The sequence below is a fragment of the Azotobacter armeniacus genome, assembly GCF_054779355.1.
This window is the reverse complement of record NZ_BAAGYK010000001.1, coordinates 57,672-98,940: the sequence shown is the minus strand read 5'-3', so window position 1 is coordinate 98,940 and position 41,269 is coordinate 57,672. Positions and strand designations below refer to the sequence as shown.

The 41,269-nt window shown below is 65.5% G+C and carries 36 protein-coding genes and 1 pseudogene (1 of these 37 running past the window's edge); 17 read left to right on the top strand and 20 right to left on the bottom strand.

Annotated elements, in window-relative coordinates; translation table 11 throughout:
• Positions 1 to 126: 126 nt before the first annotated feature.
• Positions 127 to 385, top strand: a pseudogene (locus tag ACYVD0_RS00430) (GntR family transcriptional regulator); the annotation flags it as partial.
• A gap of 58 nt (positions 386 to 443) precedes the next feature.
• Here the strand turns inward: ACYVD0_RS00430 and ACYVD0_RS00425 are convergent.
• From ACYVD0_RS00425 to ACYVD0_RS00355, 15 genes are all read right to left on the bottom strand, one after another.
• Positions 444 to 1,151 (bottom strand): 16S rRNA (uracil(1498)-N(3))-methyltransferase, encoded by a 708-nt coding sequence (locus ACYVD0_RS00425; RefSeq protein WP_460424939.1) that lies wholly within the window; start codon positions 1,149 to 1,151, stop codon positions 444 to 446.
• Positions 1,148 to 1,915 carry a TatC family protein gene (gene tatC, locus ACYVD0_RS00420; protein ID WP_460424938.1) on the bottom strand — a complete coding sequence of 256 codons (768 nt, stop codon included), beginning with the start codon at positions 1,913 to 1,915 and terminating at the stop codon, positions 1,148 to 1,150. The genes ACYVD0_RS00425 and tatC overlap by 4 nt, the downstream gene beginning before the upstream one ends.
• Entirely contained in the window at positions 1,912 to 2,280 is a 369-nt protein-coding gene (gene tatB / locus ACYVD0_RS00415; protein WP_460424937.1) for a Sec-independent protein translocase family protein, read from the bottom strand. The genes tatC and tatB overlap by 4 nt, the downstream gene beginning before the upstream one ends.
• Before the next feature lie 2 nt (positions 2,281 to 2,282).
• On the bottom strand, positions 2,283 to 2,516 hold the full coding sequence (tatA, locus tag ACYVD0_RS00410) for a Sec-independent protein translocase family protein (protein WP_460424936.1): 234 nt from the start codon (positions 2,514 to 2,516) through the stop codon (positions 2,283 to 2,285).
• Between the two features lie 39 nt (positions 2,517 to 2,555).
• Positions 2,556 to 2,888, bottom strand: coding sequence for a phosphoribosyl-ATP diphosphatase (locus ACYVD0_RS00405; RefSeq protein WP_460424935.1), 333 nt, complete (start codon positions 2,886 to 2,888; stop codon positions 2,556 to 2,558).
• Positions 2,881 to 3,282, bottom strand: coding sequence for a phosphoribosyl-AMP cyclohydrolase (gene hisI / locus ACYVD0_RS00400; protein ID WP_460424934.1), 402 nt, complete (start codon positions 3,280 to 3,282; stop codon positions 2,881 to 2,883). The genes ACYVD0_RS00405 and hisI overlap by 8 nt, the downstream gene beginning before the upstream one ends.
• Before the next feature lie 41 nt (positions 3,283 to 3,323).
• Positions 3,324 to 4,949, bottom strand: coding sequence for a protein kinase family protein (gene ubiB / locus ACYVD0_RS00395; RefSeq protein ID WP_460424933.1), 1,626 nt, complete (start codon positions 4,947 to 4,949; stop codon positions 3,324 to 3,326).
• Complete coding sequence (locus ACYVD0_RS00390) at positions 4,946 to 5,569, bottom strand: ubiquinone biosynthesis accessory factor UbiJ (protein ID WP_460424932.1); 624 nt, start codon at positions 5,567 to 5,569, stop codon at positions 4,946 to 4,948. The genes ubiB and ACYVD0_RS00390 overlap by 4 nt, the downstream gene beginning before the upstream one ends.
• Positions 5,569 to 6,339, bottom strand: coding sequence for a class I SAM-dependent methyltransferase (ubiE, locus tag ACYVD0_RS00385; RefSeq protein WP_460424931.1), 771 nt, complete (start codon positions 6,337 to 6,339; stop codon positions 5,569 to 5,571). The genes ACYVD0_RS00390 and ubiE overlap by 1 nt, the downstream gene beginning before the upstream one ends.
• Before the next feature lie 79 nt (positions 6,340 to 6,418).
• Positions 6,419 to 6,793 carry a gamma-butyrobetaine hydroxylase family protein gene (locus ACYVD0_RS00380; protein WP_460424930.1) on the bottom strand — a complete coding sequence of 125 codons (375 nt, stop codon included), beginning with the start codon at positions 6,791 to 6,793 and terminating at the stop codon, positions 6,419 to 6,421.
• 79 nt (positions 6,794 to 6,872) lie between these two features.
• Positions 6,873 to 8,213 (bottom strand): HslU--HslV peptidase ATPase subunit, encoded by a 1,341-nt coding sequence (gene hslU / locus ACYVD0_RS00375; protein WP_460424929.1) that lies wholly within the window; start codon positions 8,211 to 8,213, stop codon positions 6,873 to 6,875.
• A 101-nt stretch (positions 8,214 to 8,314) separates the two neighbouring features.
• The gene (gene hslV / locus ACYVD0_RS00370; RefSeq protein ID WP_460424928.1) at positions 8,315 to 8,842 is read right to left on the bottom strand and encodes an ATP-dependent protease subunit HslV; all 528 of its coding nucleotides are present in this window, start codon (positions 8,840 to 8,842) and stop codon (positions 8,315 to 8,317) included.
• A gap of 124 nt (positions 8,843 to 8,966) precedes the next feature.
• Positions 8,967 to 9,752: an SPOR domain-containing protein gene (locus ACYVD0_RS00365; protein WP_460424927.1), complete on the bottom strand. Its 786-nt coding sequence runs from the start codon at positions 9,750 to 9,752 to the stop codon at positions 8,967 to 8,969.
• An 18-nt stretch (positions 9,753 to 9,770) separates the two neighbouring features.
• Entirely contained in the window at positions 9,771 to 11,510 is a 1,740-nt protein-coding gene (gene argS / locus ACYVD0_RS00360; RefSeq protein ID WP_460424926.1) for an arginine--tRNA ligase, read from the bottom strand.
• Between the two features lie 122 nt (positions 11,511 to 11,632).
• On the bottom strand, positions 11,633 to 13,852 hold the full coding sequence (locus tag ACYVD0_RS00355; RefSeq protein WP_460424925.1) for a primosomal protein N': 2,220 nt from the start codon (positions 13,850 to 13,852) through the stop codon (positions 11,633 to 11,635).
• A gap of 175 nt (positions 13,853 to 14,027) precedes the next feature.
• On the opposite strand from ACYVD0_RS00355, the gene rpmE reads away from it, so the two are divergent.
• From rpmE to ACYVD0_RS00340, 3 genes are all read left to right on the top strand, one after another.
• A complete protein-coding gene (gene rpmE / locus ACYVD0_RS00350; RefSeq protein WP_460424924.1) occupies positions 14,028 to 14,240 on the top strand; it encodes a 50S ribosomal protein L31 in 213 nt (70 codons plus the stop codon).
• 23 nt (positions 14,241 to 14,263) lie between these two features.
• Positions 14,264 to 15,064: a thermonuclease family protein gene (locus tag ACYVD0_RS00345; protein WP_460424923.1), complete on the top strand. Its 801-nt coding sequence runs from the start codon at positions 14,264 to 14,266 to the stop codon at positions 15,062 to 15,064.
• A 595-nt stretch (positions 15,065 to 15,659) separates the two neighbouring features.
• Positions 15,660 to 16,928, top strand: coding sequence for a malic enzyme family protein (locus ACYVD0_RS00340; RefSeq protein ID WP_460424922.1), 1,269 nt, complete (start codon positions 15,660 to 15,662; stop codon positions 16,926 to 16,928).
• Between the two features lie 55 nt (positions 16,929 to 16,983).
• Here ACYVD0_RS00340 and ACYVD0_RS00335 read toward each other — a convergent pair whose 3' ends face one another.
• Entirely contained in the window at positions 16,984 to 19,449 is a 2,466-nt protein-coding gene (locus tag ACYVD0_RS00335; RefSeq protein ID WP_460424921.1) for a penicillin-binding protein 1A, read from the bottom strand.
• Between the two features lie 179 nt (positions 19,450 to 19,628).
• Here ACYVD0_RS00335 and ACYVD0_RS00330 point away from each other — a divergent pair, with 179 nt between their 5' ends.
• The 11 genes from ACYVD0_RS00330 (at position 19,629) to hemE (ending at position 35,330) form a co-directional block, all read left to right on the top strand.
• Positions 19,629 to 20,693: a pilus assembly protein PilM gene (locus ACYVD0_RS00330; RefSeq protein ID WP_460424920.1), complete on the top strand. Its 1,065-nt coding sequence runs from the start codon at positions 19,629 to 19,631 to the stop codon at positions 20,691 to 20,693.
• Positions 20,694 to 21,350 carry a PilN domain-containing protein gene (locus ACYVD0_RS00325; protein ID WP_460424919.1) on the top strand — a complete coding sequence of 219 codons (657 nt, stop codon included), beginning with the start codon at positions 20,694 to 20,696 and terminating at the stop codon, positions 21,348 to 21,350.
• Positions 21,347 to 21,970 (top strand): type IV pilus inner membrane component PilO, encoded by a 624-nt coding sequence (gene pilO / locus ACYVD0_RS00320; RefSeq protein ID WP_460424918.1) that lies wholly within the window; start codon positions 21,347 to 21,349, stop codon positions 21,968 to 21,970. Before ACYVD0_RS00325 ends, pilO begins: the two co-directional genes overlap by 4 nt.
• Positions 21,967 to 22,491, top strand: a complete 525-nt coding sequence (pilP, locus tag ACYVD0_RS00315) for a pilus assembly protein PilP (protein WP_460424917.1) — start codon at positions 21,967 to 21,969, stop codon at positions 22,489 to 22,491. Before pilO ends, pilP begins: the two co-directional genes overlap by 4 nt.
• Before the next feature lie 53 nt (positions 22,492 to 22,544).
• Positions 22,545 to 24,665: a type IV pilus secretin PilQ gene (pilQ, locus tag ACYVD0_RS00310; protein WP_460424916.1), complete on the top strand. Its 2,121-nt coding sequence runs from the start codon at positions 22,545 to 22,547 to the stop codon at positions 24,663 to 24,665.
• A gap of 4 nt (positions 24,666 to 24,669) precedes the next feature.
• Positions 24,670 to 25,188: a shikimate kinase gene (gene aroK / locus ACYVD0_RS00305; protein ID WP_460424915.1), complete on the top strand. Its 519-nt coding sequence runs from the start codon at positions 24,670 to 24,672 to the stop codon at positions 25,186 to 25,188.
• 51 nt (positions 25,189 to 25,239) lie between these two features.
• Positions 25,240 to 26,343 carry a 3-dehydroquinate synthase gene (aroB, locus tag ACYVD0_RS00300; protein ID WP_460424914.1) on the top strand — a complete coding sequence of 368 codons (1,104 nt, stop codon included), beginning with the start codon at positions 25,240 to 25,242 and terminating at the stop codon, positions 26,341 to 26,343.
• 7 nt (positions 26,344 to 26,350) lie between these two features.
• A complete protein-coding gene (locus tag ACYVD0_RS00295) occupies positions 26,351 to 27,979 on the top strand; it encodes an SPOR domain-containing protein (protein WP_460424913.1) in 1,629 nt (542 codons plus the stop codon).
• A gap of 197 nt (positions 27,980 to 28,176) precedes the next feature.
• On the top strand, positions 28,177 to 32,622 hold the full coding sequence (gene gltB / locus ACYVD0_RS00290; protein ID WP_460424912.1) for a glutamate synthase large subunit: 4,446 nt from the start codon (positions 28,177 to 28,179) through the stop codon (positions 32,620 to 32,622).
• Positions 32,623 to 32,730: 108 nt separating this feature from the next.
• Positions 32,731 to 34,152, top strand: a complete 1,422-nt coding sequence (locus ACYVD0_RS00285) for a glutamate synthase subunit beta (RefSeq protein ID WP_460424911.1) — start codon at positions 32,731 to 32,733, stop codon at positions 34,150 to 34,152.
• 110 nt (positions 34,153 to 34,262) lie between these two features.
• Positions 34,263 to 35,330: a uroporphyrinogen decarboxylase gene (gene hemE, locus ACYVD0_RS00280; protein WP_460424910.1), complete on the top strand. Its 1,068-nt coding sequence runs from the start codon at positions 34,263 to 34,265 to the stop codon at positions 35,328 to 35,330.
• A gap of 61 nt (positions 35,331 to 35,391) precedes the next feature.
• On the opposite strand, the gene ACYVD0_RS00275 is transcribed toward hemE, so the two are convergent.
• The gene (locus ACYVD0_RS00275; RefSeq protein WP_460424909.1) at positions 35,392 to 36,633 is read right to left on the bottom strand and encodes an MFS transporter; all 1,242 of its coding nucleotides are present in this window, start codon (positions 36,631 to 36,633) and stop codon (positions 35,392 to 35,394) included.
• 130 nt (positions 36,634 to 36,763) lie between these two features.
• Here ACYVD0_RS00275 and ACYVD0_RS00270 point away from each other — a divergent pair, with 130 nt between their 5' ends.
• Both ACYVD0_RS00270 and ACYVD0_RS00265 read left to right on the top strand, forming a co-directional pair.
• On the top strand, positions 36,764 to 37,690 hold the full coding sequence (locus ACYVD0_RS00270; protein ID WP_460424908.1) for a LysR family transcriptional regulator: 927 nt from the start codon (positions 36,764 to 36,766) through the stop codon (positions 37,688 to 37,690).
• 69 nt (positions 37,691 to 37,759) lie between these two features.
• Positions 37,760 to 38,530: a ParA family protein gene (locus ACYVD0_RS00265; RefSeq protein WP_460424907.1), complete on the top strand. Its 771-nt coding sequence runs from the start codon at positions 37,760 to 37,762 to the stop codon at positions 38,528 to 38,530.
• Here the strand turns inward: ACYVD0_RS00265 and ACYVD0_RS00260 are convergent, their stop codons facing one another.
• The 3 genes from ACYVD0_RS00260 to ACYVD0_RS00250 all read right to left on the bottom strand — a co-directional run.
• Positions 38,531 to 39,346 (bottom strand): universal stress protein, encoded by an 816-nt coding sequence (locus ACYVD0_RS00260; RefSeq protein WP_460424906.1) that lies wholly within the window; start codon positions 39,344 to 39,346, stop codon positions 38,531 to 38,533.
• A 101-nt stretch (positions 39,347 to 39,447) separates the two neighbouring features.
• The gene (gene trxC, locus ACYVD0_RS00255) at positions 39,448 to 39,882 is read right to left on the bottom strand and encodes a thioredoxin TrxC (RefSeq protein WP_460424905.1); all 435 of its coding nucleotides are present in this window, start codon (positions 39,880 to 39,882) and stop codon (positions 39,448 to 39,450) included.
• 91 nt (positions 39,883 to 39,973) lie between these two features.
• Positions 39,974 to 41,269, bottom strand: partial view of an SLC13 family permease gene (locus ACYVD0_RS00250; RefSeq protein ID WP_460424904.1) — the 3' portion only. 495 nt of this gene lie beyond the right edge of the window; 1,296 of the gene's 1,791 nt are visible here — the last part of the coding sequence; its start codon lies beyond the right edge, outside the window; its stop codon occupies positions 39,974 to 39,976.

Below are 41,269 nucleotides of genomic sequence, written 5' to 3'. Positions count from 1 at the left end.
AACAAGCCTTCGATTTGTTTGAATTGCTCGGCGGTCAGTTGCATGGCACTCGGTCTCAACACTATTTGCTGCATTATAGCAAATAGTGTTAACAGGCCCTAGGTCAGGCAATTGCTTTAGCGGACCCTTGCAGGGCAAGACGGCCCCGGCGACAAGCTGTCGCCGGAAAGCGAGACCGTGCGCAAGCAGGGAGTCTGCCGCACGGTGGTGCGCGAGGCACTCTCCAGATTGCAGGCGTCCGGCCTGGCGGGGAACTTCGTGCTGGAGCATCGGGAGCAGGCGCCGCTGCGCCTGGACGTCGGAACCGCTCTGGGGGCGCGACATTCTTGAGCTGCGTCTCGGCCTGGATGCCCAGGCCGTGGCGCTGGCCGCACGGCGCCGAGCCCTGGGCAGCTCGAGGTCATGCGCCGGACGAGTGACAGGGTAGGGGAGAAGGTGTGCGCTCAGAACAGGCGCGCAAGCAGCGCGGTCACCGCGGTTTCCACGCGCAGGATGCGCTCGCCCAGTTGTACTGGGGCAAGGCCGGCGGCCTGCAGCTTGTCCACCTCGTAGGGAATCCAGCCGCCTTCCGGTCCGATGGCCAGGGTCACCGGTTGTTCGACGGTGCGGGGGCAGGGGGGGAAGTCGCCGGGATGGCCGAGCAGGCCGAGGCTACCGGCGGCCAGTGCCGGCAGGCGGTCCTCGACGAAGGGCTTGAAGCGCTTTTCGACGAGCACTTCCGGCAGTAGCGTGTCGCGCGCCTGTTCCAGGCCGAGGATCAGCTGTTCGCGGATTGCCGCCGGTTCGAGGAAGGGGGTCTGCCAGAAGCTCTTCTCCACCCGGTAGCTGTTGAGCAGCACCAGGCGCGGCACGCCCATGGCGGCGACGGTCTGCAGCACGCGCCTGAGCATCTTCGGTCGCGGCAGGGCGAGCAGCAGGGTCAAGGGCAGCTTGGCCGGCGGGGCTTGGTCGAAGGCCACCTGCAGTTCGGCCGCCTCGGCGTCCAGGCGCAGCAGGCGGCCTTCGCCCATCGTCCCGCCCAGGCGGCCGACCCGCAGGTGGTCACCGGCTTCGGCGCGGTGTACCTCCTGCAGGTGGCGCAGGCGGCGGTCGCGCAGAATCACCCGGTCGGCGTCGACGAAGTCAGCGTCGTCGAGCAGCAGCAGATTCACGGTTGCGGCTGACCGTCGGATTCGGCCGGTTCCTGGCGGCGGCGGATGCGGGCGCCGAAAAACACCCCGACCTCGAACAGCAGCCACATGGGCACGGCGAGCAGGGTCTGGGAGAAGATGTCTGGCGGGGTCAGCAGCATGCCGATCACGAAGCAGACGACGAGCACGTAGGGGCGGCTCCGGCGCAGGCTCTCCACGTCGACGATGCCCACCCAAATCAGCAGGAAGGTCGCCACCGGCACCTCGAAGGCCACGCCGAAGGCGAAGAACAGGGTGAGCACGAAGTCCAGATACTGGCCGATGTCGGTCATCATCGCCACGCCTTCCGGGGTCACGCTGGCGAAGAAGCCGAACATGATCGGAAAGACCACGAAGTAGGCGAAGGCCATGCCGGCATAGAAGAGCAGTACGCTGGAGGCCATCAGCGGCACGGCAATGCGCTTCTCGTGCTGATACAGCCCCGGCGCGATGAAGCCCCAGATCTGGTAGAGGACCACCGGCATGGCGAGGAACAGCGACACCATCAGGGTCAGCTTGAACGGCGCGAGGAACGGCGAGGCCACACCGGTGGCGATCATGGTCGCGCCTTCCGGCAGGTAGGCGCGCAGGGGGGCGGAGACCAGGGCGTAGATGTCCTGGGCGAAGTAGAAGAGTGCGGCGAAGATCAGCAGCACTACCGCCACGCTGCGCAGCAGGCGCGAGCGCAGCTCGGTCAGGTGCGCGACCAGGGGCATGTCCTGGTCGCTGTCCGGTCTGGCTGTCATGGGCTGGGCGTCTTGTCGGGAGGGGCGGTGGGGGATTCGGCGCTGGCCAGGGGCGCGGGCTGAGGGGCCGTCGCGGGGCTGGCCGGGGCGCTGTCCGGCACGCTCGGCGCGGAGGGCGCGGGCGGCTGGAGGCTCTGCTTCATCTCCCGCTCCAGTTCGAGGATCCGCTCGTTATGCAGCTGGCGGCGGATCTCGTCGGCGCCGATCTCGCGCTCCACTTCCGTCTTGAGCGAGTTGAAGCTGCGTTTCAGGCGACCGATCCACAGCCCGGCCATGCGCGCAGCAACCGGTAGGCGCTCGGGGCCGAGCACCAGCAGGGCGACCAGGCCGACCAGCAGGAGTTCGCTGAAGCCGATGTCGAACATGGTCAGTCTTTCCTGGCCGGTTCCTCGACCTTGCGTGCCTGGGCCTCGATGGTCTGCCCCTTGTGCTCTTCCACGGGAGGCGCCTTGTTCTCCTCGTTATCCATCGACTTGCGGAAGCCCTTGATCGCGTCGCCCAGGTCCGAGCCGAGGCTCTTCAGGCGCTTGGTGCCGAACAGCATGACGACGATGAGCAGAATGATCAGAAGTTGCCAGATGCTGATGCCGCCAAAACCCATGATGGTTCGCTCCGTAAAAACGTAAAGGGATTGCTGTATTCAGGATTTCGGGCGGGCGGCCTTTTCCGCATGCCCGGACAGACCGAAGCGCCGCTCCAGTTCGTCGAGCACCGCCTGGGGATGCTGGCCGAGGGCGGCGAGCATGACCAGGCTGTGGAACCAGAGATCGGCCGTCTCGTGGATCAGCTCGCTGCAGTCACCACTAGCCGCGGCATCCTTGGCGGCGAGGATGGTTTCCACCGATTCTTCGCCGACCTTTTCCAGAATCTTGTTCAGCCCCTTGTGGTACAGGTTGGCCACATAGGAGCTTTCCGGGGCGGCGTTCTTGCGTGCCTCGAGCACTTCGGCCAGCTGGTTGAGGGTGTCACTCATGACGGTGTCCTGCGTGGTAGATGGCGTCGGGGTCCTTGAGGATCGGGTCGACGACCTTCCAGGCGCCGTCTTCGAAAATGCGGTAGAAACAGCTTTCGCGGCCGGTGTGGCAGGCGATGCCGCCGAGTTGCTCGACTTGCAGGACGATCACGTCGGCGTCGCAGTCGAGGCGCAGTTCATGGACCTTCTGCACGTGGCCCGACTCCTCGCCCTTGCTCCAAAGCTTACCACGCGAGCGTGACCAGTAGATGGCACGATTCTCCCGGGCGGTCAGGGCCAGGGACTCGCGGTTCATCCAGGCCATCATCAGGATGCGCCCGGTCTTGTGATCCTGGGCGATGGCCGGCACCAGGCCGTCGGCGTTCCAGTGAATCTCGTCCAACCAGTCTTTCATAGTCCACTCCGTTGCAACGCGCGGGCATTGCGTCAACCGGGTCAGTCAGGGAAGCGCCGGCGGTGTACCAGCAGATAGAGGCCGCTGGCGAGCATCAGCCAGCTCGGCCAGGCGTCTGCGGTGGCCAGCGGCGCCTGGCTGGCGAGCAGCAGGCCGCCGGCCAGCAGCGCAGCGCCGAGCAGGCGCAGGATGTGATGGTCATGGCGCTCCCGTGCCCGCTCCCGCGGTACCTTGTCCCATGACGGCCGGGCCATGCCTTCCAGCGCCTCGCGGGTGATGTGCGCCAGATGCGGCAGCTGTTCGAGCTGGCCCTGCAGATTGTCGAGCATGGCCCGCGGGCTCATGCGCTTGCGCATCCAGCGCTCCAGATAGGGCTTGGCGGTGGCCCACAGGTCCAGCTCGGGGTAGAGCTGACGGCCGAGCCCCTCGATGTTGAGCAGGGTCTTCTGCAGCAGCACCAGCTGCGGCTGGACCTCCATGTTGAAGCGCCGGGCGGTCTGGAACAGGCGCAGCAGCAGCTGGCCGAAGGAAATGTCCTTCAGCGGCTTCTCGAAGATCGGCTCGCAGACAGTGCGGATCGCCGCCTCGAACTCGTTGACCTTGGTCTGCGCCGGCACCCAGCCGGAGTCGATGTGCAACTGCGCGACCTTGCGGTAGTCGCGCTTGAAGAAGGCCATCAGGTTGCGCGCCAGGTAGTCCTGATCCTCCGGAGTCAGGCTGCCGACGATGCCACAATCGATAGCGATGTACTGCGGATCCCAGGGCTGACGGGTGCCGACGAAGATGTTGCCGGGGTGCATGTCGGCGTGGAAGAAGCTGTCGCGGAACACCTGGGTGAAGAAGATCTCCACGCCACGCTCGGCGAGCAGCTTGAGGTCGGTGCCTTGGTCGGCAAGGGCGGCCAGGTCGGTCACCGGTACGCCGTAGATGCGCTCCATCACCAACACCTTGGGGCGGCACCAGTCCCAGTGGACCTGCGGTACGTAGAGCAGCGGTGAGTTCTCGAAGTTGCGCCGCAACTGGCTGGCGTTGGCCGCCTCGCGGAGCAGGTCGAGCTCGTCGTAGATGGTCTTCTCGTAGTCGCTGACCACGTCCACCAGATGCAGGCGCCGGGCCTCGGTGGAGGCCCTCTCGGCCAGCCGGGTGAACAGGTAGAGCCAGGCCAGGTCCTGGCGGATCACCGCCTTGAGGCCGGGGCGGACCACCTTGACCACCACCTCCTCGCCGCTTTTCAGCTGCGCCGCATGTACCTGGGCGACCGAGGCCGAGGCCAGCGGCTGGCTGTCGAAGCGGGCAAACACCTCGTCGATCCTGGCGCCCAGCTGCTCCTCGATCAGCGCCACGGACTGCTGCGGATCGAAGGGCGGCACGCGGTCCTGCAGCCAGACCAGCTCGTCGGCGATATCCGTCGGCAGCAGATCACGGCGGGTCGACAGGATCTGCCCGAACTTGATGAAGATCGGCCCGAGGTCCTGCAAGGCCAGGCGCAGCCGGGCGGCACGCGGCAGTTCGCTGCGCTTGCGCGGGAACCAGCGCCAAGGCAGGCAGTAGCCCAGTGCACGCAGCCACCAGGGCAGCAGTGGCAGGTCGAACAGCAGGTCGTCGAGGCGATAGCGGACGACGACGCTTTGGATGCGCAGCAGGCGGCGGACGGCGAGGAGCTTCATGCGTTATCGCTGGGTTCCTGTGGGTGAGCGAGGCGGGCGATGCGCGCCTCAAGGCGGTCCATGGCCAGCCTGAGAGCGTCGACTTCGGCAAAGCGTGCCTCGGCTTCGTGGCGGCCGACCAGGGTGCGCGCCTCCTCGCCAAGGTAGTCGGCCAGATTCTGGCGCAGGCTGGTCAGGCTCTGGCCGCTCCAGCGCGCGCTGTGCTGCAGGCTGCTGGCGAGCAGCTGGGTGGCCACTGGGCCCAACCAGCGCGACAGCTCGTATTCCCAGTCCAGTTCGAGATCCTGGAGGATCTCGACGAGCGCCAGCAGGCTGTCGCTGTCGCCTTCCAGGCTGACTTCAGGACCGTGCAGGACGGCGGTCTTCTGCCGGCTGGTGGCCAGGTGCAGCAGGCTCGCGGCGGGGGCGTGCAGGGTGCAGTCGGCCTCGCCCTGCCAGTGGCTGGCCAGGCGCAGGCCGTCGGCGTTCGGCAGGATATAGAGCGTCAGCTCGGGCGCCGCGCAGTGCACCGCGAGCACGCTGCCGGCCAGCCGGGCCAGGCGCGGCAGGGCGGTGCCGTCCAGGCGCAGCAGGCGGTTGAGTCCGTGCTCCGTGCCAGCGAGCAGGGCCATGCCGAGCATCAGGGCTTGAGGCCGCGGTGCAGGGCGACGATGCCGCCGGTCATGTTGTGGTAGGTGACGCGCTCGAAGCCGGCATCGACCATCATGCCCTTGAGGGTTTCCTGGTCCGGGTGCATGCGGATCGATTCGGCCAGGTAGCGGTAGCTGTCGGCGTCGTTGGTGATCAGCTTGCCAGCCAGCGGCATGAAGGCGAAGGAGTAGGCGTCGTAAGCCTTGCCGAGCAGGGCGTTGGACGGCTTGGAGAATTCCAGCACCAGGAGGCGGCCGCCCGGCTTCAGCACCCGCAGCATGGAGCGCAGGGCGTCCTCCTTGTGGGTGACGTTACGCAGGCCGAAGGCGATGGTGACCACATCGAAGTGGTTGTCGGGGAACGGCAGCTTCTCGGCGTCGGCTTGGACGAAGCGCACATTGCCGGCCACACCCTTGTCGAGCAGGCGGTCGCGGCCGACCTTGAGCATGGAGTCGTTGATGTCGGCCAGCACCACCTCGCCGCTTTCGCCGACCAAGCGGGAGAACTGCCGGGTCAGATCACCGGTGCCGCCGGCGATGTCCAGCACCCGGTTGCCCCGGCGCACGCCGGACAGCTCGATGGTGAAGCGCTTCCACAGGCGGTGCAGGCCGCCGGAGAGCACGTCGTTCATCAGGTCGTACTTGGCCGCCACCGAGTGGAACACCTCGGCGACCTTCCGTGCCTTCTGGCTTTCCGGGATGTCCTGGTAACCGAAATGGGTGGTGGGTTCGGCCTCGCGGCCCTTGCGCGGATTGTTCATGTCGCTGGCACCGGAAAAATGTGCCGGCCATTCTAATGCTGGAGGTCGGGTTTGTCTTGCCGGGGCGTCTGCGGTCGGCTCAGAGCATCAGCCGGACCACCGACTCGTGGGGATCGCGGGACTTGCCGGCACGCTCCAGCTCGGCCAGGTACTCGGCCCACAGGCGCGGCTGGTCGCAGGCCAGCTGGTAGAGGTAGTCCCAGCTGTAGAGGCCGCTGTCGTGACCATCGTCGAAGATCAGCTTGAGGGCGTACTGGCCGACCGGCTCGACGCCGGTCAGGGCGACGCCGAGCTTGCCGTACTGCAGCACGGGATTGCCATGGCCCCGCACCTCCGCCGAAGGCGAGTGCACGCGGAGGAATTCGGCGCCGAGGCTGTACCGCTCGTCGGGACCATAGTGCAGCTCGAGAGTCTTCGACGCCTTGTGCAGTTTGATGGCGGTGGGCATGCGCATCTTCGAGGCTCCGGTGGGCGAGGCAGGTTGTAGGCGCCGACTTGCTGGCGGTCAGGGGGCGCTGGCAAGCGGGCTCCTTTTACAGGATATAGCGCGACAGATCCTCGTCCTGCGCCAGTTCGCCGAGGTGGCCGTTGACGTAGGCGGCGTCGATCACGATCGACCGGCCGCTGTGGTCGGCGGCCAGGTCGGCGGCGCTGAAGGAGACTTCCTCCAGCAAGCGCTCGAGCAGGGTGTGCAGGCGGCGCGCGCCGATGTTTTCGGTCTTCTCGTTGACCTGCCAGGCGATCTCGGCGATGCGCTTGATGCCGTCGGCGGCGAATTCGATGTCCAGTCCCTCGGTCTTCAGCAGCTCGCAGTACTGCTCGGTCAGCGAGGCGTGGGGCTCGGTGAGGATGCGCTCGAAGTCCTCCGGGGTCAGTGCCTTGAGCTCGACGCGGATCGGCAGGCGGCCCTGCAGCTCCGGCACCAGGTCGCTGGGCTTGGCGAGATGAAAGGCGCCGGAGGCGATGAACAGAATGTGGTCGGTCTTGACCATGCCCAGCTTGGTGTTCACCGTGCAGCCCTCGATCAGTGGCAACAGATCGCGCTGCACCCCCTCGCGGGAGACGTCGGCGCCGCCGACATTGGCGCGCTTGGCCACCTTGTCGATCTCGTCGATGAAGACGATGCCGTTCTGCTCCACCGCTTCCAGGGCGCGGGCCTTCAGCTCTTCCTCGTTGACCAGGCGGGCCGCCTCCTCGTCGCGGACCAGTTTGAGCGCATCCTTGACCTTCAACTTGTGGCTCTTCTTCTTGCCCTTGCCCATGTTGGAGAACAGGTTCTGCAGCTGGCTGGTCATCTCCTCCATGCCGGGCGGGGCCATGATTTCCACGCCGCTGGGGGCTTCGGCGATCTCGATGTCGATTTCCTTGTCGTTCAGTTGGCCCTCGCGCAGGCGCTTGCGGAACAGCTGGCGAGTATTGGAGTCCTCGCGCGGTCCCGGTTCGTCGCCGAAGCCCTGGCGTGCCGGCGGCAGTAGCGCGTCGAGGATGCGATCCTCGGCCGCGTCCTCGGCGCGGTAGCGCACCCGCTGGATCTCCTGCTCGCGCATCATCTTCACCGCCGCGTCGGCCAGATCGCGGACAATGGATTCCACGTCGCGGCCGACATAGCCCACCTCGGTGAACTTGGTCGCCTCCACCTTGATGAACGGGGCGTTCGCCAGGCGCGCCAGGCGGCGGGCGATCTCGGTCTTGCCGACGCCGGTCGGGCCGATCATCAGGATGTTCTTCGGCGTCACCTCGGCGCGCAGCTCGGTCGGCAGTTGCATGCGCCGCCAGCGGTTGCGCAGGGCGATGGCGACGGCGCGCTTGGCGTCGTCCTGGCCGATGATGTGGCGGTTGAGTTCGTGGACGATTTCGCGGGGCGTCATGGACATGGGTAAGGCTCGCTTCATGCGGGGGGCGTCGGGTTTGGGACCCTCCGCCATGGCGTTCTGTTCGGCGACCGCGGGTCTGCGGCCGGATGAGCTGCGGACGCTCAGTCGAGGTCCAGCTCCTCGAGGGTCAGGTTCTGGTTGGTGAAGACGCAGATGCTGCCGGCAATGTTCAGCGCGGTCTCGGCGACCTCGCGGGCGGACAGGCCGGTGTGCAGCAGCAGCGCCTTCGCGGCAGCCTGCGCGTAGGGGCCGCCGGAGCCCATGGCGATCAGGCTTTCTTCCGGTTCGACCACGTCGCCGTTGCCGGTGATGATCAGCGAGGCGTCCTTGTTGGCCACCGCCAGCATGGCTTCCAGGCGGCTCAGTGAGCGGTCGGTGCGCCAGTCCTTGGCCAGCTCGACGGCGGCACGGACCAGGTGGCCCTGGTGTTTTTCCAGCTGGCCCTCGAAGCGCTCGAAGAGAGTGAAGGCGTCCGCGGTGGCGCCGGCGAACCCGGCCAGCACCTGGCCGTGATAGAGGCGCCGGACCTTCTTCGCGTTGCCCTTCATCACGGTGTTGCCGAGGGAAACCTGGCCGTCGCCACCCATGACGACTTTACCTTGGCGGCGGACTGAAACGATGGTGGTCAAGGAAGTGTCTCCACGCTGCGGGGCGGAAATGCCCGGGTGGAGCCTATATGGGGGGGGAGCGGAAGGATTTCAACGGGGGCGCGGGAGAGGGTTGCGGGCCGGCGCGAGCGGCCCGCCGGGGGGGTCAGTGAGTCTGGCGCTGCTGGGGCATCAGGTTGCGGAAGCCGTCGCCGGCCAGCTGCTTCTGCGCCTGCTCCAGCTGCTGGCGACTGGTGAAGGGGCCGGCCACCACGCGGTGCCAGGTTTCGCCGCGGACGTTGCCGACTTCGACGCGCACGCTCTGGCCGAGGAGGGCGATGCGCGCCCGAGTGTCCTCCGCGTCGGACTTGCTGCGAAACGAGCCGGCCTGCAGGTAGTACTGGGTGGTCGGCGCGGCCTTGGCCAGGGCCGGCGGCTTGGCGGTGACGGCGGGCGGCGTGCGGCCGTTGAGCAGGGCCTCGGCGCGGGCAGCGTCCTGGGCTGGCGTCAGCTTGGGTTGTTGGGGGGGCTGGGCCGGACGCTGGGCTGGCGGTTGTGCCTGCGCCGTTTGTTGCATCTGCTGCGCCGGCGGCATCGGTTGCGGCTGCTGTACCGGCTGCGGTGGCTGAGCTGGCGGCTGTTGCGGCGGCTTCTGCAGCTGTGCTTGCGGCGGTTGTTGCTGCGCCGTCGGCGGCACCACGACTTCCGACTCCGGCAATAGGGTATAGAAGTCGTACCTGGGCTTGCTCGGCGGCTGTTGCATCGCCTTGGCCGGCTGCTGCTCGGTGGTGTCGCGCTTGATGGCGGTGCTGCCCGGCTCGAGCTTGGTCAGAAACATCGCGAAGCCGCCGACGGCCAGGCCGCAGGCCAGCCAGAGCCAGCCCGGTATCTCCTGCTTGCGGGGCGGCGGGGTGCGGCTGGCGCCGCGTTTGGGGGCATTGTTCTTTGCCATGCTGGTGGATAAGTCCTTTTACATGCGTTCCAGTGTTTCCAGGCCGAGCAGTTCCAGGCCCTGCCTGAGGGTGCGGCCGGTCAGCGCGGCCAACAGCAGACGGCTTTGCTGGCGGGCCGGGGTGTCAGCGGCGAGGATAGGGCAGTTCTCGTAGAAGCTGGAGAATAGCCCGGCCAGGTCATAGAGGTAGGTGCAGAGCAGGTGCGGCAGGCCCTTCTCGGCGACGTTGCCGAGCACTTCGCCGAACTGCGCCAGCCGTGCGGCCAGCGCCTCTTCCTGTGCGGCCTCAAGGACGAGGCTGCCGTCGATCTCGTCGAATCCCTTGCCCAGCTTGCGAAACACGCTGGCCACCCGGGTGTAGGCGTAGAGCAGGTAGGGCGCGGTGTTGCCCTCGAAGCTCAGCATCAGCTCGAAGTTGAAGCTGTAGTCGCTGGTGCGGTGCTTGGACAGGTCGGCGTATTTCACCGCGCCGATGCCAACGGCGCGGGCGATGGTGCGCAGTTCGTCCTCGGGAAGCTCCGGATTCTTGCCCTTGACCAAGGCGTAGGCGCGCTGCTCGGCTTCGTCGAGCAGGTCGATCAGCTTCACCGTGCCGCCGTCGCGGGTCTTGAAGGGGCGGCCGTCGGCGCCGTTCATGGTGCCGAAGCCCATGTGCTCGAGGTCCGCGTCCTCGCGCACGAAGCCGGCGCGGCGCGCCACCGCGAAGGCCATCTGGAAGTGCAGGGCCTGGCGTTGGTCGACGAAATAGAGCACACGGTCGGCTTCGAGCACCCGGCTGCGGTAGCGCATCGCGGCGAGGTCGGTAGTGGCGTAGAGATAGCCGCCGCCGGCCTTCTGCACGATCACTGGCAGCGGATTGCCCTCGGCGTTCTGGAACTCGTCGAGGAACACGCACTGGGCGCCGTCGCTTTCGGTCAAGAGGCCCTTGTCGCGCAGGGTCTGGACGATGCCCGGCAGCTCGTCGTTGTAGGCGCTCTCGCCGCGGATGTCGTCCGGGGTCAGGCGTACGCCGAGGCGCTCGTAGACTTCCTGGCAGTGCGACAGCGACACCTCGTTGAAGCGCTGCCACAGGCGCAGGCATTCCGCCTCGCCGGCCTGCAGCTTGACTACCAGTTCGCGGGCGCGGTCGGCGAAGGCTTCGGACTCGTCGAAGCGCTTCTTCGAGGCGCGGTAGAACTGCTCGAGGTCGGCCAGCTCGCTCTCCGCAGCGGCCGGATTCTCCTCCAGGTGGGCCAGCAGCATGCCGAACTGGGTGCCCCAGTCGCCGACGTGGTTCTGCCGGGTCACCGCGTCGCCGAGGAATTCCAGCACCCGCGCCACGGCGTCGCCGATGATGGTCGAACGCAGGTGGCCAACGTGCATTTCCTTGGCCAGGTTGGGCGAGGATAGGTCGACTACCACGCGCTGGAGGGCGCCATGCTTGCGCACGCCGAGGCGCTCGTCGGCCAGCGCCCTCTGCAGGCGCCGGGCCAGCGCGTCGCTATTCTGGAAGAAGTTGAGAAAGCCCGGGCCGGCGATTTCCACCTTGCTGATCGAATCATTGGCGGGCAGTGCGGCGATCAGCTTCTCGGCCAGCTCGCGCGGCTTCAACCCGGCCGGCTTGGCCAGCATCATGGCGATGTTGCTGGCGAAGTCGCCGTGGCTCTTGTCCTTGGTGTTTTCCACCTGGATCGCCGGCGTCAGACCCGCGGGGAGCACGCCATCATCGGTCAGGCGGGTCAGGGCTTGCTGGATCAGCTGGCGAATCGTGTCTTTCATGGTCTGCTCTTGGCCGCGGAGGGTCATTGCACCGGGAGGGCGGGTTGTGAAAACCGGACATTATCCGCGGCGGGGGCGGGCTTGCCAACCGCTGCGAGTCCGGCGCCGCCAGCCGTTGCTCCTCAGTACAGGTCGATCGGGTCGACATCCAGTGACCAGCGCACCGTGCGGGTGCCGGGCAGTCGTTCGAGTGCCGCCAACCAGGGGCCGAGCAGGCGGCGCAGCGGTGCACGGGAGGCGGCCTGCAGCAGCAGCTGGGCCCGGTAGCGGCCGGCGCGGCGCTCCATCGGCGCCGGCACCGGGCCGAGCAATTCGATGCCGGCGAGCTGCAGCGCGTCGAGCAGCTGCTGCGCCTCGTCGCCGGCCTGTTCGAGAAAACCCTCGGCCTGGCCCGGCCGGTGTGCCTCGGCTCGCAGCAGGGCGAGGTGGGAGAACGGTGGCAGGCCGGTGGCGCGGCGCTCCTCGAGGGCCTGCTCGGCGAAGGCCAGGTAGCCCTGTTCGGCGAGCTGGACCAGCAGTGGGTGGTCGGCCAGGTGAGTTTGGATGATCACCATGCCTGGCTCCTCGGCGCGCCCGGCGCGCCCGGCGACCTGCACGATCAACTGGGCCATGCGTTCGCTGGCGCGGAAGTCGGCGGAGAACAGGCCGCCGTCGGCATCGAGGATCGTCACCAGGGTGACCCGGGGGAAGTGATGGCCCTTGGCGAGCATCTGCGTGCCGACCAGCAGGCAGGGCTCGCCGCGGTGGATGGTGGCGAGCAGCTTGGGCAGCGCATCCTTGCGCGCGGTACTGTCGCGGTCGATGCGCAGCACCGGATGCTCGGGAAATAGGGTGGCCAGGCGTTCCTCGGCGCGCTCGGTGCCGGCACCGACCGGGCGCAGGTCGACCCGGGCGCACTGCGGGCAAGCCGTGGGTTGGGCCTCGGTGTGGCCGCAGTGGTGGCAGCGCAGCTCGTGCTGGCGCTGGTGCAGGGTCAGGCGCGCGTCGCAGCGCGGACACTGGGCGATCCAGCCGCAGTCGTGGCACAGCAGGGTCGGCGCGAAGCCGCGGCGGTTGAGGAATACCAGCACCTGCTGGCCGGCGGCAAGGGTTCGGGCGATGGCCTGCTGCAGCGGCGGGGAGATCCCGGCATCGAGCGGCCGGCTCTTCACGTCCAGGCGCAGGAAGCGCGGCGGGCGGGCGTGGCCTGCGCGCTGCCTGAGCTGGAGCAGGGCGTAGCGGCCAGTATGGGCATTGTGCAGGCTCTCCAGGGAGGGCGTGGCGGAGCCGAGCAGGATCGGGATCTCCTCCTGGCGGGCGCGCACCACGGCGAGATCGCGGGCGTGATAGCGCAGGCTTTCCTGCTGCTTGTAGGAGGTGTCGTGCTCCTCGTCGACAATGATCAGGCCGGGGTCCTTCAGCGGGGTGAAGAGCGCCGAGCGGGTGCCGATGATGATGTCTGCCTCGCCATCGCGGGCCGCCAGCCAGGCGTTCAGGCGCTCGCGGTCGCTGACGCCGGAGTGGAGCAGGGCGATCCGTGCGTTGAAGCGGCGGGTGAAGCGCTCCAGGGTCTGCGGTCCGAGGTTGATTTCCGGGATCAGTACCAGCGCCTGCCGGCCGGCCTCGAGTACTTGGTGGATCAGCTGCAGGTAGACCTCGGTCTTGCCGCTGCCGGTGACGCCGGCGAGGAGGAAGGCGTGGAAACCGCCGAAACCCGCGCGCACCGCTTCGACGGCCTCACGCTGTTCGTCGTTCAGCGGCAGTTCGGCCTGGGTCAGCCAGCCGCCGTGCCGTTCGCGGGGGGCGTGGCTGCGCACCTCGGTGCGCAGCAGGCCCTTGGCCAGTAGCAGGTCGAGGCTGGCCCTGTTCAGCTGCAGCTTGCCGAGCAGGGCCTGGGGCGCGCCGTGGGGGTGCTGGGCGAGGGCCTGCAGGGCCTCGCGCTGGCGTGGTGCGCGGGCCAGGCGCGGGTCGTCCGGGCGTGCGCCTTCGGTCAGATGCCACCAGCGCTCCTGGCGTAGTTCGGCTGGCTCGCCTTGGCGTAGCAGCGCCGGCAGGGCCCAGCCAAAGGTGTCGCCGAGGCTGTGCTGATAGTAGTGGGCCGTCCACTGGCACAGCCTGAGCAGGCTCGCCGGCAGTGGCGGGTGGGGATCGAGGAGCTCAAGGGCAGCTTTCAGTTTGTCCGCCGGCACTTCGCTGTGCCCGCTCAGCTCGACCAGCACGCCGACCACCTCGCGCCGGCCGAACGGCACGCGCAGGCGCATGCCCGGCTGCAGGACGGCGGGTGGCACGCCGGGCGGCGCACGGTAGTCGAACAGGCGGCGCAGCGGTGAGGGCAGGGCGAGACGGAGGATCGGGACGGGCACGCGGGCAGACCTTGGCGGGGAGCGGCAATCTTAGCAGGCCGCAGGGCAGGGACGACGACTTCCCTGCCCCGCATGCTTGCATCGCGGCAGTGCTCTGGTATCATCCGCCGCCTGTTTCCGTACGGTGCCCGACATAGGGTCGGGTGGCGGTACGCCAGAGCCGAGGACTTTTTCCATGAAAGCCGATATCCATCCGAATTACGCCGAGATCGAGGCGACCTGCAGCTGTGGGAACGTGATCAAGACCCGCTCCACCCTTGGCAAGAACCTTAGCATCGACGTGTGCTCCGAGTGCCACCCCTTCTATACCGGCAAGCAGAAGGTGCTCGACACCGGCGGCCGTATCGATCGCTTCAAGCAGCGTTTCGGTGTGTTCGGCTCCAAGTAAGCACCGATGGCCAGGGAGGCCTGATGAGCTGTTTCGAGCTGCTGAAAAAGGCGCCCCTGATGGGCGCCTTTTTCGTTTCCGTCGTCTGGGGAATTCCTGCCCAAGCGTTCTGTCCGACACCGGGCAAGTTGTCGACCGCCCGCGTAGAGCAGGTGGTGGACGGCGATACCCTGCGCCTCGCCGGCGGCCGGAGGGTACGGCTGATCGGCCTCAATGCGCCGGAGCGCGAACACCGGGGGCGGCCGGCCGAGCCCTTCGCCGAGGCGGCGCGCGAGCGCCTGCGGCAACTGGTGGCGGCCAACGATGGGCGGGTCGGCCTGCAGTTGGGGCGTCAGGCCAGGGATCGTTATGGTCGCACCCTGGCCCATGCCTATGACGGGCGCGGGCGCAACTGGGAAGCGCAGCTGCTCGCCGAGGGGCTTGGCTATCAGGTGGCGGTGGCGCCGAACGGGGCGTTGGTCGGCTGCCTGCATCAGGCCGAGCGCCGGGCACGGGCGGCCGGCAAGGGGCTGTGGCGGCACCCGGCCTGGAGGACACCGGAGCAGTTGCAGCGCGGTGGCTTCGCCCTGATCCGTGCACGGGTGAGCGGGATCGAGCGCAACCGCGGCGGTCTGTGGATCGCGCTGGACGGGCCGCTGGTCCTGCGCATCGAGCCGGAATTGCTCGGGCTGTTCGATCTGCCCGCCCTGCAGCGCCTACCGGGGCGGCGCATCGAGACGCGCGGCTGGGTGATCGATCGCTCCCGCCACGCTCGCATGGACAAGGGGCAGGCGCGCTGGGTGCTGCCACTGACCCATCCGGTCATGCTCGAGGTACAGCCATGAAGCCTGCTTAGTCCTGCTGCCGGGATTGCTGGCTGGCTGTGCGACCTGTCCGGTCGGCGGGCACAACAGTTTCGTCATGCTGAGTGCGCTCCAGGATCTGGAGACCAGCCGTTGGCTCCACCGCGGCCCGCTGGACTTCACCCGGAGCCTTCCGCGGGGCTGGGAGCAGGTCAATCGGCTGGGCTGATCGTCTGACCCTGGAATTCGTCGATCCATGGTTGGCGCCGGAGGCCCCCCTGCATCAGCGTATCGATGACCGCCGTCAGCTCGCGGGTCAGCCCCTGCGCCAGCAGAGTTTGCAGGGCTATATCAGCGTCGTGCCCGGTACCCCGGCCTGGCGGGGCCGTGGTCCTGTCGCAGGAGAGCCAGACCTTCCTGTTCGTGGCGGCGCTCAAGGCTGGGATGGAGGATTCGTGATGCGCCTGCGGAACAGTCTTTCTTTATCCAAGCCAAGCCTTGAGTCACACCTGCATTGGCTAAAAGTCTTGTGTCAGAGGCCTTGACATGCGGCGATGAGTGCTATTGTTGGTGCTCGCGGTCTTGCCGTATGCTCAGCTTGCAAGCCGCAACACTATAAAAAATGGAAACTAAAAATATGTCCGATCTCAAAACCGCCGCTCTTGAATACCATGCCCATCCACGCCCCGGGAAGCTGAGTGTGGAGCTGACCAAGCCTACCGTCACGGCCCGCGACCTGTCGCTGGCCTACAGCCCTGGCGTTGCCGAGCCGGTACGGGAAATCGCCAGGGATCCCGAACTGGCGTACCAATACACCGGCAAGTCGAATCTGGTTGCCGTCATTTCCGACGGTACTGCGATTCTCGGTCTAGGCAATCTCGGCCCGTTGGCCTCCAAGCCGGTCATGGAGGGCAAGGGAGTGCTGTTCAAGCGTTTCGCCGGCGTCGACGTGTTCGACATCGAAGTCGATGCAGAGAGCCCGCAGGCCTTCATCGATACCGTCAAGCGCATTTCCATCACCTTCGGCGGCATCAACCTGGAGGACATCAAGGCGCCCGAGTGCTTCGAGATCGAGCGTGCTCTGATCGAGCAGTGCGACATTCCGGTTTTCCATGACGACCAGCACGGCACTGCTATCGTGACCGCTGCCGGTATGCTCAATGCCTTGGAAATCGCCGGCAAGACGCTGGCAACAGCCAAGATCGCCTGTCTCGGCGCCGGTGCTGCGGCCATCTCCTGCATGCGCCTGCTGGTCAGTCTGGGCGCCAAGGTGGAGAACATCCACATGGTCGACCGTCAGGGAGTCATCCATTCCGGGCGCGACGATCTGAATCAGTACAAGGCGGTGTTCGCCCACGAAACCGACAAGCGTACCCTGGCCGATGCCCTCGACGGCGCCGACGTTTTCGTCGGTCTGTCCGGGGCCAATCTGCTGAGTGCGGAAAACCTGCTGCGCATGGCGCCGAATCCGATCGTCTTCGCCTGTTCCAATCCGGACCCGGAGATCAAGCCGGAGTTGGCCCATGCCACGCGCAGCGACGTGATCATGGCCACCGGTCGCTCCGACTATCCGAACCAGGTCAACAATGTGCTGGGCTTCCCTTTCATCTTCCGTGGCGCCCTGGATGTCCGCGCCACCCGCATCAACGAGGAGATGAAGATCGCCGCGGCTCATGCCCTGCGCGAGCTAGCCAAGCTGCCGGTGCCCCAGGAGGTCTGCGATGCCTACGGTGTGTCCGGCTTGGAGTTCGGTCGTGACTACATCATTCCGAAGCCCATGGATCCGCGGCTGATCACTGTGGTTTCCGACGCCGTGGCCAGGGCTGCCATCGAAAGCGGCGTGGCCTCCCTGCCCTATCCGAAGCACTATCCGCTGCAATCGGTGGACGCAGTATTCAACGGCTGATCGGCCAGTAGCCCCAAAAAGAAACCCCGCTCGATGCGGGGTTTCTTTTTGGAGGTCAGAACAGGTCGATCGGCGGAGCGGACTCTTTCGCCAGACTGCCCTGGCCGGAGTCCCCCTCGCTGGCCATGGGCGGCGGATCCTCGTTCTTGAACAGCTCGAAGAAGGCGCCGGGAGTGCCGGGCGAAGCGATGCGTCCGCTGCTGGGGTTGATGCGCAGCGTCAGCAGCCCTTCGGGTTCGGTCTGCAGGTGGGGTGGCCTGTCCTTCAGGGCGATGCTCATGAAGCTCATCCAGATTGGGAGGGCCACGGTGCTGCCGTATTCGTGGCGGCCCAGGCTTTCCGGCTGGTCGAAGCCGGCCCAGACAGTGGTGACGTAGTCTGCATTGTAGCCGGAGAACCAACTGTCCTTGGATTCATTGGTGGTCCCGGTCTTGCCGGCCAGGTCGCTGCGCTCCATCTCCAGGGCGCGGCGGGCGGTGCCGCGCTTGATTACGTCCTGCAGCATGCTGGTCATGATGTAGGTGGTGCGGGCATCGACGATGCGCTCGGCAGCAATCGACTCAGGCGCCTCTGGGGGCGGGCTGGCTGGCGTCGGCGGGGCGTCGCCCGGGATGTCGCTGCTAGCAGTGCCTGGCGTTGAGCCGACGGCGACGGCCGGCTCGCTGGCGGCGACGACGAGCGCCGGAGGCTCCCCGAGTACGCGGGGCGGATTGGCTTGGTACAAGAGTTTGCCGTCGCGGTCTTCAATGCGCTCGATCAGATAGGGCTGGATGCGATAGCCGCCGTTGGCGAAGGTGCTCCAGCCGCCAGCGATTTCCAACGGGGTCAGGTTGGCCGTGCCGAGTGCAAGAGATAGGTTGCGCGGCAGGTCCCGCGCGTCGAAGCCGAAGCGGCTGAGGTAATCCAGGGTGTAGTCGATGCCGACGCTTTGCAGCAGGCGGATCGACACCAGGTTGCGCGACTTGTACAGGGCTTCGCGCATGCGAATCGGGCCGAGGAAGGTGTTGGTGTCGTTCTTGGGGCGCCAGATCGTATCCAGGTGCGGGTCAATGAAGACGATAGGAGTGTCGTTGATCAAGCTGGCAGCGGTGAAGCCGCGATCCAGGGCCGCGCTGTAAATGAAGGGCTTGAAGCTCGAGCCGGGCTGCCGCTTGGCTTGGGCGGCACGGTTGTAGTTGCTCTGCTCGAAGGAAAAGCCGCCCACCAGGGCGCGAATCGCTCCGTCCCTCGGATCCAGGGAAACCAGGGCGGTCTGTGCCGCAGGGATCTGGCTGAAGATGAGGTGGCCGTCCTCCTGGCGCAGGACACGAATCAGGTCGCCGGTCTTGACCACCTGGCCCGGCTGGTGCGGTCTGGGGCCCTGGCCGTCGGCATTGATGAAGGGGCGAGCCCAGCTCATGCTCTCCCAGCTCACCGTTTCTTCGTCGCCGCTGCGCGTCAGGACGTGGATGCCGCTGCTCCCGACTTGGGTGACGACGGCGGGCTCGAGGCCGCCGATGGTTCTCTGCTTGTTCAGTTCGTCCAGCCAGGCGCTCCTGTCCGTGCCGGGCAGATGAGCCTCGGGGCCACGGTAGCCGTGGCGCCGGTCATAGTCGAGCAGACCCTGGCGCACGGCGACATTGGCTGCTTCCTGCAGGTCGCTTGGAATTGTGGTGGTGACCCGAAATCCTTCGGTATAGGCGTCGCTGCCGTAGCGGCCGACCAGTTCGGCGCGGGCCATCTCAGCGATGTAGGGTGCGTTCAGTTCCGGAGTCGGCACGTGAAGGCTGGCATCCGCGGGCTCTGCAAGGGCCTGCTGGTAGCGAGCCTCGTCTATGTGTCCAAGCTTGTGCATGCGTCCGAGAATCCAGTCGCGACGCTCCTTGCTGCGTGCCGGGTTGGCTAGCGGATTGAAACGCGACGGGGCTTTCGGCAGGCCGGCGATCATCGCCATCTGCGCCAGGCTCAACTCGTGGATGGGCTTGCCGTAATAGACCTGGGCCGCCGCCTCGATACCGTAGGCGCGGTTGCCGAGGTAGATCTTGTTGACATAGAGCTCGAGGATCTCCTCCTTGCTGAGCTCTCGCTCGATCTGCAGGGCGAGAAGGATCTCGTTGGCCTTGCGCGAGAAACTCCGTTCGCTGGTGAGGAAGAAATTCTTCGCCACCTGCATGGTGATGGTGCTGCCCCCGGTCCGAATATGTCCGCTGCTCAATAATTGCGTGGCAGCGCGCATCAGGCTGACAAGGTCGACGCCATAATGGTTGGCGAAATTATCGTCCTCCGCAGCCAGCAGCGCATGGATGAAGTCCGGGGGGATGTCGGCATAGCGGATGGGGGTGCGGCGCATCTCGCCGAATTCCGCGATTAGTTTGTCGTCGCTGCTGTATATCCGCAGGGGAATTTGCAACTGCATGGTGCGCAGCGATTCGGCCGACGGAAGGCTGGGACCCAGATAGAGGAAGGCTCCGCTCAGACCAAGCAGCAGGCTGCTGAAAGTGGCGACGAAGGACCAGCCGAAGAATTTAAGCAAACGCATCAAGGCCGCGGGGTTTCCGATGAAAGAGAAATGGAATTTCAGACGAGGCGAAAAGCGGAAAGACGATCACATTATATGCGGTTTTTCCGCCGGATAGCCATTTACGCTTCTGTCAAGCCTGTTATCTAATGCGCTATTACATAAATTGCCCGTAAGTTACGGATACAGCAAGGAAATTGGTTGTGTTAGGGCTCTTCAACAAGAAAGCGAGTTCATTACTGGGGATCGATATTAGTTCGACCACGGTCAAGCTTATCGAATTGAGTCTTTCGGGTAACCGTTACCGGGTGGAGGCCTACGCCGTCGAGCCGCTCCCCGCCAATGCCGTCGTCGAGAAGAACATTGTCGATCTTGATGGTGTTGGTCAGACCTTGAGCAAGGTGCTGGCCAAGGCCAAGACCGGAACCAGGGTCGCGGCGGTGGCCGTGGCGGGTTCCGTGGTGATTACCAAGACCATCGAGATGGATGCCGGGCTTTCCGAGGATGAAATGGAAGCCCAGTTGAAGCTTGAGGCCGACCAATACATTCCCTATCCCCTCGAGGAAGTGGCGATCGACTTCGAGATCCAGGGACCGCTGCCACGCAGCCCCGATCGTGTCGAGGTGCTGCTCGCCGCCTGTCGCAAGGAGAACGTCGAGGCTCGCGAAGCAGTGCTGGCACTGGCCGGCCTGACAGCCAAGGTCGTCGATGTCGAGGCCTATGCCATGGAGCGCGCCTGCGGGCTGCTGGTCGATCAGTTGGGCGGTGATCCGGCGGGGCTAACCGTGGCTGTCGTCGATATCGGCGCGACCATGATGACTCTCAGTGTGTTGCATGGCGGCCGTACCCTCTATACCCGCGAGCAACTGTTCGGCGGCAAGCAGCTCACCGACGAGATACGGCGCCGCTATGGTTTGTCCATGGCTGAAGCTGGTCTGGCCAAAAAAAAAGGCGGACTTCCAGAAGACTACGACAGGGAAGTTTTGCCGCCGTTCAAGGATGCCGTCGTGCAGCAGGTTTCCCGTTCGCTGCAGTTCTTTTTTGCCGCAGGCCAGTACAACCAGGTTGACTGCATCCTGTTGGCTGGTGGGACCTCATCTCTGCCGGGGCTTGACCAACTGGTCCAGCAGAAGACCGGGACCAGGACGCTGGTGGCCAATCCGTTTGCCGAGATGGCGCTTAGTCCCAAGGTGAATGCCTCGGCCCTGGTCTGCGATGCTCCGGCCATGATGGTTGCCTGCGGATTGGCGATGAGGGGTTTTGATTAGATGGCGCGGATCAACCTTCTACCTTGGCGCGAGCAGCTTCGTGAGGAGCGCCGTCAGCGTTTTCTGGTCACGCTGGGGGCGCTGTTGCTGGCTACCGGTGGCCTGGTTTTCCTGGCTGATCGATACCTGGATGCAAGCATCGAGGCGCAACGTGTGCGCAACGATTTCCTTCGCAAGGAGATTGCCGTACTCGATGCGCGGATCCAGGAAATCAGCGAGCTCAAGACCCGCCGTCAGCAATTGCTGGAGCGGATGAAGATCATTCAGGACCTGCAAGGCAATCGGCCGATCATCGGTCGGGTGTTCGATCAGTTGGTCCGCACCTTGCCCGATGGCGTGTATTTCACCTCCCTGAAGATGACCGGCAAGAACATTGCCATCGAGGGCGCGGCCGAATCCAATAATCGCGTCTCGAACCTGATGCGCAATCTGGACGGCTCGGAATGGCTCGAGGCCCCCAACCTGACGGCCGTGAAGGCGGTGACGGCCGGAACTCTGGCTCCGGCCAACGTATTCCAGCTGACCGTACAGCAAGTGCAGCCGCGGCAGGAGAACGCTATGCAGATGGCAGGGGGCGCGCAGGCTGGGGCTGCTGCTCGCAGCTCGGTGGTTTCTGACTCGAAAGGTGCGCAGAATAAAGGAGGAGCGCGGAAATGAGCCTGTCCGAGTCCCTGGAAAGTTTGCGCAAGATCGACCTGTCCGACCTGGATCTGAATAACCTCGGATCGTGGCCGGTTCCGGTGAAGGTCATCACCTGCCTGTTATTGATGATTGCCGTCCTGGCGTTGGGGTACAACTTCCATCTGAAGGAACTGCAGACGCAACTCGAGCGAGAGCGTGGCGAAGAGGGAACCCTGAAGCAGCAGTTCGCCACCAAGGCTTTCCAGGCAGCAAACCTGGAGGCCTACAGGCAGCAGATGGCGGAAATGGAGACCTCCTTCGGTGTCTTGTTGCGGCAGTTGCCGAGCGATACCGAAGTGCCGGGTTTGCTCGAGGACATCACCCGTACCGGACTGGGCAGTGGACTGGAGTTCGAGGAAATCAAACTTCTCGAGGAAGTTGCTCAGCAGTTCTATATCGAATTGCCCATTCAAATATCCGTGGTGGGCAGTTATCACGATCTGGCCACTTTCGTCAGCGGGGTCGCCAGTCTTCCGCGAATAGTCACCTTGCATGATTTCGAAATAAAACCCGTTACATCGGGAGATAATACGAAGTTGCGCATGAAGATACTGGCCAGGACTTATCGCTATAACGACAAGGGACTGCAGAAATGAGGGGTGCCTGTCTGATTTGCATTGTGGCCCTTGTCGGACTTTCCGGTTGCAATGTCGGCAATGAATTTCAGGGTTTGCAGGCTTATGTGGATGAAGTTCGTGCGCGGCCCAAGGGAGCGATCGAGCCGCTACCGGAGTTCCAGCCCTACGAGGCCTTCACCTACAGTGCGGCAGCCATGCGCAGCCCATTTCAGCCACCGGTGAAAATCGACTTGGCCAGCCAGCAGTGGGGCTCGAAGGACATCAGGCCGGATGAAAGCCGAGTCAAGCAGTATCTGGAGGGTTTCAACATCGAAGTCTTCGCGATGGTCGGCACGCTCTCCAAAGGGGCGGGCGTGCATGCCTTGGTACGTGGGGCGGGCGGTGTTCATCGGGTGAGGGCTGGTGACTATCTGGGGCGCAACCATGGCCGCATCGTCAAGATCAATGAGGCTTCCATCGATGTTGTGGAAATCGTTCCCGATGGCGAAGGCGGCTGGCTGGAACGCCCGCGCAGTCTCACTTTGAAGGAGCGCTCGTGATGGGCGGATCCCGCATGAAGAAAAACTCCCGGTCTGCATTACGGAACCAGTCAATGAACAGTACCCTTTCGCGTCTTGGTATTTCAGCCCTGGCTGCTCTGCTGTCGCCAGAATTGCTGGCGGCCGATCTCAAGGCTCTGGACGTGGCCGCCCTGCCTGGCGATCGGGTCGAACTCAAGTTGTCATTCGACGAGCCCGTACCGGCGCCGCGCGGCTATACCATCGAGCAGCCGGCCCGTATCGCCCTGGATCTGCCCGGCGTGGCCAACAAGCTGGGGACCAGGTATCGCGAACTGGGAGTCGGCAACGCCCGCAGTGTCACCCTGGTCGAGGCGAACGGCCGTACCCGGATGATCGTCAATCTGGCTGCTCTGTTGCCCTATACCACGCGAGCCGAGGGCAACAATCTGTATGTCGTGGTCGGTGAGGCGGCAGCCGCGTCCCAGCGGGCCCGCACTGCGTCACCGCCTGCCGCAGCGGCAGCTCCGGCCCTGCAGGTCAAGTCCTATGCGCCGGCGGGCAAGGCCATCCAGGGGATCGACTTCCAGCGCGGCGTACAGGGTGAGGGCAACGTCGTCATTGATCTGTCGAGTCCGGGCATGAACCCCGATATCCAGGAGCAGGGCGGCAAGATCCGTCTGGATTTCCCGGGGACGCAGTTGCCGGAGTCTCTGCGGGCGCGTCTGGACGTCAAGGATTTCGCCACGCCCGTGCAGTTCGTGAGTGCCTCGAGCCAGGGGGGCAGGGCCAGCATCCTCATCGAGCCGTTCGGCATGTACGACTATCTGGTCTATCAGGCCGACAACCGTCTGACCGTTAGCGTCAGGCCGCTGACCCAGGAAAATGTCGCCAAGCGCAATGCCGATCGTTTCGCCTATAGCGGCGAGAAGCTGTCGCTGAACTTCCAGGATATCGATGTCCGCTCGGTTCTGCAGTTGATCGCCGATTTCACCAACCTCAACCTGGTCGCCAGCGATACCGTGCAGGGCAATATCACTCTGCGCCTGCAGAATGTGCCCTGGGATCAGGCGCTCGACTTGGTGCTCAAGACCAAGGGGCTGGACAAACGCAAGGTCGGCAATGTCCTGCTGGTGGCGCCGGCCGACGAAATCGCGGCGCGTGAGCGTCAGGAGCTGGAGGCGCAACAGCAGCTCGCCGAGCTGGCGCCCCTGCGCCGCGAGCTGGTCCAGGTGAACTACGCCAAGGCAGCGGACATTGCCAAGCTGTTCCAGTCGGTCACCAGTGCCGAGGAAATTGGAGATCAGCGCGGTTCCATTACTGTCGACGAGCGGACCAATAACATCATCGCCTATCAGACCCAGGAGCGTCTGGACGAGCTGCGGCGGATCGTCGCCCAACTGGACATTCCAGTGCGCCAGGTAATGATCGAAGCGCGCATCGTCGAGGCCCGCGTCGATTATGACAAGAGCCTTGGGGTGCGCTGGGGTGGAAGCTTCGTGAACGATCAGTGGAGCCTTTATGGCAAGGATGGAGCACGATCTTTTGACGATGATGGGTTTTTGCATCTGCCGGGTACCGACCAGGTCGGTAACTTCAAGTTGGAGGATGGCGTGGCACCCGTCCCATTCGTCGACATGGGGGTCGCGAACAGTACCTCGGGTATCGGCATCGGCTTCATTTCCGACCATATGATTCTTGACCTTCAGCTTTCGGCCATGGAGAAGACTGGCAATGGCGAGGTCATCTCCCAACCCAAGGTCCTTACCTCGGACAAGGAGACGGCGAAGATTCTGACCGGCGAGGAGATCCCCTACCAGGAGGCCAGCTCCAGCGGTGCGACCAGTACTTCCTTCAAGGAGGCGGCGCTGTCGCTGGAGGTGACGCCGCAGATCACCCCCGATAACCGCATCATCATGGAGGTGAAGGTGACCAAGGATCAGGCGGACTTCTCCAAGGCGATAGGCGGAGTGCCACCGATCAACAAGAACGAGGTCAATGCCAAAGTGCTGATCGGCGACGGCGAGACCATCGTGATCGGTGGGGTCTTCTCCAATGTCCAAGCCAAATCCGTGGACAAGGTGCCCTTCCTCGGCGATCTGCCGTTCATCGGGCGCCTGTTCCGCCGCGACGTGGTCGCCGACAGCAAATCCGAGCTGCTTGTTTTCCTGACTCCGCGTATCCTTAACAATCAGGCTATTGCTGTGAGTCGTTGAGTCAGTGCGAAATGTGATCCTCGTGGGCCCGATGGGCTCGGGCAAGAGCACCATCGGGCGTTTGCTTGCCAAAGAATTGCGGTTAACGTTCAAGGATTCCGACAAGGAAATCGAACTGCGTACCGGTGCCGATATTCCCTGGATTTTCGATGTGGAGGGGGAGGCGGGGTTTCGCGAGCGCGAACAGGCGATGATCGGGGAGCTTTGCGCCGATGACGGCATCGTACTTGCCACGGGTGGTGGTGCCGTGCTACGGCCCGAGAACCGCGTAGCCTTGCGCTCGGGAGGCCGGATCGTCTACCTGTATGCCTCGGTTGCCCAGCAGTTGGAACGCACTTCCCGCGATCGCAATCGTCCGCTACTGCGTGCCGTCGATCCGGGAAGGGTACTGAGCGATCTGATGCTTGTCCGGGACCCCTTGTACCGGGAGGTTGCCGATCTGGTGGTGGAAACCGACGAGCGCCCGCCGCGCATGGTCGTGGAAGAAATTCTCGATCGTCTGCACGCGCGGCCTCTTCGATAAAGCCGGATGCAACTGCGCTATCCTAGCATCCTTTCCAATCCGGGGGCTTTCATGCAGACGTTACAGGTTGATCTCGGCGAGCGCAGTTATCCCATTTATATCGGGGCCGACCTGCTGGGCAGGGCAGAATGCCTCGTTCCGCACTTGGCCGGTCGCCAGGTGGCGGTGGTCACCAACGAGACCGTCGCTCCGCTCTATCTGGACAAGCTGGCTCGGACGCTGTCTGGCTGTGAACTGACTCCCATTGTGCTGCCGGATGGCGAAGCCTTCAAACATTGGGAAACCCTGCAGAAGATTTTCGACAGTCTGCTCGAGGCGCGACATGACCGGCGTACCACCCTCATTGCCCTGGGGGGCGGCGTGGTCGGCGACATGGCCGGGTTTGCCGCCGCCTGTTATCAGCGCGGGGTCGACTTCATCCAGGTTCCGACTACGTTGCTCTCCCAAGTGGACTCCTCGGTAGGCGGCAAGACCGGGATCAATCATCCACTGGGCAAGAACATGATCGGCGCCTTTTATCAGCCGAAGGCAGTGGTGATCGACACCTCCACCCTGGGCACCCTGCCAGTGCGGGAGCTGTCCGCCGGTCTGGCCGAGGTGATCAAGTACGGCCTGATCTGCGACGAGCTCTTTCTGAGCTGGCTGGAGGCGCACATGGAGGTGCTTCGCGAGCTGGATGCGGCGGCCTTGACCGAGGCCATCGCCCGCTCCTGCGCGGCCAAGGCGCAGGTGGTCGGTGCCGACGAGCGCGAGTCGGGGGTTCGTGCCACCCTGAATCTGGGGCACACCTTCGGTCACGCCATTGAAACCCACATGGGTTACGGTTCCTGGCTGCATGGGGAGGCCGTGGCCGTGGGTACTGTCATGGCCTTGGAGATGTCCCGGCGCCTGGGTTGGCTCGATGAGGCCGGGCGCGATCGCGGCATCCGCCTGCTGCAGCGGGCGGGGCTGCCCGTGGTGCCGCCGGCGGAAATGAGCGCGAACGATTTCCTCAGGCACATGGCTGTCGACAAGAAGGTACTGGGCGGCCGACTGCGGCTGGTACTGCTCAGGCGCCTGGGTGAGGCGGTGGTGACCGGAGATTTCCCGCGTGAGGCCTTGCAGGCCACCCTGGATACCGACTACCGGATGCTGATGGAACAGATCAGTCACTGAGAAAGCCATGACCAGTTTGCATGCAGATGAAGCTCTCCTGACCTACTACCAACTCAGTCACGACCCCTTCGCGCCGCGGACGCCGGGCTTCAAATTCTTCCCGGCTCAGCGCAAGCAGGTGCTCGGTCAGTTGCATCACCTTGCCCGCTACAGTCGACTGCTGTTGGTGGTCAGCGGGCCGCTAGGCAGTGGCAAGACGCTCCTGCGGCAGGCATTGGTGGCCAGCAGCAACAAGCAGACGGTGCTGTGCGTCGTGGTTTCCGCGCGGGCCTCGGCGCAGGTCGACGGTTTGCTGCGACAGATCGCCCTTGGGTTTGGTCTGGAGCGTGCGGACGAGCAATCGATCCTGGAGCAGGTGGAGCAACTGGCTGCCACGGGTCAGGAGGTCTACCTCCTGGTGGACGATGCGGAATTGCTGGAGGCGGCCGCCCTCGATGCACTGCTGGCCTTGGCGGCGGGAACGACCATGGGGCGGCCGCACGTGTTCCTGTTTGGCGAGCCGGGGCTGGTGACGCGCCTGCAGTCTCTGGCCGACGGCGAGGAGCGCTTCCATGTGCTGCGCCTGAATCCCTATGCGCTGAAGGACACGCACGAATACCTGGCACAGCGTCTGGAGGGGGCGGGAGGTGACGTCGGGCTGTTCAGTGACGAGCAGGTCGAGGCGATTCATCGCGACTCTGGCGGCTGGCCGGGGGAAATCAACCGGCTCGCCCGTGAATTACTGTACGAAGAGATGATGCAGTCCGGGTATGAAGAGGACGGCGAAGATGCGCCGGGTCTGGTCCTGCCGAAGAAGCATCTGCTGGCCTTGGCCGTGGTCGCCCTGACGGTGGCCACGGCCTGGTTCATGCGCGGCGAGTCGGAAGGCGAGGCGCCGATTGTCGCGCTGCAGCCACACTCGGAAGAGCCGAACATCCTGGCCGTCGAGCCGGCTGGCACTGCGTCCTCGCGGTCCGTGGCAGGCGAGGCCCAGCCGGTGCTGCGCGAGCCCCTGGCCCTGGCGGTGGGAGAGGCAGATGCCGAGGATATCGGGATCGCCGGCTCGGTCGCGGTGCAGGCTGCCACCTCCAGCGCTGCGCTTGCGCCGGTCGTACAGGCGCCGGTCGAGCCGCCTAAGCCTGAGGCCAGGGCGCCTGCGGCTGTGCGGCCTGCTCCGGCTCCCCAGCCCAGGCCTGCCTCGCAGTCGCAGGCCGCCGTGAAGCCGGCAGCGATGCCTGCGCCGCAAGTGACTGCGAGGCCCGCGTCAACTCCGGCGACGGCAGTCCCCGGCCCGCAGGCGGTTGCGAAACCGGCGCTGGCGGCAGTGGCTCCCGCTCCTCGGCCGGCTGCCACTCAGGCTGGCGCGCCGGCGGGCGGCGACTGGTATCGCGCTCAGGCCGCCTCGCGCTATGCCCTGCAGGTACTCGGTACGCGCTCGGAGAGCAGTGCACAGTCCTTCGTGCGTGCCCAGGGAGCGGGCTACCGTTACTTCCGGAAGCTGCACCAGGGGCAGCCGCTGTTTGTGGTCACCTACGGCAGTTTTGCCAGTCGCGCCGAGGCGCAGGCGGCGATCAAGAGCCTGCCGGCGTCGGTGCAGGCGGGCAAGCCCTGGCCGCGTACCTTCGCCAGCATTCAGCAGGAGGCCAGGGTGCGTTGATATCGCTCTAACACGACAGGTTCGATTTATCTTTCAAGAACGCGACACCCTGCTACGAGAAAACGACTCGGGCGTTTGTGGTGTATGGGCTGGTGTGCAACAATAGCCGCCCTTTTTGTCTGCGCGATGCCGAGAGCAATCCCGGTGGCGTAGCCAAGCACGTTTGAAAGCAAAGAATCTGCCCGGTGAGAGTGTCTATGAAAGCAGGTCTGTACCATCCTGAAGAATTCAAGGATAACTGCGGCTTCGGTCTGATTGCCCACATGCAAGGTGAGGCAAGTCATCACCTGCTGCAAACCGCCATTGAAGCGCTGACCTGCATGACCCACCGCGGCGGCATCAACGCAGACGGCAAGACCGGAGACGGTTGCGGCCTGCTGATGCAAAAGCCGGACGCCTTCCTGCGCGCCAAGGCGCAGGAGTACTTCGGCGCCGAGCTGCCCGGGCAGTACGCAGTCGGCATGATCTTCCTCAGCCAGGATGCCGGCAAGGCCGATATGGCCCGGGCCCGGCTAGGCGACGAGATCGCCGCGCAGGGGCTGAGCCTGGTGGGCTGGCGCCAAGTGCCGGTGGATACTTCGGTGCTCGGCCGCCTGGCCCTGGAGCGCCTGCCGCGCATCGAACAGGTGTTCGTCTCGGGCGAGGGGCTGAGCGAGCAGGAATTCGCCATCAAGCTGTTCTTCGCCCGCCGCCGTGCCGAAGTGGCGCTCGCTGCCGACGAGGGCTTCTACGTCTGCAGCCTGTCGCACAAGGACATCGTCTACAAGGGCCTGATGATGCCCGCCGACCTGGCGCGCTTCTATCCGGATCTGGGCGATGAGCGCCTGGCCACCGCGATCTGCGTGTTCCACCAGCGCTTCTCCACCAACACCCTGCCGAAATGGCCGCTGGCCCAGCCGTTCCGCTTCCTCGCCCACAACGGCGAGATCAACACCATCACCGGCAACCGCAATTGGGCTCAGGCACGCCGGCTGAAATTCGCCAACGAGCTGCTGCCCGATCTGGAAAGCCTGAAACCGCTGATCAACCGTACCGGCTCCGACTCCTCGAGCATGGATAACATGCTCGAGCTGCTGGTCACCGGCGGCATGGACCTGTTTCGCGGCTTGCGCATGATCATCCCGCCGGCCTGGCAGAACGTCGAGACCATGGACGCTGATCTGCGCGCCTTCTACGAATACAACTCCATGCACATGGAGCCCTGGGACGGCCCGGCCGGCGTGGTGCTGACAGACGGCCGCTACGCGGTCTGCCTGCTTGACCGCAATGGCCTGCGCCCGGCGCGCTGGGTGACCACCAAGAACGGCTACATCACCCTGGCCTCGGAAATCGGCGTATGGAACTACGCGCCGGAGGACGTTATCGCCAAGGGGCGGGTCGGTCCGGGGCAGATTCTCGCCGTGGACACCGAAACCGGCGAGATCTTGCATACCAATGACATTGATAACCGCCTGAAATCGCGCCACCCGTACAAGAAGTGGTTGCGCCAGAATGCCCTGCGCATCCAGGCCAATCTGGACGAGAGCGAGGGCACCTCGGCCTACGACACCGAGCAGCTCAAGCAGTACATGAAGATGTTCCAGGTCACCTTCGAGGAGCGTGACCAGGTGCTGCGTCCGCTCGCCGAGCAGGGCCAGGAGGCGGTCGGTTCGATGGGCGATGACACCCCCATGGCGGTGCTGTCCAAGCGCGTGCGCTCGACCTATGATTACTTCCGCCAGCAGTTCGCCCAGGTCACCAACCCGCCGATCGACCCGCTGCGCGAAGCCATCGTCATGTCCCTGGAGACCTGCTTGGGGGCCGAGCGCAACGTCTTCGAGGAAACCGCCGAGCACGCCAACCGGGCGATTCTGACCACGCCGGTGATCTCCCCGGCCAAGTGGCGCAGCATCATGACGCTTGAGCGGCCAGGCTTCGAGCGGCATTTCATCGACCTCAACTACGATGAGGCGCTGGGGCTCGAAGCCTCCGTGCGCAACATCGCCGACCAGGCCGAGGAGGCGGTGCGCGGCGGCAAGGTGCTGCTGGTGCTCTCCGACCGCCATATCGCCCCCGGCAAGCTGCCGGCGCACGCTTCCCTGGCCGTTGGTGCGGTGCACCACCGCTTGGTGGAGAAGGGCCTGCGCTGCGACTGCAACATCCTGGTGGAAACCGCCACCGCCCGTGATCCGCACCATTTCGCCGTGCTGCTGGGCTTCGGCGCTACCGCGATTTACCCGTTCCTTGCCTATGAGGTGCTGGCCGACCTGATCCGTACCGGCGAACTGCTGGGCGATGTGGACGACGTGTTCAAGTATTACCGCAAGGGTATCTCCAAGGGCCTGCTGAAGATCCTCTCGAAGATGGGTATCTCCACCGTGGCCTCCTACCGCGGTGCCCAGCTGTTCGAGGCGGTCGGCTTGGCCGACGAGGTAGTCGGGTTGAGCTTTTGCGGCGTCGCCTCGCGGATCAAGGGCGCGCGTTTCGTCGATCTCGAAGCCGAGCAGAAGCTGCTGGCCGCCGAGGCCTGGAGCAAGCGCAAGGCGATCCAGCAGGGCGGCCTGCTCAAGTTTGTCTACGGCAGCGAGTACCACGCCTACAACCCGGACGTGGTGAGCACCCTGCAGGCCGCTGTGCAGCAGAGCGACTACGCCAGGTTCAAGGAGTACAGCGCGCTGGTCGACCAGCGCCCGGTGTCGATGCTGCGCGATCTGCTGAAGGTCAAGGAAGCCGCCCAGCCGCTGGCGCTGGACGAGGTCGAGCCGCTGGAGGCGATCCTCAAGCGTTTTGACTCCGCCGGCATCTCCCTCGGCGCCTTGTCGCCGGAAGCCCACGAGGCGCTGGCCGAGGCGATGAACCGCCTGGGCGCGCGCTCCAATTCCGGCGAGGGCGGCGAGGATCCGGCGCGCTACGGCACCGTCAGGAGCTCGAAGATCAAGCAGGTGGCCACTGGCCGTTTCGGCGTGACCCCGGAGTACCTGGTCAACGCTGAAGTGCTGCAGATCAAGGTGGCCCAGGGCGCCAAGCCCGGCGAGGGTGGCCAACTGCCGGGCGGCAAGGTCAACGGCCTGATCGCCCGCCTGCGCTACGCAGTGCCTGGCGTGACCCTGATCTCGCCGCCGCCGCACCACGACATCTATTCCATCGAGGACCTGGCGCAGCTGATTTACGACCTCAAGCAGGTCAACCCGCAGGCCCTGGTCTCGGTGAAATTGGTGGCCGAGCCGGGCGTCGGCACCATTGCCGCCGGCGTGGCCAAGGCCTATGCTGACTTGATCACCATCTCCGGCCATGACGGCGGCACCGGCGCCTCGCCCTTGACCTCCATCCGCTACGCCGGCAGCCCCTGGGAGCTGGGGCTGGCCGAGGCGCACCAGACCCTGCGCGGCAACGACCTGCGCGGCAAGGTGCGGGTGCAGACCGACGGCGGCCTGAAGACTGGTCTCGACGTGATCAAGGCGGCCATCCTGGGCGCCGAGAGCTTCGGCTTCGGCACCGCGCCGATGATCGCCCTGGGCTGCAAGTACTTGCGCATCTGCCACCTGAACAACTGCGCCACCGGCGTGGCTACCCAGAACGACAAGCTGCGCAAGGACCATTTCATCGGCACCGTGGACATGGTGGTGAACTTCTTCACCTATGTCGCCCTGGAAACCCGCGAGTGGCTGGCCCGCCTCGGTGTACGCGGCCTCGGCGAGCTGATCGGCCGTACCGACCTGCTCGAAGTGCTGCCGGGTGAGACCGCCAAGCAGGCCCACCTGGACCTGAGCCCGCTGCTCGGCAGCGATCATATCCCGGTCGACAAGCCGCAGTTCTGCGAGGTGGAGAAGAACCCGCCGTTCGACCCGGGCCTGCTGGCCGAGAGGATGGTCGAGCTGGCCCTGCCAGCGATCAAGGCCAAGAGCGGCGGCGAGTTCGAGCTGGACATCTGCAACTGCGACCGCTCCATCGGTGCCCGGGTCTCCGGCGAGATCGCCAAGGCCCACGGCAACCAGGGCATGGTCGCTGTGCCCATCACCTTCCGCTTCAAGGGGACCGCCGGGCAGAGCTTCGGCGTGTGGAACGCCGGCGGCCTGAACCTCTATCTGGAGGGCGATGCCAACGACTACGTGGGCAAGGGCATGACCGGCGGCAAGCTGGTGGTCACTCCGCCCAAGGGGAGTGCCTTCAAGAGCCAGGAGTCGGCGATCCTGGGCAACACCTGCCTGTATGGCGCTACTGGCGGCAAGCTGTTCGCCGCCGGCACCGCCGGCGAGCGCTTCGCGGTGCGCAACTCCGGCGCGCATGCCGTGGTGGAAGGCACTGGCGACCACTGCTGCGAATACATGACCGGTGGCTTCGTCTGCGTGCTGGGCAGGACCGGCTATAACTTCGGTTCCGGCATGACCGGCGGCTTCGCTTATGTGCTCGACCTGGACAACGACTTCGTCGACAGGATGAACCATGAGCTGGTGGAAATGCAGCGCATCAGCGGGGAGTCCATGGAGGCCCATCGCAGCCATCTGCAGCAAGTGCTGGCCGAGTACGTGGCCGAGGTAGACAGCCAGTGGGGGGCTCACCTGCTGGAGAACCTGGACGACTACCTGCGCATGTTCTGGCTGGTCAAGCCGAAGGCGGCAAGTCTGAAGTCACTGCTTTCCAGCACCCGCGCCAATCCGCAATAAGCAGCTTCGGCCGCAGCCTCGTGCAGGGCGCGCGAGGCTTGCAGGCTCATCCTGATGTGTCTTGCAGCTGCAGCTCGAGGCTCGCCGCTGCTGTATAGAGGTTTTGAAATGACTGAACGTCTGAACAACGATTTCCAGTTCATCGAAGTCGGGCGCAAGGATCCGAAGAAGAAGTTGCTGCGTCAGCGCAAGAGGGAATTCGTCGAGATCTACGACCCGCTCAAGCCGCAACAGGCTTCCGAGCAGGCGCACCGCTGCCTCGGCTGCGGCAACCCCTATTGTGAGTGGAAGTGCCCGGTGCACAACTTCATCCCGAACTGGCTGAAGCTCGTTTCGGAGGGCAACATCCTCGCCGCCGCCGAACTGTCGCACCAGACCAACACCCTGCCGGAGGTCTGCGGCCGGGTCTGCCCGCAGGACCGCCTCTGCGAAGGTGCCTGCACCCTGAACGACGGCTTCGGTGCGGTGACCATCGGCTCGGTGGAGAAGTACATCACCGACACCGCCTTCGCCATGGGCTGGCGTCCCGATATGTCCAAGGTCACCCCGACCGGCAGGCGCGTCGCAGTGATCGGCGCCGGTCCGGCTGGCCTCGGCTGCGCCGACGTGCTGGTGCGCAACGGTGTGACCCCGGTGGTATTCGACCGCAATCCGGAAATCGGCGGCCTGCTGACTTTCGGCATCCCCGAGTTCAAGCTGGAAAAGACCGTGCTGAGCCGGCGCCGCGAGGTGTTCAGCGGCATGGGCATCGAGTTCCGCCTGAACACCGAGGTGGGCAGGGACGTGACCATGCAGCAACTGCTCGACGAGTTCGACGCAGTGTTCATGGGCATGGGCACCTACACCTACATGAAGGGCGGTTTCTCCGGCGAGGACCTGCCGGGCGTCCATGATGCGCTGGACTTCCTGATCGCCAGCGTCAACCGCAACCTGGGCTTCGAGAAGTCCCCGGAAGACTTCATCGACATGAAGGGCAAGAAGGTGGTGGTGCTGGGGGGCGGCGACACCGCCATGGATTGCAACCGCACCTCGATCCGCCAGGGTGCCAAGAACGTCACCTGTGCCTACCGTCGCGACGAAGAGAACATGCCGGGTTCCCGCCGCGAGGTGAAGAACGCCAAGGAAGAGGGCGTGAAGTTCCTCTACAACCGTCAGCCAATCGCCATCGTCGGCGAGGACCGGGTGGAAGGCGTCAAGGTGGTCGAGACCCGTCTCGGTGAGCCGGATGCCCGCGGTCGCCGCAGCCCCGAGCCGATCCCCGGTTCCGAGGAGATCCTCCCGGCCGACGCAGTGGTGATCGCCTTCGGCTTCCGCCCGAGCCCGGCGCCTTGGTTCGAGGAGCTGCAGATCAAGACCGACAGCCAGGGCCGGGTGATCGCGCCGATGCATGACAACAAGTTCAAGCACCAGACCAGCAACCCGAAGGTCTTCGCCGGCGGGGACATGGTGCGCGGTTCCGACCTGGTGGTGACGGCGATCTACGAAGGCCGCCAGGCGGCCGAGGGCATCCTCGACTACCTGGATCTCTGAAGCCCTGCGGCAAGCCGCAGGCGTCAGGCAGCAAGAAGGCACGGCACCCACCGTGCCTTTTGCGTTGGGCTTTGCGAAAATGCCCGGCACCCTCTTGCCGGAACCTTGCCATGACTGTCCTGAAGAACGACCGCTTCCTCCGCGCCCTGCTCAAGCAACCCGTCGACGTCACCCCGGTGTGGATGATGCGTCAGGCCGGCCGCTACCTGCCGGAGTACCGGGCGACCCGGGCCAAGGCGGGTGACTTCATGAGTCTGTGCATGAATCCCGCGCTGGCCTGCGAGGTGACCCTGCAGCCGCTGGATCGCTATCCGCAGCTGGATGCGGCGATTCTCTTCTCCGACATCCTCACTATCCCCGACGCCATGGGCCAGGGCCTGTACTTCGAGAGCGGCGAGGGGCCGCGCTTTCGCAAGGAGGTTTCCAGCCTGGCGGACATCGAGGCCCTGCCGGTGCCCGATCCCGAGCAGGACCTGGGCTACGTGATGGAGGCAGTGCGCACCATTCGCTGCGAGCTGAACGGCCGTGTGCCGCTGATCGGCTTCTCCGGCAGCCCCTGGACCCTGGCCACCTACATGGTCGAGGGCGGTTCCAGCAAGGACTTCCGCAAGTCCAAGGCGATGCTCTACGACAATCCCCAAGCCATGCATGCCCTGCTCGACAAGCTGGCCCGGGCGGTCACCGCCTACCTCAACGGGCAGATTCGCGCCGGCGCTCAAGCCGTGCAAATCTTCGACTCCTGGGGCGGAAGCCTGTCGTCGGCGGCCTATCTGGAGTTCTCCCTGGCCTACATGAGGCGGATCGTCGACGGCCTGATCCGCGAGCACGAAGGCCGGCGCGTACCGGTGATCCTCTTCACCAAGGGCGGTGGCCTGTGGCTGGAAGCCATGGCCGAGAGCGGCGCCGAGGCGCTGGGCCTGGACTGGACCTGCGACATCGGCAGCGCCCGTGCCCGCGTCGGCGACAAGGTCGCCCTGCAGGGCAATATGGACCCGAGCGTGCTGTATGCCAATCCTGCGGCGATCCGCGCCGAGGTAGGGCGCATTCTCGCCAGCTACGGCGAGGGTTCGGGGCATGTGTTCAATCTCGGTCACGGCATCACCCCCGAGGTCGATCCGGCCCATGCCGGCGCCTTCTTCGAGGCGGTGCATGAGCTGTCGGCGCAATATCACCGCTGAATGCTCCAGCCGATACAAGCAAAAGCCCGATCGGTCGATCGGGCTTTTGCTTTTCTGGGGATCAGGCGACCGGCTGCTTCGGCGGCAGGCGCGACAGGTGCAGGGCCACTCCCAGGGCGAGGCTGAGCAGGGCGGCGATGAACAGGCCGACACCGGTCCAGCCACCGTGCTGCCAGAAGAAGCCGCCCGCCGTGCCGGCCACGCTGGAGCCGGCGTAGTAGCTGAACAGGTACAGCGACGAGGCCTGGCCGCGGGCCTGCAGGGCGCGGCGGCCGACCCAACTGCTGGCCAGCGAGTGGGCGGCGAAGAAGCCGAAGGCGAACAGCAGCATGCCCGTCAGGATCAGCCCCAGCGCGCTGAACAGGGTCAGCAGCAGGCCGGTCAGCATCAGCAGGATTGCCGGCCAGAATACTCGGTGGCGGCCCAGGCGGTCGGCCAGCGCACCGGCCTGGGTCGAGCTGTAGGTGCCCGACAGATAGACCACCGAGAGCAGGCCGACCAGGCTCATGCTCAGGTCGTAGGGCGACTCGAGCAGGCGGTAGCCGATGTAGTTGAACAGGGTGACGAAGCCGCCCATCAACAGAAAGGCTTCGAGGAACAGCCAGGGCAGACCGCGGTCGGTCAGGTGCAGGCGCAGCCCGCCGGCCAGGTTGGCGAAGCTCAATGGCATCGCACGGAAGTGCCGCGAGTCCGGCAGCAGGCGCCAGAACACCAGCGCTGCGAACAGTGCCAGGCCGCCGAGGACGGCCATCACCGCCTGCCAGGAGAGGAAGTCCACCAGCACGCCGCTGACCAGTCGGCCGCTCATGCCGCCCAGGGCGTTGCCAGAGATGTACAGACCCATGGCCAGGCCCAGGTGCTGCGGATGGACTTCCTCGCTGAGGTAGGACATTGCCACCGCCACCAGGCCGCTCAAGGACAGCCCGACCAGCGTGCGCATCAAGAGCAGGTTGTGCCAGCTCGGCATCAACGGTGTGAGCAGGGTGAACAGGGCGGCACTGCATAGCGCCACGACCATCACCGGTTTGCGGCCGATGGCGTCTGACAACGGGCCGGTGAGCAGCAGGCCGACGGCCAGGGTCATGGTCGAGATCGACAGCGCCAGGCTGCTCTGCGCCGCGCTCAGGGCGAAGGCGGCGGAGAACACTGGCAGCATCGGTTGCACGCAGTAGAGCAGGGCGAAGGTGGCGAAGCCTCCGGCGAATAACGCCCAATTGGTGCGGCGGAATTGCGCCGTGCCCTTTTCGGTCAGGCGGGCGGCTTCGGCGTTGGCTTGCACAGGATGGGCGGCAAGGGTGTTCATCTCGACCTCAGTGCTGGTGATTGCCGGTCGGCTGTCGGCTGGATGTTGACCAGCATAGGGGAGGCAATATTCTTGGTTCCAATATATTATTCGACTGATCTGATATGTATTGCGAATCAAAGGGGGCGCTGTGGAACTCCGTCATCTGCGCTATTTCATCGCCGTCGCCGAGGAGTTGCACTTCGGGCGCGCCGCCGAGCAGTTGGGCATTTCCCAGCCGCCCTTGAGCCAGCAGATCCAGGCGCTGGAGGAGGAACTCGGCGTGCGCCTGCTCGAACGCACCAACCGCCGGGTGGCGCTTAGCGAGGTTGGCCGGCTGTTCCTGCCCGAGGCGCGCCAGGTGCTGGCCCAGCTGGAACAGGCGATCGCCGTGGCCCGGCGTGCCCAGCGCGGCGAACTGGGCGAGCTGAAGGTCGGCTTCACCTCCTCGGCGCCCTTCACCTCGACCATTCCCCGGGCGATCCGGGCCTTCCGCCAGGCGTGCCCGGAGGTACATCTGGATCTGCGCGAACTGAGCAGCCGCGACGTCGCCGAGGCAGTCCACGAGGGCCGGCTGCAGGTCGGTGTGCTGCGCCCCCTGGCCCCCTTGCCGGAGGAGCTGGTGGCGCTGGAACTGTTCGCCGAGCCGCTGGTGGTGGTCCTGCCGGTCGGCCATACGCTGGCCGGCGGTCGCGAGGATGGGGTGCGCCTGGCCGAGCTGGGCGAAGAGCCCTTCGTGTTCTTCCCGCGTACCATCGGCACCGGGCTCTACGACCAGCTGCTCGATCTGGCGCGGGCCGTCGGCTTCACCCCGCGCATCGTCCAGGAGGCCAGTGAGGCCATGACCCTGATCGGCCTGGTCGCCACCGGCCTCGGCGTCACCGTGCTGCCGGCCTCGTTCAGCCGCATGCGCATCGACGGGGTGATCTGCCGCACCCTGCTCGATCCCGGCGCCAGTACCGCGGTGTGGCTGGTGCGCCGGCGGGACGAGGGCTCGCCGCTGGTGCGGCGTTTCGTCGAGCTACTCGAGCGGGAGGCGCGCGAGGCGCAGCCGCTATGGGACACCGCCAAGGGATAGGCGTAAGGCCGTGCAGAAATGAGGTTAAATGCGGGATCTTCAGCGAGCGGGGCGGAAGGAGGTAGCGGCATGCGGCGCGTGGTGTTCAATCAGAAGGGCGGCGTAGGCAAGTCAAGTATCGCCTGCAACCTGGCGGCGGTGAGCGCGGCGCAGGGCTATCGCACCCTGCTGGTCGATCTCGACAGCCAGGCCAACTCCACCCATTACCTCAGCGGCCTCTGCGGCGAAGCCATTCCGCTGGGCATCGCCGACTTCTTCAAACAGGTCCTCGCCGGCAGCGTGGGCAAGCGGCCGAAGGTCAAGGTGATCGAAACGCCCTTCGCCAACCTCGAACTGGTCACGGCCTCGGCCGAACTTGCCGACCTGCAGCCCAAGCTGGAGGCCAAGCACAAGATCACCCGTTTGCGCAAACTGCTCGACGAGCTGGCCGAGGATTACGAACGGATCTATCTCGATACCCCGCCTGCGCTGAATTTCTTCACGGTTTCCGCGCTGATCGCCGCCAATCGCGTGCTGATTCCCTTTGACTGTGACAGCTTCTCACGCCAGGCGCTGTACTCCCTGCTCGCCGAGATCGCCGAGCTGCGCGAGGACCACAACGAGGACCTGGAGGTCGAGGGCATCGTGGTCAACCAGTTTCTGCCGCACGCGGCGCTGCCGCAGCGGATGCTCGACGAGCTGATCGCCGAGGAACTGCCGGTTCTGCCGGTGTACCTTGGCAGTTCGGTGAAAATGCGCGAGTCGCACCAGGTCTGCACGCCGCTGATCCACCTCGACCCACGGCACAAGCTGAGCCGACAGTTTGTTGCGCTGCACGACCTGCTGGAAGCGGCCGGCTGATCAGCGCATCACCAGCAGGTCGCAGGGTGGGTTGTCCAGATAGTCGCGGGTCAGGCTGCCAAGCAGCCGCTCGCTCAGCGCGTCGCGGCTGTGCCCGCCGAGGGCGAGCAGCTGCGGACGCTGGCTGGCGAGCGCCGCCTCCAGGCAGTCATGGCGCTCGCCGCTCTGGAAGCTGTGGCTGAATTGCACGGCGCGCGGTGGCAGGGCGGTGAATTCGGCGTCAATGAAGCGCTCGAAGAGGGACTGCTGGAAGGCGCGCTCGTCCGGGTTGTCCCCAGCGTGGATGGCGGCGACCTCCTGTACGTGCAGGGCCTGCAGCTGCGCGCCGAGCGGCAGCAGCTGCCAGGCTGCGCGCAGGGCGCGGCTGGCGCAGGGGGAGAAGTCGATGGCGGCAAGGGCGCGCCCATAGGGGGCGACGGGCGGACCGACCGCTACCAGCACGGGAATCGGGCTGGCCTCGAGGATGCGCTCCTGGACGCTGCCGGCGAAGTCCTGCCTCGGGTGCCGATGGTGGCTGCCGAGCACCAGCAGGTCGCAGTTGCCGAGGCTGATGTACTGCAGGATGAGTTCGGCGGGATGGGGCCCCACCTCCAGGCGCAGTTGCACATCCAGTGCCGGCTGGCCCTGCAGATGGTTGGCCAGGGTCTGTTCCTCGGCGCTGCGCAGCCTGGCCAGCAGTGCCGGAGAGGGCTGGCTGGAGGCCACGTGCAGCAGCGTCAGGCGTGCCTGCTGCTGCACGGCTAGCTGGATGGCGCGGCGCAGGGCGATATCGGCTTCCGGGCTGAGATCGTGGGCGATCAGAATGTGCTTGGCCATGGCGCTTCCTCCTGAGGGGCCCTCAGTCTGGCGACAAGTTCGGGGCGGGGCCTTGACCTGCGACAAGCCCGCCACAGCCGCAGTTTCATGGCGACGACGCTTCAGACACCCTGCTGGCGCAGCCAGGCGAGCAGTTGCGGCAGCGGCAGGGCGCCACTCTGGCGGGCGGCTTCGCGGCCCTCTCTGAACAGGATCAGACTGGGAATCGAGCGGATGCCCAGCTGTCCGGCCAGCTGCGGCTCGGCCTCGCTGTCCAGCTTGGCCAGGCGCGCCCGGCCGGCCAGCTCCCTCGCGGCCTGGTCGAAGACCGGGGCGAAGGCCTTGCAGGGGCCGCACCAGGCGGCCCAGACGTCCAGGAGCAACGGCAGATCGCCTTTGAGCTGGGCGGCGAAGCCGGCGGCGTCGACGGCGAAGGGCTTGCCGGGCAGCACGGGGCTCTTGCAGCGCCCGCACCGTGGCGCTTCGCCCAGGCGTGCGGCGGGGATGCGGTTGAGGCTGTGGCAGTGCGGGCAGGGAAGGATCAGCGGGTCGGCCATGTCCGGCTCCAGCTGGGGGAATGTCCCTAATCTGGAGCCGGGGCGGCGGATATCAAGCGGCCGCCCGGAAAAAGCCGGTCGCGCGCTCCCATTACAGCGGCTGCAGCGGCCAGACCAGCGGCAGCACCAAGGTCGCGACCAGCCACAGCAGGATGTTGAGCGGAATGCCGACCTTCAGGAAGTCCTTGAAGCGGTAGCCGCCGGCATTGTAGACGAAGGTGTTGGTCTGGTAGCCGATCGGCGTGGCGAAGCTGGCGCTGGCGGCGAACATCACTGCGGCGACGAAGGCGCGTGGATCGACGCCCAGATGCTGGGCCATGCCGATGGCGATGGGAGTGACCAGCACCGCCACCGCGTTGTTCGACAGCATCTCGGTGAAGATCGAGGTGAACAGGTAGATGAACGACAGCATCAGCAGCGGGCCGGCCCCGGGCAGCAGGTTCATCACGTTCTCGACGATCAGCCGGACCAGGCCGACCTTGTCCATGGCGACGCTCACCGCCAGCATGCCGAAGATCAGGCTGAGGATCTTCCAGTCCACCGCCTTGTAGGCGTCCTCGACGTCCAGGCAGCGGGTGGCCAGCACGCTGACCGCGCCGACGATCGCCAAACCCTCGATGGGCATCACGCCGAAGGCGGCCAGCAGCATCACCGCGGCGGTGGCAAGGATGGCGATGGGCGCCTTGTCGCGGCGATAGGCGCGTTCCTGCACGGCGTTGAGGCTGATCAGCTCGCCGTTGTCGGCGAAGCGCTTGATCTGCGCCGGGGTACCCTCTACCAGCATCACGTCGCCGAACTGCAGCTGGAAGTCGTCCAGGTTGCCCTGCACGTTCTCGTCCTGGCGATGCACGGCGAGCACGGCGATGCCATAGCGCGCGGTGAGGTCGAGGTCGCGCATGGGGCGGTGGCTGTAGCGCGAATTGCGCCCGACGATGGCCTCGGCGAGGATCACGTCGTGGCTGCTGACGGTCTCGAAGGCGTCGCCGCGGTTGAAGGTCAGGTGGCCGCTCTCGCGCAGGTCGACCACGTCCCTGACCTGGCCGTGCAGCACCAGCAGGTCGCCGGCCTGGAGGACGAAGTCGTGAGCCGGGCGACCGATCTGCTGCTCGTCGCGGCACACCTGCAGCACCTGCAGACCGCTGCCGCCGTTGAGGTTGGCCTCGCTGATGGTCTTGCCGATCACCGGCGAATCGTGCGGCACCAGCAGTTCGCTCATGAAGGTGCGGTCGAGGTTGGGGCGCAGCTGGCGCGACAGGCTCTCGCGCTCCGGCAGCAGGCGCTTGCCGATGGTCAGCAGGTAGAGCATGCCGGCGGTGGCGAGGGCCAGGCCGGCGGCGGTGATCTCGAACATGCCGAAGGGCGGCAGGCCGAGCTTGCGTGCCACGCC

Coding starts and splice junctions, on each gene's coding strand:
- tatC (WP_460424938.1), bottom strand. CDS start 1,915: ATGACAGCCAGACCGGACAGCGACCAGGACATGCCCCTGGTCGCGCAC.
- tatB (WP_460424937.1), bottom strand. CDS start 2,280: ATGTTCGACATCGGCTTCAGCGAACTCCTGCTGGTCGGCCTGGTCGCC.
- tatA (WP_460424936.1), bottom strand. CDS start 2,516: ATGGGTTTTGGCGGCATCAGCATCTGGCAACTTCTGATCATTCTGCTC.
- ACYVD0_RS00405 (WP_460424935.1), bottom strand. CDS start 2,888: ATGAGTGACACCCTCAACCAGCTGGCCGAAGTGCTCGAGGCACGCAAG.
- hisI (WP_460424934.1), bottom strand. CDS start 3,282: ATGAAAGACTGGTTGGACGAGATTCACTGGAACGCCGACGGCCTGGTG.
- ubiB (WP_460424933.1), bottom strand. CDS start 4,949: ATGAAGCTCCTCGCCGTCCGCCGCCTGCTGCGCATCCAAAGCGTCGTC.
- ACYVD0_RS00390 (WP_460424932.1), bottom strand. CDS start 5,569: ATGCTCGGCATGGCCCTGCTCGCTGGCACGGAGCACGGACTCAACCGC.
- ubiE (WP_460424931.1), bottom strand. CDS start 6,339: ATGAACAATCCGCGCAAGGGCCGCGAGGCCGAACCCACCACCCATTTC.
- ACYVD0_RS00380 (WP_460424930.1), bottom strand. CDS start 6,793: ATGCGCATGCCCACCGCCATCAAACTGCACAAGGCGTCGAAGACTCTC.
- hslU (WP_460424929.1), bottom strand. CDS start 8,213: ATGTCCATGACGCCCCGCGAAATCGTCCACGAACTCAACCGCCACATC.
- ACYVD0_RS00365 (WP_460424927.1), bottom strand. CDS start 9,752: ATGGCAAAGAACAATGCCCCCAAACGCGGCGCCAGCCGCACCCCGCCG.
- argS (WP_460424926.1), bottom strand. CDS start 11,510: ATGAAAGACACGATTCGCCAGCTGATCCAGCAAGCCCTGACCCGCCTG.
- rpmE (WP_460424924.1), top strand. CDS start 14,028: ATGAAAGCCGATATCCATCCGAATTACGCCGAGATCGAGGCGACCTGC.
- ACYVD0_RS00345 (WP_460424923.1), top strand. CDS start 14,264: ATGAGCTGTTTCGAGCTGCTGAAAAAGGCGCCCCTGATGGGCGCCTTT.
- ACYVD0_RS00340 (WP_460424922.1), top strand. CDS start 15,660: ATGTCCGATCTCAAAACCGCCGCTCTTGAATACCATGCCCATCCACGC.
- ACYVD0_RS00325 (WP_460424919.1), top strand. CDS start 20,694: ATGGCGCGGATCAACCTTCTACCTTGGCGCGAGCAGCTTCGTGAGGAG.
- pilO (WP_460424918.1), top strand. CDS start 21,347: ATGAGCCTGTCCGAGTCCCTGGAAAGTTTGCGCAAGATCGACCTGTCC.
- pilP (WP_460424917.1), top strand. CDS start 21,967: ATGAGGGGTGCCTGTCTGATTTGCATTGTGGCCCTTGTCGGACTTTCC.
- pilQ (WP_460424916.1), top strand. CDS start 22,545: ATGAACAGTACCCTTTCGCGTCTTGGTATTTCAGCCCTGGCTGCTCTG.
- aroB (WP_460424914.1), top strand. CDS start 25,240: ATGCAGACGTTACAGGTTGATCTCGGCGAGCGCAGTTATCCCATTTAT.
- ACYVD0_RS00295 (WP_460424913.1), top strand. CDS start 26,351: ATGACCAGTTTGCATGCAGATGAAGCTCTCCTGACCTACTACCAACTC.
- gltB (WP_460424912.1), top strand. CDS start 28,177: ATGAAAGCAGGTCTGTACCATCCTGAAGAATTCAAGGATAACTGCGGC.
- ACYVD0_RS00285 (WP_460424911.1), top strand. CDS start 32,731: ATGACTGAACGTCTGAACAACGATTTCCAGTTCATCGAAGTCGGGCGC.
- hemE (WP_460424910.1), top strand. CDS start 34,263: ATGACTGTCCTGAAGAACGACCGCTTCCTCCGCGCCCTGCTCAAGCAA.
- ACYVD0_RS00275 (WP_460424909.1), bottom strand. CDS start 36,633: ATGAACACCCTTGCCGCCCATCCTGTGCAAGCCAACGCCGAAGCCGCC.
- ACYVD0_RS00265 (WP_460424907.1), top strand. CDS start 37,760: ATGCGGCGCGTGGTGTTCAATCAGAAGGGCGGCGTAGGCAAGTCAAGT.
- ACYVD0_RS00260 (WP_460424906.1), bottom strand. CDS start 39,346: ATGGCCAAGCACATTCTGATCGCCCACGATCTCAGCCCGGAAGCCGAT.
- trxC (WP_460424905.1), bottom strand. CDS start 39,882: ATGGCCGACCCGCTGATCCTTCCCTGCCCGCACTGCCACAGCCTCAAC.